Genomic DNA, 44,663 nt, shown 5'->3' on the forward strand with positions numbered 1-44,663 from the left:
ATGGGGGGGGGGGGACAGGGGGGGAAAGGTAAGGGGGGGAACTGTGCCCCCACGGGAAACCCGGTTGGTCTGTGTGCGCCCGCGTGGGGGAGCCCGGACGCGTACGCGTCCGGGCCCCTCCCATGGCATCGCGGGCGACGTGGGCCTTCGGCGACCGGGCCGTGGGCGGCCCGGTCGCGGGTCACCTCGGTCGCGGGCGACCCGGTCCGAACGGTCAGAGCCGAACGGTCCGATCCGAACGGTCCGATCCGAACGGTCAGGGCCGGGGTGGACCGGGGTGGACCGGCCGGTGGGCCGATGCCCGGGACCCGTCGCGGGCGGCTCAGCCGAAGAAGACCTCGGCCTCCTCGTAGCGGCTGACCGGAACGGTCTTGAGCTCCTTGGTGGCCTCGTCGAGACCGACCCGCACGATGTCGGTGCCCTGCAGGGCGACCATCGTGCCGAAGTCCCCGTCCTGCACCGCGTCGATGGCCTGCAGGCCGAAGCGGGTGGCCAGCACCCGGTCGAAGGCCGTGGGCGTGCCACCGCGCTGGATGTGGCCGAGCACGGTGGTGCGGGCCTCCTTGCCGGTGCGCTTCTCGATCTCCTTGGCGAGGGTCTCGCCGATGCCGCCGAGGCGGACGTGACCGAAGGCGTCGAGCTCGCCCGCCTGCAGCGCCATCTGGCCCTCCACCGGGTGCGCGCCCTCGGCCACCACGATGATCGGCGCGTAGCGCGTCTTGAAGCGGGACTCGACGTAGGCGCAGACCCGGTCGATGTCGAAGGGCTTCTCCGGGATCAGGATGACGTTGGCCCCACCGGCCATGCCCGCGTGCAGGGCGATCCAGCCGGCGTGACGGCCCATGACCTCGCAGATCAGCGCGCGGTGGTGGGACTCGGCCGTGGTGTGCAGGCGGTCGATCGCCTCCACGGCGATGTTGACGGCGGTGTCGAAACCGAAGGTGTAGTCGGTCGCGTTGAGGTCGTTGTCGATCGTCTTGGGCACGCCGACGACCTTCACGCCCTTGTCGAAGAGCTGCTTGGCCACCCCGAGGGTGTCCTCGCCGCCGATCGCGATCAGCGCGTCGACCCCGCCCGACGCGAGGTTCTCCTTGATCTTCTCGACGCCACCCTCGATCTTGATGGGGTTGGTCCGCGACGAGCCCAGGATCGTTCCGCCGCGCGGCAGGATCCCGCGTACGGCCTGGACGTCCAGGGGCATGGTGTCGCCCTCGAGCGGCCCGCGCCAGCCGTCGCGGAAGCCGACGAACTCGTGTCCGTGGACGGTCACGCCCTTGCGCACGACGGCGCGGATAACGGCGTTCAGGCCGGGGCAGTCGCCGCCTCCGGTGAGCACTCCGATACGCATGACATCCTCCGGTGTGGGGTGCGGGACAGGTCCGAGACGGTGGCCTGATCAGGCGGCATGGTGCGGGCGGCGACGGGTCGTGCGTCACCGCCGCAACGCATTCTGCCCTCAGAAGCCTCAGTGGTCTAGACCAAATGGTACTAGTCCTCGGGTGCCGCCTCGCGCGCCCGACAGGCGAGGACCCGGCCGAAGGCCCTCGTCCCCGCTCCCGGCGGGGGTGCACCGCCACAGGGACCGGCCGGGCCGGTCCTGGCCGTCGCCGTCATCCCCGAGCGTACGCCCGGGGCGACGAGCGCCCACGCCCGGGCGCGGTGGACGCTCACGCCCGGGCACGACGGGCGCCCCGCGCACGACCCCCGCGCGGACAGGTCCCGCGACACCTCTCGGGACGGACGGCCCTCAGGACAGCGGCAGCACGCAGGAGGGGCTGCCCACCGCGAAGACCTCCGCCGCGGCACCCGGCACGCCGCCGTCGAGCGGGAGCACGGCGACGCCGTCCGAGCGCTGGTTGGCCACGTACATGCGGCCGTCGGCGAGGGCGAAGTGCCGGGGCCAGACGCCGCCGCAGGCCACCTCCGCGACCGTCTCCAGCTCCGGCCCGGAGAAGACGGAGATCGTGTCGGGCCCGCGGTTGGCGACGTAGACGAATCCGCCGGAGACCTCCAGGTGCGAGGGCTCGTTGTGCCGTCCGGTGCCGGTGGCCGGGACGGCCCGCAGCTCGCGCCAGTCGGCGTCGTAGACGCGGACGGTGCCGTCCAGCTCCCCGGCCACGTACCAGTGGTCGCCGGACCGGGCCATGTGCCGGGGGCCCATGCCCGGGGCGAGCCGCACCGGGCCGTCCGGGTGCGGCACCACGGCCTCCCCGACCAGGTAGCGGCGGATCTCGCAGGCGCCCAGATCGCTCACGTACAGCACGCCGTCGGGACCGAAGACGGCCTGGTGGGCGTGGGACCCCTCGCGGTAGGGGAAGATCCACACCTGTTCCGGCAGGCCGGAGGCGTCCAGGCCGTGCACGCTCACCGTGCCGTCCCCGTAGTTGGCCACCGCCAGCCGGGTGCCGGTCGGGTCCACCGCCAGGTGGCAGGGGGCCGAGCCCTCGCTGGAGCGCTGCGCGAGCGGGCTGAGCACGCCGTTCTCGCCCCGGCCGAACGTGGCGACCGTACCGCGCTCGGCCTCCCCGACCGCGTAGAGCACCGGCAGCTCGGGGTGGACGGCGAGGAACGAGGGGCCGGAGGCCACCGTCTCCCCCAGCCTGGCCAGGCTTCCCAGCTCGACCAGGGTGATCCCCGGCCCGGATCCCCCGGTGTCGGGGGTGTACCCGCCGATGTACGCGACCTCAGCCATCATGCTCCCGCCCCGGGCGCGGCGTCCGCGCCTCAGATCGTCATCCGTTCCCGGCCAGGTGCGAAGGTAGCGCAGCGGGCCGACACCCTGACAGGGACCCACCACGGAAAGCCCTTCCCGATTTATTGACTTCGTCAAAGAATTGGTTGACGATGTCAAGCATGGAGAGACACGTGGCGGAGATCCGCTCCTTCAACCGCTTCTACACCCGGCTCATCGGCGTGCTGGAGCAGCGGGTCCTGGGCACCCCGTACTCGCTCACCGAGATGAGGGTGCTGTTCGAGCTCGACCACCGGGGCCGGACCGAGGCGGGCGAGCTGCGCCGGCTGCTCGGGATCGACGCCGGGTACCTCAGCAGGATGCTCGGCGGGTTCGAGGGCGAGGGCCTGGTCGTGCGGAGCAGGTCGGCCACGGACGCGCGGCGGCAGGTGGTCGAGCTGACCGAGAAGGGCAGGGCGAGCTTCGCCGACTTCGACGAGCGCGCGGCCGAGGAGGTGCGCGAGCTGCTGGCCGACGTGAGCGACGAGGACCGCGAGCGGCTGGTCGCGAGCATGGCGACCATCGAGAGGATCCTCACCCGCGAGCCGGGGGCCGCCCGGTCGTACGTCATCCGCCCGCCGCGCACCGGCGACATGAGCTGGGTGGTGTACCGGCACGGCGTCCTCTACAGCCAGGAACAGGGCTGGGGCATGGACTTCGAGGCGCTGGTGGCCAGGATCACCGCCGACTACATGGACGGCTACGACCCCCGCTACGACGCGGGCTGGATCGCCGAGGTGGACGGCGAGCGTGCCGGGTGCGTGTTCTGCGCCCGCAAGGACGACGAGACCGCGCAGCTGCGGATGCTGCTCGTGGAGCCGTCCGCGCGCGGCATGGGGATCGGCACCCGGCTGGTGGACGAGTGCGTGCGCTTCGCCCGGGAGGCGGGCTACCGGCGGATGGTGCTGTGGACCAGGGACGTGCTGGTGGGGGCCAGGCGCATCTACCAGGCGGCGGGCTTCGAGCTGGTCGAGAAGCGGCCCGCCGGGGACGTCGTCGAGGAGGTCTGGGCCCGCGACCTCTGACCTGACGGTGGCACGGCCGTCCGGGCCGTTCGGTCCGTCCGACCGGACAGGCCGGCTCGGACGGACCGGCCCGGACGGGTGCGGGAGAACGGACCCGGCCGACCAGGCGCGGACGGACGGTCAGCCGGACAGGCCGATGCGGGCGTGCAGGCGGCGCAGCGGTCCCGGGGCCCACCAGTTGGCCTCTCCGGCCAGGCGCATCGCGGCAGGGACCAGGACCGCGCGGATCACCGTCGCGTCCACGATGATCGCCACCGCCGTCCCCACGCCCAGCATCTGCACGAACACCACCTGCGCGGTGCCGTAGACCGCGAACGACACCGCCAGGATCCCGCCCGCCGCGGTGATGAGCGGACCTCCGTGCCGGAGCCCGGCCACCACGGCGCCCGGGGTGTCGCCGGTCAGGTCGTACTCCTCCTTGATCCGCGAGAGCAGGAAGACCTCGTAGTCCATCGAGAGCCCGTACGCGACGCAGAACATCAGGATCGGGATGCTCGGGTCGAGGGTCCCGGTGGGGGTGAAGCCGAGCGGGCCCGAGAGGTTGCCGTCCTGGTAGATCCAGACCAGGGCCCCGAACATCACCGACAGGCTGAGCAGGTTGAGCACCGTCGCCTTGAGCGGGATCAGGACGCTGCCCGTCATCAGGAACAGCACCGCGAAGGTGATCGCCAGGATCAGCGCGAGCAGCGGCGGCAGCCGGTCGACCACCGCCCGCCGGTAGTCGGCCAGCTCGGCCGGGTAGCCGCCGACCAGCACCTCGAACGGCGCCCGCAGCGCCCTGACGTCGCCGACCAGCCGGACGGGGTCGTCCTCCATCAGCTCCGCGGACGGGATCACCGACAGCCAGGTGCCCCCGGCGCCCGCGAACCGTGACGGGTCCCCCGCCGAGACCCGCGCTCCGGCCGCGTACGACCCGGCGGCGGAGTCGACCTGCGCGACGCCGGGCAGGCGGGACAGGGCGGCGGCGTAGCCGGGAACGGCGCGGGAGAGATCTCCCGACGTGCCCGCCGAGACGATCTGCAGGGCGTCGGTCTCCTCGGCCGGGAACTCGGCGCGGATCACCTCCGAGGTCTGCCTGGCGGGCGCGGACGCGGGCAGCACGCGGTCGTCGGCCACGCCGAGGCGCAGGCCGAGGAAGGGCGAGCCGAGCAGCAGCAGCACGGCCGCGGCCGCCCCGCCGTACAGGAGCGGCCTGCCCATGACGCGCGTCGCCAGTCCTGGCCAGAACGTCCCCCGCGCCCGGCCGGGGCGGCGGGGCAGCACCCGGTCGCCGACGGCGGCGAGGACGGCGGGCAGGACGAGCACGGCGCCGACCACTCCCCCGGCGACGACCGCGATCCCGGCGTAGGCGAAGGAGCGGAAGAAGTCGAAGGGCATGAGCAGCAGCACGCTCAGCGAGGCGGCCACCGTCACGCCACTGAAGATCACCGTACGACCGGCCCGCTCGACGGCGCGGGCGACCGCCTCGTGCCGGTCGCGGCCGAGCGCCACCTCCTCCCGGAAGCGGGCGATCATGAACAGCGCGTAGTCGACGCCCAGCCCGAGCCCCATGGCCAGGACGAGGTTCAGCGCGAACGTCGACACGTCGGCGTACAGCAGCGGTATCCGCAGCAGCGCCAGCCCGATCACCATGGCCAGCGCGCCGAGCACGACCGCCAGCACGGCGGCGAGCAGGCGCCTGAGGTACAGCCACAGCAGCACGAGCACGAGCGGGACGACCACCAGCTCGGCCCGGACGAAGTCCTGCCGGGCCAGCGGCACGAGCTGGCGGAAGACCTCCTCCCCGCCGCCCGCCCTGACGGTGATCGCGGCGTCGCCCCGCAGGACCTCGGGAACGATCTTCGGCAGGATCTCGGAGCGGACCCGCCCGGCGTCGCCGGGGATGCGGGCGACCACGAGCGCGTGCCTGCCGTCCCGGCTGCGCATCGTGGCCGGTGCGCCCCGCGTCCAGTAGGACGCCGCCTCGGCCACGCCCTCCAGGCCGGCCAGGCGCGCGGTGAGCTCCCGTCCCGAGGCCGCGGCGGCCGGGCCGTCCACGTCGCCGTCCACGGCGGTGACGAGGAGGACCAGGTCGGCGCTCCCGGTGCCGAAGCGCTCGGCCAGCTCCACCCGCGCGCGGTCGGACTCCGAGCCGGGCGCCTCGTACCTGGCCAGGGAGAGTCCGGAGACCGTGCCCGCGGCCGGTACGCCCAGCGCGACGACGCCGAGCAGGGTGAGGACCATCACCAGGCGGCGGCGCCGTGCCAGCAGGTGGCCGAGCCGTCTCAGCGGCGGGACGGGAGGGGCCGCGGCCGGGCGCGGAACTACTTTCATGATCATCCCCGAACTCGGTAAACTGCTCGTGTTTTTGCGGTTCGAGAGAGAAATACAAGTTAATGCTCGTATTTGTCAACGAGGGGACGGGATGACGTATGCCCGAGGAACGTCCGGCGACCGGCGCGACGACCGGCTCCACCGGCCCGGACCGCGCGGCCACCGGCCCCGCGAACGCCCCCGCGAACGCCCCGGCGAACGGCCCCGCGAGCGGTACGACGACCGGCGACCGGCCCGGGGCTCCGCGGCGGCCGGTCAGGCGGCAGGCGCGCGGCCTCAGGCGGATGGAGGAGATCCTCGACGCCGCCGAGGAGGTGGTCGCCGAGGTCGGCTACCCCGACCTGACGACCAACGCGGTGGCCGAACGGGCGGGGATGTCCCCCGGCTCGCTGTACCAGTTCTTCCGCAACAAGGAGGAGATCCTGGACGGCCTGCTCGACCGGTTCACCGACGGGCGGAGCGCACACTGGGAGGCCCGCCTCACCGAGGACGTCGTGCGGATGCCCGCGGCCGAGCTGATCGACCGGGTGGTGGACGAGATCGTCGCCTACAAGGCCGCCCGCCCGGCCTACTGGGCCCTGCTGCACGGCTCGGCCACCGGCGACCGGCTGGCCGAGGCGTCCGAGCGGCTCCACCGGGACGTCGCCCGGCACATCGCCGGCCTTCTCGCCGTACGCGCACCCCACCTGGGCGAGGAGCGGCGCCTGACGGTCGCCACGATGATGCTGGCCACCGTCAGGGCGGTCCTGCCGCTGGTCGCGGCCGGGCCGGGGGAACGCGCCGCGGAGCTGACCGCCGAGCTCAAGGCCCTGCTCACCGGTTACCTGACGACCTCCACGGCCCCGGACCGGCCCGGCGCGGACCGGCCCCCGGCGGGCGACCCCACCCCGCCCTAATACCCTATTTACAGATAGGTATTATGCGTTTATCGTCGGGGTGCCGTCCCCGTTCCGTACGAGCCCCCGGATGAGGCGAAGATGCGCTTGCACTGGTTCCTGCCGACCACCGGCGACGGCCACCACGTCAGGCCCGCCACGACCACCGTCGCGGCGGGAGGCGACGCGGCCAGGCCGGCGACGCTCGACTACCTCTCCCAGGTGGCCCGCGCGGCGGAGGCGGCCGGGTTCGAGTCCGCGCTGACCCCCGTCGGGGCCGGGTGCCCCGACCCGCTGGTGGCGTGCAGCGCGGTCGCGGCGCGGACCGAGCGGCTCAGGCTGCTGGTGGCCTTCAGGCCGGGCTTCACCCTGCCCACGCTCCTCGCCCAGCAGGCGCAGACCTTCCAGGAGATCAGCGGGGGACGGCTGCTGCTCAACGTGGTCACCGGCGGCGACCCGCAGGAGCAGCGCGCGTACGGCGACTTCCTCGACCACGACGCCCGCTACGAGCGCACCGGCGAGTTCATCGAGGTGCTCAGGCGCACCTGGGCGGGCGAGCCGTTCGAGCACCGCGGCGCCCACTACCGGGTCTCCGGGGGCGGGCTGGCCACGCCCCTGCTCGACACCCCCGACATCTACTTCGGCGGGGCCTCCCCCGCCGCGGAACGGGTGGCCGCCGCCGGGGCGGACGTCTACCTGATGTGGGGCGAGCCCCCGGCGATGATCGCCGAACGGGTCGCCCGGATGCGCCGGCTGGCCGCCGAGGCCGGTCGTGAGCTGCGCTTCGGCATCCGGCTCCACATCATCGCCCGCGACACCTCCGAGGAGGCGTGGGCGCACGCCCGCCGCCTGCTCGACGGCATGGACCCCGGCAGGATCGCCGCCGCACAGGCCCGGTTCGCCCGGATGGACTCCGTGGGGCAGCGTCGCATGGCCGATCTGCACGGGGGGTCGGCGGACGCGCTGGAGATCTCGCCCAACCTGTGGGCCGGGGTCGGCCTGGTCCGCGAGGGAGCCGGCACCGCGCTGGTCGGCGGCTACGACGAGGTCGCCGAGCGGATGCGCGAGTACGCCGAGCTGGGCCTGTCGGAGTTCGTGCTGTCCGGCTGGCCGCACCTGGAGGAGGCCTGGCGGGTGGGCGACTTCGTCCGTCCCCGGCTGGCGGCTCCCTCGCTCGCCGCGTGACGGCCCCCGGGACCTCCGCTTCACCGCCCCGGCGAATCCGGCCGGAACCGGCGCGGGGTCAGGGACACCACCATCCCTTCAGGCGCGACACGAACAGCCCCGAGACCGGGGCGTCGGTCAGACCGGCCGTCTCCCCGCCGCAGAAATAGGTCCTGCCACCGTCGCTGTGGACGACGTACCCCGACCAGCTTCCCGCCCTCACCTCGTACGCCCGCCTGGGAGGGGTGATGGTCCGTGACCCCGGCGCGTTCACGGAGGTCTTGGTGCCGTCCTCGAACGCGAGGATGACGGGGCTCGTCAACGCGGTCCGGGCGTCCGCCGACACCGCGGCCGGGGCGAGGAGAAGCGCGACGGCCACTCCGAGCGCAGCGAGCATTCCAGAGGATTTCACCGTTCGATTCATCGGCGATGCCTTTCTCGTCATCGCCCGCCTCGACCGGAATGCGCGGGCGCCTGACCGGATGGTGGCACGCGTGAACACGCGTCCTGTTGACCATCCCCGCCGACCACTTGCCGATTCCCGCCACGATTCCCGGTCCCGGCGGCCTCCCCGGGCGTGAACATCGACGTCTCCCCTGGCGTGAACATCGACGTCTCCCCGGACGTGAACACGCGCGGGACGTTCACAGCGGGACGTTCACACCGGCCGGGATCGCGCGACGGCGTCACCCGGCAGGGGCCCGTGACGCGGGCACCCGCCCCTGTCGCGCCCGTCCGGGAACGCAGGGCCACCGGAGACCGGACCCGCCGGGCCGCCCCGTACCCCCGGATCGCGGATTTCACCGGAACGGGAAGAATGAACAGCAGTGAACGAACGCGCATGCCGATCGTACGGAAGGCACGTCTGAATGACCGTTTCACCGGCCGGAACCCTTCTCGCCCGTCACCTGCAGGAACTTCGGGCCCTCACCGGTAAGAGCCTGAAGGAGCTCGAACGGGTCACCGCGGCGAGCGATTCCTCGCTCTCCCGTTACTTCTCGGGGGCCGCGTGCCCTCCGTGGTCCGTGGTCGAGGCGTTGTGCCGTGCCGCCGGTCGTGACGCGGAGGAACTGCGTGAGCCGTGGGAGGCCGCCCGGCGGGCCAGGCTGCAGCGCTACCGTCCCTCGTCGCAGGAGACGGCCGGGCCGGGTGACCCGGTGGGACCGCCGGAGCCGCACGAGCCCGCGGAACCGTCCGAGCCGGCCGATTCGCCGGAGCCGCCGGAGCCGTCGGAGCCGGAGAACGCGGGAGGGCCCGACGACCGGAAGGTCCCGCGACACCCGGAAGCCCCGGAAGCCCCGGAAGACCCGGAAGACCCCGGAGCCCCGGAGAGGCCGGGCGCCCCCGAAGGCTCGGTGGGCGCGGCGGGACCGGACGGCCCCGGGGAGACGGCGGGACCGGAGACGGCCGGTCCCCGACGCAGGCGGATCGTGCCGATCCTGGTGACGGCGCTCGGCCTCGGCGGGCTGGCCGGAGCGGGCTACCTGTGGAGCGGCATCGGCGAGGAACGGCCGCCGAAGCGGTACTGCCCGTGGCACTACGTGGTGACCGACGGGGATCCCGCACCGGTGCGGATCGCCGACCGGTCCGGCGCCAACCGGAGGCACCTTCCCAAGACGTACCTGCCGAACGAGGTCTTCTACGTCGCCGAGCCGCCCGTGGTGCGGGACGCGATGATGCAGACGGTCGACGGCTGGGTCACCCAGGGCGACTGGATCCGGCGTGCCCAGGGGCCGTGCGTCGCCGAAGCGGGCAAGGGGACGTAGACGCAGGTCAGGACGTACGGGATGGATGTGGGACGAATCCGGGACGCCGTCGCCGCACCTCGTCGCGCCCGGCTGGCTAACGTTCGGTCCAGAACGCGCCGGCCGTTCCGCGAGCTCGGCCGGCGCCGTGCACCGGGTCCGGCCCGCAGGCCCGTCCCCCCGTCGCCCACGGTCTGCTCACCGCCCCACGTGGCGGTGCGAGCACACCGGTACGTGGCGGGAGGTCCCTCGGATCCCGCTGTGCGCCGCGCCCGTCTCCGGGCGGTTCTCCCCTCGCGGAACAACGGATGACCAGCACAGGTACGGTCGACCGGTGCCGCCGGCGACCTCCTGACGGGAGGCAGAGGTCAGTGGAGACAGTGGTTCGCACAGAGGATCCGCCCGTGAGGGAACGGTTCGGCTCCTGGCTTTCCTACCTGCCGCGCGCACGACCGGCCGGGGGGACCGGCAGCCCTGCGGGCACGCGGAAAGGAACGGGCACCCCGGAGGACACGCGGGACGAGCCCCAGAGCGACATCATGGACACGCGGGACGAAACCGGCGGTCCCGCGGATCCGCACGCCCCGGGAGGTCCGCACACCCTGGGGGAGCCGCACGCCCCGGAGGATCCGGGGAACCCGGCCGTCCCGGGAGACCCGGGAGAGCCTGCCGGCCACGTCCCCCCTCCGGCGGCCCCCGTGGCACCCCCCGCCCGCCACCGGCACCCCCTGCTGGCGAGGATCCACGCCTTCGTCGACAGGCACCTGGCCGATCCCCGGCTCTCCCCGGACCTGATCGCCACGGCGCACAACATCTCCAGCCGCTCCCTGTACCGGCTCTTCCAGGCCGAGAACACCACCGTGGCGCGGCTGATCCACGACCGGCGGCTGGAGCGGTGCAGGGACGACCTGACGGATCCCGCCAAGCGTGACCGGCCGATCCACGCCATCGCGGCCCGGTGGGGCTTCGGCACCGCCGCGCACTTCACCCGCGCCTTCCGCACCGCCTACGGGCTCAGCCCTCGGGAGTACCGGCGCCGGCACGGCCGGTGGCCGGCGACCGAGGCCTGACGGGAGGACGGCCCGCGCGGGTCCCGGGAGGACGTCACCTCCTGTCAGGGACCGGCGGCCCGACGGGGACGTCCCGCGCCCGTCCCTGACAGGGGGCGGCGCGGAGCGCGGGCGTGGCGAAGGGGGTGACGGCCGCCCGCTCGCCGGGTCCGTCGGACACCGGCTAGACCTGCCAGAGGACGGCGAGCCGCCGGGTGGCCCGGGACGGCACGGTGGGCGCGGCCCGAGCGGCGTCGCGGCCCGCGTTGATCGGCGGATCCCGGCGCCGGCGCACGACCGCGCCACCGGCCGGCCCGTCACCCGATCACTGATCTCCTGCGACCACCGGCCGGGCGTCGGACCCACCTGTCCGGCGGAGGAAAGGGCCGGTGACCTCGTAGGTGACGCCGCCGATCCCGGTGGCGTCACCCCGGGGGCCGCGCCAGGTCCCCCGCCGGTTTCCACGCCGGGATTCATGGCGGGATTCATGGCGGGCCCCGTGCGGGGAGGAGAAGTAGAGGCGGTCACCGGCCGGGGAGAAGGCGAGGCCGGTGATCTCCGCCCCGGGGTGTCCCACGACCCGTACGAGCGGGACCACGCCCCGGCCGGAGACGATGGCCTTGATCTCTGTGTCGTCGCCGTCGTCGCGGGCGACGCGGAGGCCGCCCGAGGCGGTGCCGGTGACGATGCCGGCCCCGGCCGGCGGAGCACCGGTGTCGTGAACGACGCGCAGGGTCTCGTTCTCCGCGTCGTAGGCCCACACGCGGCCGTCGCCGCCGGTGGTGAACAGGCACACACCGTCGGCGTAGTGGCAGCCCTGCCCCCCGGAGAAGCGCCGGGCGTCCTCGACCTGGTGACGGGTGGCCACCGGCAGCGCCCCGGGATCGGGCACCCGGCGCCAGATCACCCGCTCGCCGCTCCGGCCGGCACTCCGATCGGCATCCCGGCCGACGTCCCGGCCGGTGTCACGGTCGACGGCCCGATCGTGGGAACGGCCGGGGGAACGGTCGAGGGACCGGCCGGGGGAACGGTCGGCGCAGAGCACCTCCAGCCTGCCCGAGGTCAGGTCTCCCCGGTGGGCCGGACGGAACCGGTAGAAGCAGCCGTCCGGCTCGTCCTCGGTCAGGTAGACCACGTCCCGGACCGGGTCGCAGGCCGTGGCCCCGCGCCTGAAGCGGCCCATGGCCAGGCGCGGCATCGCGGCCCGCGAGCCGTACGGATCGCACTCGAAGACCCTGCCCCGGCCGGTCTCCTCGCACGACAGCCAGGAGTCCCACGGGGTGCGTCCGCCCGCGTGGTTGAGGTCGGTGCCCGACAGGATGCGGTAGGCGCCGGTCACGTCCCCGCCGGGCGCGAACCTGACGGCCGACGCCCCGCCGAGCAGTGGGACCCGCGAGTTGGACACGTAGATCCAGCCGTCGCCGTCCGGGAAGCACGCGCCGCCGTCCGGAGCCGGATGCCAGCGCGTCCCGCCGATCCGGTGCCCGCTGCGGGCGACGACCCTGGCGGTGAACCCCTCCGGCAGCGCCAGCCCGTGAGCGTCCGGCGGGCACAGCGGCCCGTACGGCCCGTACGTTCCGGCCGGGCGTCGCGCGGTGGCGTCCGTCACCGTCACGGCGTCCGTGGCGCCCTGCCGGAGGGAGCCGGCCGGAGCCGCACCGGGCGCCGGAGCCCCGGTGCGCACGAGCGTACGGCGAAGCATGGCTCCTCCTCGTGGTTCCTCGCGGTATGCCACAAGCCGATCGAACCGACATGAACGCCGACACCACAGGCGCAAACTTTGCGTCACCCATCGGGCAAACATCCGCCAAAACAGGTCGACCTATCGCCAAGATCGCCATCAACCCCGGTCCGCGCCCTCACAGTGGGATCACCGTCATCAGACCGGGGAGGACCGTTGACCGAGGGACTCACGTTCGCGAACCTGGTTTCCGAGACCGCGCCACGGGTGCGGACCCGCCGCGCCCTGGTCTTCCTGGACGCTCCCCCGGTCCCCTTCGCCGTCCCCGCCACGACCGCGGCCCGGACGCCCGCCCCGCCCCCGTCGCGGCCCGACCTGCGGCTGGCGAGCGCCCTGCGCGCCGAGGGGTTCACCGTCGACGCCGGGACCAGCGAGGGGCCGGACGCGGACGGCGAGCGCGTGTGGGAGCTGCTGCGCTCGGCGCGCGAGGGCGACCTGCTCGTCGTCCGGCTGCCCGCCGACGGCGGCTGGACCTCGGGACGGCTGGGGGCGATGATCGGCTCGTTCGGCCGCCAGGTCGGCGGGTCGCTCGCCGCCGCCGTGGTGCTGATCGTGGACTTCGGGTGGAGCGCCCTGGGCGGGTCCGCCGGTCCGGTCCGGCAGCTCGCCGTGGCCGGGGAGCCGAAGGTGGCCGCGGCGACGCTGACCCTGACGCTGCGGCTGGACGAGGCGGTGCCGGGCCCGGCCCGGACGCTGACCGACGTCATCGCCGAGGGGCTGGCCACCCGGGCCGCCGACCTCGACGGGGACGGCGCGGTCAGCGTCGGGGACCTGCACGCCTACGCGCTCGCCCGCTACGCGGCGGTCTCGGCCGCCCGTACCCCGATCCTGATCGCCTACGGGGACGTCGCCGGCGTCCCGCTGACCCCGGTGCGGGACACCTCGGCCGAGCCGCACGCCGCCTTCGCCGTCGCCCTGGCCCGGCTCGGCGAGCCCGTCCCGCCCACGGCCGGGACGGAGATCGTGCGAAGGGTCTACGAGCTGCACCTGAGCGAGCCCGCCAGGGAGATGCTGCGCAGGGCGGCCCTGCTCGACGAGGACGAGCCGATCGACGAGATCCTCGGGGACGCCGGCGAGCTGCGGCAGTGGGGCCTGCTGGGCGAGACGACCACGTTCGCCCATCCGGACGTGCGGGCCTTCGGCCACTCGCGGCTGTCGGCGGCCGAGCGGGCGCAGACCTCGGCGCTGCTGCGCCGTCGCCGCGCCGGGATGCGGACCGTACGGCCCCGGGCCAGGCTCACCGCGGACCGGTGGACCACCGAGGACCAGCTCGGGCACCGGGTCTACGCCGAGGCCATCGCCGCGTTCGTCCGCCACCCCGAGACCCGGCCGCCGCTCACCATCGGCCTCAAGGGGCCGTGGGGCACCGGCAAGACCTCGCTGATGCGGATGATCCAGGACGTCCTGGACCCGGGAGCCGCCGGGGACGCGGCCGTCCCGATCCACCTGCCGGGCACCCGCGCGGAACGGACGCTGACCAATGCCGAGGTGCTGGCCAGGGCGGGGCGCCGGGGCCGGGAGAGCGCCGGGCAGGCCGAGCCGGACCCGCTCCCGCTGCGGCCTGCGGACTGGCGGCCCACGGTCTGGTTCAACCCGTGGATGTACCAGAGCGGCGAGCAGGTCTGGGCCGGGCTGGCACACGAGATCATCAGCCAGGTCACCCGGCGGCTGCCCCGCGCCGAACGGGAGCGGTTCTGGCTGGAGCTGAACCTGTCCAGGATCGACCGGGAGGCGGTCCGCAGGCGCGCCTACCGGCTGGCGATGACCCGCCTGGCGCCGGTGGCCCTCGGCCTGGTGGCCACGCTCGTGGTCACCGGGGCGCTGATGGCGGCCACCGCGCTGCTGCCCGCCTTCGGCGTGCTGCTGGGCAACGCCGCCGCCGCCGTGGGCGCGACGGGCTCCGCGGTGGTGGTGGGGGTGGGCGCGCTGCGGCTGGCGCGGTTCTTCGGCGAGGCCGCGGACAACGCCTTCCGCGGCCTGGTCACCCAGCCGGACCTGCTGGGCTCCGGCGGCCTGGCCGACGGGGCGGTCCCGGACGCCGTGACCGTGCCGGGGTACCGCTCCAGGACCGGCTTCCTGCACCTGGTCCAGACCGACATGCGGCAGGTCCTCGACCTGGTCGCCACCGAGGGGCGCCCGCTGGTGGTCTTCGTGGACGACCTGGACCGCTGCTCGCCGGGAACGGTGGCGCAGGTGATCGAGGCGATCAACCTCTTCCTCGCCGGGGAGTTCCCCAACTGCGTCTTCGTCCTGGCCATGGAGCCGGAGGTGGTCGTCGCGCACATCGAGGCCGCCTACCCCGAGCTGGCCGGGACCCTGCCCGGTGGCGGCCGGGCCGGGCTGGGCTGGCGGTTCCTGGAGAAGATCGTGCAGCTGCCGCTGAGCGTGCCGCTGCTGGACGACGCCGACCGGCTGCCCGCCTTCGTGCGGGCACTGCTGGGCGTGCCCGATGTCACACCGAATCCGGCCGGACCGTGTCCGGCGGGTCCCCCAGCCGCCCTGGAACGGCTCGACCCGCCACCGGATCCGGCCGGACCGCGTTCACGCGGTCCCCTGTCTCCCGCACGGCCCTTCCCGGACGACGCGGCCGGACCGGGTTCGCCCGGCGCCGGCGCGCCGGCGGGAACGGCCGTGCCGGGGCGGCGGGCACCGGTGTGGGCACCGGGAACGTGGGCCTCGGCGAACGTGCCGGGGTCGCGGACGTCGATGGAGACGCTGGGGGCACGGGCGCCGATGAAGGAGGCGGCACCGCGGACCGCGGTGGACGTGCCGCCCGTGCCCGGCCCGTGGGCGAGCGACCCGCCCGACCCGGTCCAGGTGAGCCGGCTGCAGGACGCCATCTGGGCGCTGCGGCCGACCACGACCACCATCGACGAGGCCGCCCGGCTGGCGCAGGACGCGCTCGGCATCGAGTGCTCCGACGCGGTCGGCGGCCTCTGCGCGGCCACCCGCGAGGCCGCCGACCGGGTCTTCGACGACCTCTACAGCGACGAGAACGCCTACCGGGCCATCGAGTTCGTTCTGCCGGCCCTGACGTTCTTCAACCCGCGCGAGATCAAGCGGTACGTCAACGTCTTCCGTTTCTACTCGTTCCTGACCTACCGCCGCGCCCTCGCCGGAGCGGCCCCGGCCTCGGACGGCGAGGTCGCCAAGCTCGCGGCACTGGCCGTGCAGTGGCCGCACCTGCTGACGCTGCTGGTCAGGGAGATCGACGGGGTGAGCGTGCTGCGGCGGCTGGAAGGGGCCGCGGGCGACGCCGAGAGCTGGCGGCGCACCCTGCGCGACACCGGCCTGACCACCCCCGACCTTCCCGGACTCGCCCACCTGGACTCGCTGCGGGACCTGCTCTCCCGCCCCCATCCCATCGCCGAGCTGGCCCGCTACCTGCTGTGACCCTCCCGCTGGAGGGAGGGCCCGCCCCAGTCCCACAGCGCCTGCAGCACGGGGCCGAGGCGGCGGCCCCGCTCGGTGAGGGTGTAGCGGACCCGGGGCGGCCACCCCGGCATCCGGTGGCGGTCGAGCACGCCGGCCCCGGTCAGGTGTGCCAGCCGGTCGGACAGCACCTTGTCCGACAGGCCGGGAAGGGCCCGGCGCAGCTCGCTGAACGTGTGGTCGTCCCGCAGGAACTCCCGGACGACCAGGGTCGTCCAGCGGCCGTGCAGGGCCGCGAGGGTGATCTCCACCGGGCAGGACGGGGTGGGCTCGGTGACGTCCGCGCGCGGGTCGTCGGGCAGGCCGGGCCGGACCGGGGCCGGGTGGCCGACCGTTTGGTGAGTCACGAGGGCGCCTCCTAGCGTTGCCGCGTTCCCCCGATTCCTACCTCCTACCGGGAAGGACGTGCGTGATGCGACGACTCGCCGAGATCCCCCAGGACGTTCCGGCGGTGTTCGCCGAGCGTTTCAACAGCGGTGACCCCGAGGCGCTGGCGGAGATCTACGAGGACGGCGCGGTGTTCGTCGCCGAACCGGGCTCGCCGCTGACCGGCCGGGAGGCGTACGAGGCCAACGCCGCCTTCATGGCCCTCGGCCTCCCGATCACGGTGCGGCCGCGCCAGGTCTACAGCACCGGCGACCTCGCCCTGCTGATCGTCGACTGGGTCATCGAGGGCAACGGCCCCAACGGCGCGCCCGTGCACATCGAGGGCACCGCCACCGACGTCGCCCGGCGCGGGCCGGACGGACGCTGGCGGTACGCCATCGACAACGTGTTCGGCGTACGGGCGACGGCCGGGTGAACCCGGGCCTTCCGCCCCGCCGGGATCGTCCTGCCCACGGGTGAAGGATCCCGGCGGTGACGGGAGGCACCGTGCCCGGTGCGGAGGGCGCCCCGGCCCGCGGGGACGGGGCGCCCGGCAGACGACCTAGCGCTGGGCCTCGATCATCCAGTGGTACTTCTCCAGGTCCTGGGTGATCTCGATGAGCAGGTCCTGGGTCATCGGGTCGGCCTTCTCGGTGGCGGTGACGCGTTCGCGCATCCGGCGGACGATGGAGCCGAGGATGTCCGTCATCGCGGCGACGACCTTGCCGTCGTTGAGGTAACCCGGCTCCAGCTGCGGCACCTCGGTGCTCTTCGCGAGCGTGGAACCCCGGCCGTCGGGGTTGCACCCCATGGCCACCGCTCGCTCGGCGACGGTGTCCGCGTGCTTCCTGGCAGCCGAGACGATCTTGTCGAGCTGCAGGTGCAGTGAGCGGAAGTTGTGACCGATCACGTTCCAGTGGGCCTGCTTGGTCAGCAGTGACAGGTCGAGCAGGTCGACGAGCGAGCCCTGGAGCGCGGTGGCGATGACCTTCTTGTCTTCCGGATTGAGCGGGCTGGTGATCGCGGACATAGAGCGTCCCCCCTGTTTTCGCCTTAATCTCCGGTTTCGTACTGAATGTCCGTACCCACACATCCGGCTTCTTATGTTGACACTGTCATGATTACAGTGTCACTATCTCCGTATGGAATGGACCATCGGTGAACTGGCCGAGCAGGCGTCGGCGGCGCTGGCCCCCACCGCCCGGCCCAACGGGCGGGTCAGGGACGTGCCCAACGAGCGCGTGATCCGGTGGTACTCCACGATCGGCCTCCTCGACCCGCCCTCGGCCCGCCGGGGACGGGTGGCCGTGTACGGCAGGCGGCACCTGCTCCAGCTGATCGCCGTCAAGCGGCGCCAGGCCGACGGGCGGAGCATCGCCGAGATCCAGGTCGAGCTGGCCGGGGCCACCGACCGGACCCTGGAGGCCATCGCCCGCCTCCCCGAGGCGCCACCGGAGCACAGACCCGAGCGGGCACCGGGCCGGGGAACCGGCCGGGGACCGGTTCCGGACCAGGGGCCGGCGCCGGAGCGGGGACCGGCTCCGGACGACGGGTCGAACCACGAGCCGGACCGGGGATCGGCCCGGCGGGGACACGCGGCCGGGGCCCCCTCCCCCGCGACGGCACGGCCGCGCTTCTGGACCGGCGCCCTGGCGTCGGCCCCCTCCCGGCCGGCGCCCGCCCCGGCCGCACGACCCGTTCCCCCGGCCCCTCCCACCGCCTTGGGCGCGCCGGAGATGCCACCCGCGCCACCCGCGCCTCCCCCGCCGTACACCCGTCCCGCCCTCCCCGCCGTCCCGGCGGCCGTGGCCGTACACGGTGTACGGCTGGCGGACGGCGTGACGCTGCTGCTCGACGGCGGGCAGGGTGGCGGGCGCGCCCCGTCGCCCGACGAACTCGCCGAGATCGCCGCCGCCTCGCGGGAGCTCCTGTCGCTCCTGCGCGAACGCGGCCTCACACCTCCGGAAGGACCGCACCCATGACCGTTTCCATCACCACTCTGCGACCGGAGGAGTGCCTGCCCGTCCCGGACGCCGGGCTGGGGGCGCTGACCACCGAACGCGGCAACCTGCCGCTGGAGAGCGTGGACGTGACCGCCGCCGTGTCCGGCCTGACGGCCGGGGTCGAGGTGGTCCAGGGGTTCCGCAACCCCTACGACGTGGCCCTGGAGGCGACCTACGTCTTCCCGCTGCCCGACCGGGCCGCCGTGACCGCGTTCCGGATGGAGGCCGACGGCCGGGTCGTCGAGGGCGTGCTGAAGGAGCGCGGCCAGGCCAGGGCCGACTACGACCAGGCGATCTCCCAGGGCAGGCGGGCCGCGATCGCCGAGGAGGACCGGCCGGACGTCTTCACCATCAGGGTCGGCAACATCGTGCCGGGCGAGCGGGTCACCGTGCACCTGACGCTGGACCAGCCGCTCCCGTACGAGGACGGCGCGGCCACCTTCCGGTTCCCGCTGGTCGTGGCCCCGCGCTACATCCCCGGCACCCCGCTGGACGGCGAGCCGGCCGGTGACGGCTGGGCCCCGGACACCGACGCGGTCCCGGACGCCTCCCGGATCACCCCGCCGGTGCTGCTGCCGGGCTTTCCCGACCCGGTCCGGCTCTCGCTGGCCGTCTCCGTCGACCCGGCCGGCCTGGAACTGCGCGAGATGCGCTCCAGCCTGCACGTGGTCCGCGAGGAGGGCGGCACCGTACGCCTCCAGCCGGGCGAGCGCCTGGACCGCGACTTCATCCTGCGGCTGGCCTTCGACGCCTCCACCTCGCTCGCCCTCGCCCCCGACGCCCGTCCCGGCGACGGCTCCCGGACCGGCGCTGGGACCGGGACCGGCTCAGGGAACGGCTCAGGGAACGGCTCAGGGAACGGCGGGACCGATGAGGCCGGGGGCACGTTCACGCTGACCGTCGTCCCCGGCGCCGAGTCCGCCGGGGGCGAGATCCGGAGCAAGGACGTGGTGCTGGTCCTCGACCGCTCGGGCAGCATGACCGGCTGGAAGATGGTGGCCGCCCGGCGCGCCGCCGCCCGCATCGTCGACACGCTCACCTCGCGCGACCGGTTCGCGGTGCTCTCCTTCGACACCGAGGTGGAGCACCCCGACGGGCTCGGCGAGGGCCTGTCGGTTGCGTCCGACCGCAACCGCTACCGTGCCGTAGAGCACCTGGCCAGGCTGGAGGCGCGCGGCGGCACCGAGATGCTGACCCCGCTGGAGCGGGCCGTCACGCTGCTCGGCGACTCGGCCGGGGACCGGGTGCTGGTGCTCGTCACCGACGGCCAGGTCGGCAACGAGGACCAGATCCTGGAGCGGATCGGCCGTCGGCTCACCGGGGTGCGGGTGCACACGGTCGGCATCGACCAGGCGGTCAACGCCGGTTTCCTGGGCAGGCTGGCCGGGCTGGGAGGCGGCCGGTGCGAGCTGGTCGAGTCCGAGGACCGGCTGGACGAGGCCATGGAGCACATCCACCGCCGGATCGGCGCGCCCCTGGTGACCGACCTGTCCCTCAAGGCCGACGGGCTCGACCTGGTCACCGAGACCGTCAGTCACCTCGGTTCGATCTATCCGGGCGTCCCGCTCACCGTGTTCGGCCGCTACCGCGGCACGGCGGCCGGGACGATCACCGTGAAAGGGCTGGACGCGGCGGGCCGTCCGTGGGAGCGCCGGGTCGGCGCGACGACGGTGGACGCCCCGGCGATGCGCTCGATCTGGGCGCGGGCCCGGCTGCGGATCCTGGAGGACCGGTACGCGGCCGGTGACCGGTCGCTGGAGGCCGAGATCGTCGAGACCTCGCTCAGGTACGGGGTGCTCTGCCGGTTCACCGCCTTCGTCGCGGTCGACAGCCAGGTGGTCGCCGAGGGCGGCCCCGGGCACCGGGTGATCCAGCCGGTGGAGCTGCCCGGTGGCTGGGCGAGCCCGGCCCCGTCGGCACCGATGATGCCCATGATGCTGTCCACGGCGGCCTACACGGGCGCGGCCCCGCCCTCGCCGGCCCCGATGGGCCCGCCCGGGATGGCCGCCCCCGGCTCCCCTCCGGCGTTCGGGGCCAGCCGGCCCATGGCCGGTATGCCACAGGAGGCGGCGGCGGGCGGTTTCGACGACCGCGCGCGGATGCTGCCCCGTTCCGCCCCGAAGGCGGCGGCCCCCCGGCGGAGCGGTGCGGTGCAGGAGCCGCCGAGGGAGCAGCTCGCCCAGGAGCTGAAGCTGCTGCGCGCCGCGGAGTCCCTGCCCGACGCCGAACGGCTGCGCGTCCTGGAGGACCTGGGCAGCCGGCTCGCGGCCCTGGCCGTCTACCTGGGCGGCCACCCGGAGCTGACCGCCCTGGCCGAGGACCTGCAGGCGGGCGGTGACCTGGACGCGCTCTGGCGCCGGGCCGTGGAGGGTCTGGAGGCGCTCACCGGCCCCGCCAGGCGCCGGCCGTTCTGGAAGCGCTGACTCTCGTCCCCGGGGCCGGGAACCCTGGCGTGAACCCGGGTGCGAGAACCCGGGTGTGAACCCGGGCCCGTTCCCGGACCCCGCGAACGGGTCCGGGAACGGGACGGGTCCGGAGACGGGGCCAGGAACGGGAACGGCTCCGGAGACGGGGCCAGGAACGGCCCCGGGGACGGGCCACGAGCCCCCGGCGTCCGCGACAGGAGGACCTCCGGCACCGGATCGTGGCCGCGACCGGGGCGGGAAGGCGGGAAAAGGGGGCTTTCAGGCCAGGCCGCTCCACATAAGGTGGCGGGATGGTGATTCTGGACGGCGGCCTGGCCACGCACCTGGAGGAGCTGGGCGCGGACCTGCGAGACGACCTGTGGTCGGCGAGACTCCTGCTGGAGAACCCCTCCGTGATCCGGCAGGCGCATCTCGACTACTTCGCTGCGGGCGCCGAGGTGGCGATAACCGCGAGCTACCAGGCGAGCATTCCGGCCTTCATGCGCCGGGGGCTGAACGCCGCCGAGGCCGAGGATCTGATCATGTTGTCCGTGCACCTGGCCGCCCAGGCCAGGGACGCCCACGGCTCCGGCACGGTGGCCGCCAGCGTCGGCCCGTACGGCGCCTACCTGGCGAACGGCGCCGAGTACACCGGCGACTACGACCTCGACGAGGACGGCCTGACCGACTGGCACCGCGACCGCTGGCAGATCCTGGCCGACAGCGAGGCCGACCTGCTGGCCTGCGAGACCATCCCGTCCTACGCCGAGGCCAGGGCGCTGCGGCGGCTGCTCGCCGAGACGCCGGAGATGCGGGCGTGGGTGAGCTTCTCCTGTCGCGACGGCGAGCACATCAACGACGGCACCCCGCTCAGGACGGCGGCCGCGCTCTTCGCGGGCAACCCCCAGGTGATCGCGATCGGGGTCAACTGCACGGCACCGCGCCACGTGCTCAGTCTGATCTCACAGGTCAAGGGGAAGCCCAGCATGGCCTACCCCAACTCGGGCGAGGTCTGGGACTCGGAGAACCGGCGCTGGCTGGGGCTGGCCGACCCGGTGGAGTTCGGCGAGGCCGCGGCCCGCTGGAACGCCGAGGGGGCGGCCTTCGTGGGCGGCTGCTGCCGTACCACCCCGGAGCACATCCGCCAGATCCGCGCCCACCTCACCTGATCACCCGCTGCCCTCAGGAAGCACGGCCGGTCCGGCGCGCGGTCCACCGGGGCCCCGGCGACGGCCCCCGCGAAACCGCGGGACCGCGCCACCGGCACCCCGGGGTCCCGGGACCTCACCTGGTTGGCCAGCCGAACCTCTCCGCGGGCGGTACCTCGGCCCCCGGGCGCGGCTCGTGGCGTTCCAGCGGCTGGCCGCGCCGGATCAGGGCGCGCAGGTCGGCCAGGGTGCCGGAGACGGCCCCGTCGGCCCTGGCCTGGACGAGGACGTTGCCGATCGAGGTGGCCTCGACCGGGCCGGCGACCACGGGAAGGCCGCAGGCGTCGGCGGTGAGCCGGCAGAGCAGGGCGTTGCGCGAGCCTCCGCCGACGATGTGCACGGTGTCCACCGCCTGCCCGGTGAGCCGCCGGGCGTCCTGGATCGCGGCCCGGTGGGCCAGGGCCAGGGAGTCGACCACGCAGCGGACCGTCCGCGCCCGGGTGTCCGGGACGGGCTGGCCGGTACGGCGGCAGAAGTCGGCGATGCGCGCGGGCATGTCGCCGGGAGCGTGGAAGACCGGGTCGTCGGCGTCCACCGCGGACCGGAACGGCTCCTCGCGCGCGGCCGCCTCCAGCAGCGCCTCCAGGTCCACGCGCCCGCCCGGTCCGGCGCCCCGCCCGGCACCGGACGCTCCCGGTACGTCCGCGCCGGACGCGTCCGCCGGGTCATGGCCGGCGGCCGAGTCGTCCGCGAGGCCGTCCCCGGCCACCGACCAGGTGCGGAGGCACTCCTGCAGGAGCCACAGGCCGGTGACGTTGCGCAGGTAGCGCACGGTGCCGTCGATGCCCGCCTCGTTGGTGAAGTTGGCCCGCCGCCCCTCCTCGCTGATCATGGGCTGGTCCAGCTCGACGCCGACCAGCGACCAGGTGCCGCAGGAGATGTAGGCGAACCGCTCGTCCGCCGCCGGGACCCCGGCCACCGCGGAGGCGGTGTCGTGGGAGCCGACCGCGATGACCCGGGTGGCCGCCGGCAGCCCGACCTCGGCCGCGACCTCGGGAAGCAGCGGGCCGATCACCTCTCCGGGACGCCGGATCGGCGGCAGGATCCCGGCCGCGGGGCCGAGGCCGCCGGCCAGCACCGGGTCCCACTCGCGGGTCCTGGCGTCGAGCAGCTGGGTGGTGGAGGCGTTGGTCAGCTCCGCGCCGATCCGGCCGGTCAGCCAGTACGCGATCAGGTCGGGGATGAGCAGCAGCGTCGCGGCCGAGGCCAGCCGGGGCTCGGCGGCGAGCTGGTGGATCGTGTTGAACGGCTGGCGGGCGATGCCGGTGCGGGCGTAGAGCTCCTCGAAGGGGACGTCGCTCGTCCGGTGCTCGGTGCGCGCGTCGCGGTAGTGCACCGGGTTGCCGAGCAGCGCGCCGCGCTCGTCCAGCAGCCCGTAGTCGACGGCCCAGGAGTCGATCCCGATGCCGTCCACCGGACCGGCCGCGCGCAGGCCGTCCAGCACGCCCCGGTGGATCCGCAGGATGTCCCAGTACAGGGTGCCGCCGGCCCGGACGGGCACGTTCGCGAAACGGTGCACCTCGCGCAGGTCGAGGGTGTCGGGCCCGATCTCGGCGACCACCACCCGGCCGCTCGACGCGCCGAGGTCGACCGCGGCGTACCGCCGGGTCCCCGGTGCCGACTGCATGCAGGCTCCTCTCGGGGGACGTCCGCCGCGCCCGACCGGCGGGGCGACGGGACGGAAGGGATCGGCGGGGGTCAGCGCAGGAACGCGGCCGCGACGCCCGCGTCGACCGGGACGTGCAGGCCCGTGGTCTGGGTGAGCTGGGTGAGCTGGAAGACCGCCCCGGCCACGTGCTCGGGCAGCACCTCGCGCTTGAGCAGGGTGCGCTGCGCGTAGAACTCGCCCAGCTTCTCCTCCTCCACCCCGTAGACCGCCGCCCGGTTGGCGCCCCAGCCGGAGGCGAAGATGCCCGAGCCGCGCACCACCCCGTCGGGGTTGACGCCGTTGACCCGGATGCCGTGCCCGCCCAGCTCGGCCGCGAGCAGCCGTACCTGGTGGGCCTGGTCGGCCTTGGCCGCGCCGTAGGCCACGTTGTTGGGCCCGGCGAACACCGCGTTCTTCGAGGAGATGTAGACGATCTCCCCGCCCATCCCCTGGGCGATCATGACGCGGGCGCTCTCCCGGGAGACCAGGAACGAGCCCCTGGCCATCACGTCGTGCTGCAGGTCCCAGTCGGCCACCGTGGTCTCCAGCAGCGAGCGCGAGAGCGAGAGCCCGGCGTTGTTGACCACCAGGTCCACGCCGCCGAACGCCAGCACGGCCTCCCGGAGGGCGGCGCGCACCTGCTCCTCGTCGGTGACGTCCACCCGGACCGCGACCGCGACGTCCTCGGGCCGGTACGCCCCGGCGCCCAGCTCCCCGGCCACCGTGCGGGCGGCGTCCAGGTCGCGGTCGGCCACCACCACGCAGGCCCCCTCGGCGGCCAGCCTGCGCGCGGTCGCCGCGCCGATGCCGGACCCGCCGCCGGTCACCAGCGCGACCCGGGTGGCCAGCGGCCGGGGCGGGGGCATCCGGCGCAGCTTGGCCTCCTCCAGCTCCCAGTACTCGATCCGGAACTTCTCGCTCTCCTCGATCGGCGCGTACGAGGAGATCGCCTCGGCGCCGCGCATCACGTTGATCGCGTTGACGTAGAACTCCCCGGCCACCCGCGCGGTCTGCTTGTCCCTGCCGAAGGAGAACATGCCGACCCCGGGCACGAGCACGATCGCCGGGTCGGCCCCGCGCATCGCGGGCGAGCCCTCCGTGGCGTGGCGCCGGTAGTAGGCCGCGTACTCCTCGCGATAGGCGGCGTGCAGCTCCCGCAGCCGGGCGACCACGTCCTCCAGGGGCGCTCCGGCGGGCAGGTCCACCACCAACGGGGCCACCTTGGTGCGCAGGAAGTGGTCGGGGCAGGAGGTGCCCAGCGCCGCCAGCGCGGGGTGGCGTTCGCGCGACAGGAAGTCCAGCACCTCGTCGGTGGCGGTGTGGTGGCCGACCTGCGGGGCGTCGGTCGAGGCCAGGCCGCGGACCACCGGCAGCAGCGCCGCCGCCCGCTCGGCCCGCACCGCCGCCTCCAGCGGCTCGTACCCTTCGAGCACCGGCCCGAACGGCTCGGCGCGGCCGTGCTCGGCGATGTACGCCTCCGCGGTACGGATGATCTCCAGTGAGCTGGCCTCGCACTCGGCCGAGGTGTCGCCCCAGGCGGTGATGCCGTGCCCGCCCAGGATGCAGCCGATCGCCGCGGGGTTGCCGGCCTTGATGGCCGCGATGTCCAGGCCGAGCTGGAAGCCGGGACGCCGCCAGGGCACCCACACGACCCGCTCGCCGAAGATCCGCGCGGTCAGGTCCTCGCCGTCGGCCGCGGTGGCGATCGCGATGCCCGCGTCGGGGTGCAGGTGGTCCACGTGCGCGGCGTCCACCAGGCCGTGCATCGCGGTGTCGATCGACGGGGCCGCGCCCCCGGGGCCGAAGGCGCAGAAGCCGAAGGCCGCGACCATCTCGTCCTCGCGCTCGACCCCCGGGTACACCCCGGTCAGTGCCCGCAGCCGGTCCAGCCGGAGCACCGCCAGGCCCCGCTCGGTCAGCGTGCCCAGGTCTCCCCCGGAGCCCTTCACCCACATGACCTCGGCGGGCTCCCCGGTCACCGGGTCGGTCACCGCCCCCTTGGCCGAGGTGTTCCCGCCCGCGAAGTTCGTGTTCCGCGGGTCGGCTCCCAGCGTGTGCGACCGCTGCAGGAGCTCCTCAACCGGCGACGTCATGGCCTCTCCCCACTCGTGTGCCCACCGCCCGCCCGGCCGCGTGCCGGAACGCGGGTACACCGCTGCGCGCATGGTTTAAAAACGTTTTAATAGTGATGACGAAGCTACGCGGCAGGTCCGGCACTGTCAACGCCGACCCACAGGATTACTGAATTGATACGTTTTTACCATTGGTGCCCGCGCTGACAAGGGCGGGGGCCGCGCCCTACCGTGGTCACCGGCCGACCACCGTCCGGCCACCGGCCGGCCGGTCCACCGCCGGCCACCGCGCGCCGTTCCGATCCCGGGGAGATGCCTTGTTCGTCGACATGCCGCTGGACCAGCTCAGGCAGTACCGGCCCGAGCGCCGGGAACCGGACGGGTTCGACGCCTTCTGGGCCGCGACGCTGGCCGAGACCCGCGAGCACGACCTGAACGCCGTCTTCACCGAGATCGAGACGGACCTGTCCCTGGTGCGCTGCTTCGACGTCCGCTACGCGGGGTTCGGCGGGCACGAGATCAGGGGCTGGCTGCTGGTGCCCGCCTCGGCCACCGGGCCGCTGCCGTGCGTGGTGCAGTACATCGGCTACAACGGCGGGCGCGGCCTGCCGCACGACTGGCTCACCTGGCCCGTGGCCGGATGGGCGATCCTGGTCATGGACTCCCGCGGGCAGGGCGGCGGCTGGCGGACCGGCGACACCCCCGACCCGGTGGGCGGCACCGGGCCGCAGGTCGGCGGCAAGCTCACCCAGGGCGTCCTCTCCCCCGGCGACTACTACTACCGGCGCCTGTACACCGACGGGGTCCGGGCGGTCGAGGCCGCCCGCGCGCACCCGCTGGTGGACGCCTCCCGCGTCGTGGTCTCCGGCGGCAGCCAGGGCGGCGCCCTGGCCATGGCGGTGAGCGCGCTGGTCGGCGACCTGATGTTCGCCTTCATCGACGTGCCGTTCATGTCGCACATCCGGCACGCCGCCGAGATCACCGACGAGGACCCGTACGGCGAGCTCGGCAGGTTCCTCAAGAGCCACCGTCACCGGGTCGAGGAGGTCTTCGCCACCCTCGACCACTTCGACGGCGTGAACTTCGCGGCCCGCAACACCACCCCCGCGCTCTTCTCGGTCGGCCTGCGCGACGGCGTCACCCCCGCGTCCACGGTCTTCGCCGCCTACAACCACTACGCCGGGCCCAAGGACATCCGGGTGTGGGCCTTCAACGGCCACGAGGGAGGCGAGTCCGAGCAGGTCGCCGAGCACCTCCGGACCGCCAGGAAGCTCCTGGCGGGCTGAGCACCCCCGCCCCGGCCGGTCCCCACCCGGTCGGCGGCCCGGTCCGGCTCCGTTACGGTCCCGGGCCGGTCCGTCGACCGTCACGGGGAACGGGACTCCCCCATACCATAAAAACGTTTTACAGAAAAGAGGCGGACAGGTCTGGAATACCGTCTTTACTGGCGTCGACAACGTTGTTACGTTTTAATGATTGCTCATGAGTTCGGTGAGCATCAAGGAAGTCGCGGCGCGGGCCGGAGTGTCCCCCGGGACCGTCTCCAACGTGCTCAACCGCCCGGAGAAGGTGGCCGCCGCCACCCGGGAACGGGTCGAGGAGGCCATCCGCGAGCTCGGCTTCGTCCGGCACGGTTCGGCCTCCAGCCTGCGCGCAGGGCACAGCCGCACCGTCGGCCTGTCGGTCATCGACATCGGCAACCCGTTCTTCACCGACGTGGCCGCGGGCGTCGAGGAGGTCGCCAGCGAGCGCGGGTACGCGGTGATCCTGGGCAACTCCTCGGGCGACCGCCTCAAGGAGGAGCGCAACCTGCTGGTCTTCGCCGAGCAGCGGGTCCGCGGGGTGCTCATCACCCCCTCCGGCCCGGACCTCACCAGGCTCGGGCAGCTCAAGGAGCGCGGGATCAACGTGGTCCTGGTGGACCACCCGGCCGAGCGCGCCGACCAGTGCTCGGTGGCGGTCAACGACGTCGTCGGCGGCTCGATGGCGGTCGCCCACCTGCTGGAGGCGGACCCCGGCCGGATCGCCTACGTCACCGGCCCCCTCGCCATCCGCCAGTGCGCCGACCGCCTGATCGGCGCCGGGCAGGCGCTGGCCGCCGCGGGCCGCGACCCCGCGCGGGCGCTGGAGGAGATCGAGATGAGCGCGATGAACGCCCGGTCGGGCCAGCAGGCGGCGGAGAAGCTGATCGCCGAGGGGCGGCTGCCCGACGCCGTGTTCTGCGCCAACGACCTGCTGGCCCTGGGCATGCTGCGCGGCCTGCTCCAGGCGGGGGTGCGGGTCCCCGAGGACGTCTCCCTCATCGGCTACGACGACATCGACTTCGCCTCGGCGTCGGCGGTGTCGCTCACCTCGATCCGGCAGCCGACCCACCGGCTCGGCCGGGTCGCCACCGAACTGCTGCTGGACGAGTGCGACAACCCCGCCTCCCACGCCCACCAGCAGATCATGTTCCAGCCCGAGCTGATCGTCCGCGAGTCCACCCGCTGACCTCGGGGCTTGCGTCGTACGGGACCCCCCGGCACGGGCCACGGAGCCCGGTCGGAACGGTCTCAGCCGCGCTTGCGGGCCTTCCTGACGGCCTCCCTGGCCGCCTCCTTGGCGGCCTCCCTGGCCTCGCGCCTCGCGGTCTCCCTGGCCTCCTTGGCCGCGCGGGCGGCCTCGGCCTTGGCGTCGGCGGCGTACTGGTCGACGTACTCCTGGCCGGAGAGCTCCATCAGCGCGTACATGATCTCGTCGGTGACGGCGCGCAGGACGAGGCGGTCCTCCTCCATCCCGTAGTAGCGGGAGAAGTCGAGCGGCTTGCCGAACTTCACCCCCGGGCGGTGGCCCAGCTTGGGCAGGACGCTGCCGGGGGGCATCATCTCGAAGGTGTTGACCATCGCCCACGGGATGACCGGCACCCGCGCCTCCAGGGCCATCCTGGCCACCCCGGTCTTGCCCTTGTAGAGGCGGCCGTCGTGAGAGCGGGTCCCCTCGGGGTAGATACCGAGCACCTGGCCCTCGGCGAGGATGCGCTTGCCCGTACGCAGCGCCGCCTCGCTGGCCTTCCCGCCGGAACGGTCGATCGGGACGGTACCGACACCGCTGAAGAAGGCCCTGCTCATCAGTCCCTTGACGCCGGAGCCGGTGAAGTAGTCGGACTTACCGAGGGAGATCACCTTGCGCTTGAGGAAGAGCGCGCCGAAGAAGTGGTCGGCGAACGAGAGGTGGTTCCCGGCGAGGATCACGGGACCCTCCCTCGGCACGTGGTCCACGCCCTCCGCCCACGGGCGGAAGATGAGATGGAGCAGGGGCCCGACGACGGCCTTCACCACCCAGTACAACACTCGACACTCCTTCGGTCGCAGGCGGGGACCTGGAGTTATCCTCCCACTTCCGATCGCAGCCACCTACCCCACCGAACCGCCCGAAACGGCCTCTCGCAAAACACGTCCCGGTCGTGCGACGATCGGGCGAACCTCACAAGGAGCCACGATGCCAGTCATGCCCGGTGCGGAGGCGTACCACCATGCGGGAGGACGGATCGGCGTCCTGCTCTGCCACGGATTCACCGGGTCCCCGCAGTCGCTGCGCCCCTGGGGCGAGTACCTGGCGGCGGCGGGCATGACGGTGGCCCTGCCGCGGCTGCCCGGACACGGCACGACCTGGCAGGAGATGAACCGCACCCGCTGGGAGGACTGGTACGCCGAGCTGGACAAGTCCCTGGCGGACCTGCGCGGACGCTGCGACGAGGTCTTCGTCATGGGGCTGTCCCTGGGAGGGTGCATGGCGCTGCGCCTGGCCGAGGTGCACGGGGACGGGATCAAGGGGGTGGTGGTCGTCAATCCCTCGGTGGTCAACGACGTGCCGCTGCTGTGGCTCTCTCCCGTGCTCAAGTTCGTCGTCAACTCGGTACCGGGCGTCGCCGGGGACATCAAGAAGGAGGGGGCGACCGAGCTCGGGTACACGCGCACCCCCGTCAAGGCCGCCGCCGGTCTGCTCCGGCTCTGGAGGCTGACCCGTTCGGAACTCGGCAAGGTCACGCAACCGGTCCTGATTTTTCATAGTCCGCAGGACCATGTTGTGAAACCGGCAAGTGTGCGTATTCTGCGGGAGAGGCTGACCGGAGGGAACCTGAATGTGGTGGAGCTCCCCGACAGCTATCACGTCGCGACCCTCGACAACGATGCGGATCGGATCTTTGCAGGGAGCCTGGAGTTCATCACGACGAACGCGTCTGTACCCTTGCAGAGAGACTGATCGTGAGCGGGGGATGGCGCGGTCTCCGGGAGAAAGTGATCGGCCGATGAACAACGGGCCCAGCTAAGTGACACCTCAAAGCGATGAGGACGAGGTCTGGCGTCAGATCGTCGCGTCCTTCAACGACACCGCCGAGCACGACTCGGCACATCAGCCGTGGCCGGACAGCGAGAACCTGCCGGCAGAGCCTCCGCGACGGGTGATCAGACAGTCGGACGAGGAAGACCTCCTGCGCGAGGACGACCCGGCCGACGGCTCTCCGGGCAGGGCGGGCGAGCCGGCCGGATCGGACGCGCCGGACGACCCCGGTGCCGACGATTCCGCCGGTGAGGACGAGGAGGGCCACTACGTGCCCCCGCCCCCTCCCCCGCTGCCCAAGACCGACGCCACCACCAAGATCGCTTGGCTGGCCCTGTTCGGCGGTCCCGCCTACCTGCTGCTCAGCGCCGCCCTCAGCTGGAACCTCAAGGGCTGGATGCTCTTCACCGCGGTCGCCGCGTTCATCGGCGGGTTCGTGGCCCTGGTGGTCCGCATGGGCGACGGGCCGCCCAACGACTCGGGCTGGGACGACGGCGCGGTCATCTGAGACCGGGCCGGTACGGCCGTCCGGGCGCGGGCCCGCGGGTCAGGACTTGGTGCGCTCCGGGTCGCCGAACCGTTCGATCACGTCGGTGTAGGTGCCGGAGCCGTCGACCACGTGACCGACGGTCCACACGGTGCGGGTGCCCGGCAGGTAGGCCACGGACTGGAGCCTGACCGTCCGGGGAGCGGCGCTCTCGGGACCGCGCAGCGCCTTGACCCGGTGCCCGTCGTAGCGGAGCAGGAACGGCTCCCGCGGACGCTCCAGGTCGACCCCGGACATCCAGAAGTGCCCCTTGCGGTCGCCCGTCACCCCGTACAGCCGGACGTCCCCCTCGGGAAGGGGCACCCGCGACCACTTCCTGCCGTTCCACGACAGGGCCAGCGGGACGGTCCCGCCCGTCTCCCGGGAGACCCCGCCCACCGCTAGGGCCCGCTTCGGCCCGTCGAGGTGGACGTCCCGCAGGTAGCCACCGGGGATGTCGGGGATCTTGGACGGCTTCCATCGTCCGCCGGACTGCCTCATGACGAGCGGCTCGCCCTCGGCGTCGCCCACCGCCCACCCGTCGCTCTTGCCCGACAGCGCCACCCCGTAGAGCGTCCCCCTGTCGGTGAGCCGGGTGAGCCTCCACTTCGAGGGGGTGCCGGTCACGATCAACGGCGTCCCGTCGCGCCGGCCGACGGCCACCACCCGCCCGGGGACGGCCGCCACCCCGCCCAGCCAGTCGCCCGCGTGCAGCCTGTCGGGGGTGACCCTGTCGAAGGTCCCCCCGTCGCCCTTCGCCACGTACGGCTGGCCGTCGTGCCCCTCGCCGACGGCCCACAGCTCGGTGGCCGAGGCCGCGGCGACGGAACGGAGCAGCCCGGCGCCGGTCGGGTCGTTGCGGATGCCGACCTCGTTCCAGGACGAGCCGTCCCAGTGGGTGATCGCCCCGCGGCTCTGCCAGATGTCCCAGACGCTCTGCTGGCCGACGGCCCACACGCTGGTGGACGAGACGCCCGCCACGTCCGAGAGGGAGCCGTCACTGCTCAGGCCCGCGCTGACCGGAGCCTGCCAGGCTTCGGCCTCGGGCGGGCTGACGGGATCGGCGTGTACCGGGAACGTGTGCGAGAACAGCAGGAGCAGGCCTCCCGCGCCGAGAACCAGCGCACGCCGCGGAAGGCGACGGGTCATGTTTCAAATGGTACGGCGCCCGTCCCCTTCCGTGTGCCGGTCTCGGCAGTTGACAGGCCCCGATCCGCGGGCACGTCCCGCCGCCTGCCGGGGAGGTCCCGCTCGCGCACCCCCGAGCTCCGGCGGAAACGCCCTGCTCCGGCGCCTCTCCCGGACTTCTCCGGGCTTCTCCGGGGCTTTCCGGGCGTGGCCGGGAGTGTCCGTCCGGGGCTTCTCCGAGCGTGGCCTGGACCTTCTCTCCGGAGCTTCCCGGGCGTGGCCGGGGCCTCCTGTCCAGGGCTTCCCGGGCGCGGCCGGAGTTCCTGTCCGGAGCCTTCCGGGCGTGGCAGGGGCCTCCTCAGGGAGTCCGGTCCGCCGGGCCTCCCTCGCCCGCCCCGGTGTCCGCCCGGCCCTTCTGCCCCGGCCCGGACGACGTGGCGTCACCGGCCTCGGGTCGCAGCGGGTCCAGCTCGGCGACCACCGGAAGGTGGTCGGTGGCGGCGGCCAGGTCGGCCGGGGCCGCGTCCACCACGCCGCAGGAGAGCACGGACAGGCCCTCCATCGCGAAGATCGCGTCGATCCGCTTGTGCGGGCCCTTGGCCGGGAACGTGAAGCCGTTCCCGCGGGGCGAGACCGGATAGCAGTCGGTCAGCCGCTCGGCCAGGTGGTCCCAGCTGGGCTGGCCGGACTGCTCGTTGATGTCCCCGGCCAGCACCGGGAGCGCGTCGAACCGGTCGGCCACCTCCTGCACGACGGCGACCGCCTCGGCCGCGTGCCGGCGACGGGCCTTCTCGTCGAGGTCCAGGTGGATGGAACCGACCGCGAGCCGCCGTCCCTCCGCTTCGACCACGGCGACGGCGACGGCGCGCCGCTCCAGCGGGAAGAAGGACTCCAGCAGGCGTCCCTCCCCGTGCAGCAGGCGCACCCGCGGTCCGGTCAGCACGGCGACCCCGCCCCGGCGGCGCCCGCAGGCCACGGTCAGCCCGCCGAAGGCCGCCAGCCGCCTGCGCTTGCGGCGCCACAGCAGGAAGCGGGGAGCCTCCTGCACACAGAGCACGTCGGCGTCGAGCGCGGAGACCACACGCTCCAGCGCCGCCAGATCGTCCTTCATGGAACGCACGTTGTAGCTGGCGATCCTCAGCACCACGGTCACCTCACCTCAGGACCCGCCGCGACCCCACGACCTCACGACGGGTACCCCCACGAGGCGCCCCTATACCCGCGAACGACGCGAACCTCGCGATTCCACCGGACATGCCCGCGTGCGTCGGCGGGCATGTCCGGCGGAGGTGGCGTCAGCGTCTGCGGGCCAGGTCCGCGGCGCCCACCAGGCCGGCCGAGGCGCCGAGCTCGGCGGGGCGGATGTCGGCCAGCGGCCGGTGCCCCCGGCCGCTCAGCTGGGTGGCGAAGGAGTCCCGGGCCTCGTCGATCCACAGGTCCGAGGCGCGCGAGACACCGCCGCCGAGGATGAAGCACCCCGGGTCGAGGACGGCCGCGAGGTCGGCCAGGCCCTGCCCGATCCACCGGCCGATCGAGGCGAACGCGGCCAGCGCGGCCGAATCCCCCTGCCTGGCGGCGTCGGTGATCTCCTGGCCCTCGATCTGGTCGGGGGTCCCGGCGATCTTCAGGAGCGTGGCGGCCCGGCCGGGATCGGCCTCGGCGATGATCCTGGCCTCGTTGACCAGGGCGCTGCCGCTGGCGTACTGCTCCCAGCAGCCGAGGTTGCCGCAGCCGCACGGACGTCCCTCGGGGACCACCTGCATGTGACCGAGCTCGGCGCCCATGCCCCAGCGGCCCCGGTAGAGCGAGCCCTCGAACACCAGGCCGCCGCCGATGCCGGTACCGACGGTCACGCACACCAGATGGGTCTCACCCCGGCCGGCACCGAACCTGGCCTCCCCCCACGCCATGGCGTTGGCGTCGTTCTCCACGACCACCGGCAGGCCGACCAGGTCGGAGACCTTCTTCTGCAGGGGCTCCTCGCGCCAGGCGAGGTTGGGGGCGAACCGGACGATGGACCGGGTCTCGTCGACGAACCCGGCGGCACCGAGACCGACGGCCTCGATCTCCCGGTCCTTGGCGAGCTCCAGGACCGCCTCACCGATCGTGTGAGCGACCTGGTCCGGGTTCTCTGCCGGGGTGGGCCGCAGCAGATGCGCGACGATCTGGCCGTCCTCGTCGACCACTCCCGCCGCGATCTTCGTACCGCCGATGTCCACGCCGATGGTCAGCGCCATTGTCCGTTCATCCTCTCCCCCTGGGCTCACCCCAGGTCGATGTGCTCCACGGGGGTTTCCTCGCGTTCGCGCTCCCGTGCCCGATCTCCGGACGCGGGCCTGCTGCCGATCCCGTCGACGGCCGACTTGAAGGCCGCGAACAGCTCGGTCCCGGCCTGCAGGAGGTGGTCGGTGACCGCCCCGCCGGACTCACGCTGCGCCGCCATCGCACGGCAGACCGGGCAGGCGCGGCAGATGTACTCCTCGTGATCGGAGACCGCCTCCTCCCACACGTCCCGCTCCCTGCCTCGGCCGCCCCCGGAGATGGCGCCGCCGATGCCGGTCATCGTGCCCTTGATCAGGTTCTTGCGCAGTTCCCTGGCCGCCTTCTGCTGCAGGGTCTCGAAGAGCTTGAACGCCTCCTCGGCCGCGGCGCCCAGCGGGTCCTTGCCGCCGTCCCCGGCGCGCTCCTCGGTGGCACGTTCGTTCCCGGCGTGCTCGCCCCCGGCCCCGCGGGCATGGACCCGGTCGGCACGATCGGCGCGGTCGGCGCGCACGCGCTCGTCCTCGTTCCGGTCGGCCCGCGTCGGCTCGGCCCGCGTCGACTCGGTACGGGCCGGCTCGTCGCGTCCGGCAGGCTCGTCCGAGCCTGGACGGTCGGAGCGCCGGCCGGGCCAGCTCCACGGGATCTGCGCGGCACGCTGCTCCTCGCGGCGGGCCCGCTCGGCGCGCTCGAACCACTCGGCGCGCGCGTCACGCCCGGCCCGCGCGGTCTCTCCGGCTTCCTCGTCCCGCGTGGCTCCCTCGGCCTGCGCGGACTCCTCGGCCTGCGCGTCCTGTTGGGCCTCCTCGGGCCGCCCGGCGCTGTCGGCCTGCCCTCCGGCGTCCTTCACGGCCCGTACGGACTGCCCGGTGCCCTCGGCGGCCTCGACGGTCCCGGGGCTCTCTGCGGCCTCGGTGCTCGTGTCCGGTCCGGTGGCCTTGGTCCGGCCCGTGCTCCTGGCCGTTCCGGAACCCTTGCCCCGCGCGGTGCTCTTCTTCGCCTGCTCGGTGCCGTCGGCCTGGCCCGCGTCCTTCCCGGCCCGCGCGGTCTTCCCGGTGCTCTCGGCCTTCCCGGCGCCCTCAGCGCTCTCGGCCGAGGCGGCGGCCTTGGCCCGCCCGCCGCTCTTGGCCGATCCGGAGCCCTTGCCCCGCCCTGTGCTCTTGGACTGCCCGGTGCTCTTGGACTGCGCTCTGCTCTTGGACTGCGCGGCCTCCTCGGCGGTGCCCTCGGTCCCCTCGGAACCGGCGTCCGGGGTCTTCCCGGCCGGTTCGGCACGCTCGCCCCGCTTGGCGCGCGGATTGGCGCGCGCAGTCTTCCCGGAGCCCTTCGTCCCCGGGGCCGTGTCGGCCCGGACGGCGGGTTCGGGCGTCTCCACCGTCTCCACCGCCTTAACCGGCGCCTCGGCTCCGGCCGTCCCGGCCTCCCGGGCGTCCGGAGTCGCGGGGGCGGCGGTCGTGCCCCGCTTCCTCGGCGCACGCGGCTTTGCGGGCTTACCAGGTGTAGGCGACGTAGGGGTCTTCTCTTCGTCATTCGTGTTATCGGTCATCAGGCCCTCCCGATTCGAACCGTACCCGGAGAAAGCCATCCCGGAGCGCGGCCTCCCGCACCGGCCTGCGGGCCAGTGCGGCGGGAAGGGCCAGGACGCGGCGGTAGGAACCGGCGTTGACGATCAGCTCGTCGCCCTTGCGCGACAGGTCGACGTCGTCCTTGTCCGCCAGCGGCAGGGCCAGGATCAGCTCGCCCTCGTCGGTGATCCGCAGCGGCGGGTCGACGGTGGGCGGGGCGAAGGGGTCGCTCTCGCCGTACATGGCCTCGGCCACGCCCGCGAGCGCGTCGAGGCCCACCGGCTCGGCCTCCAGGTACGGGACGATCCGCACGGGCAGCGGCGCGAAGGACTCCTCGACCTCGGTCAGGTGGCGGGCCTGGGCGTCCACCCATCGCCGCCGCCACGGGTCGGCGCCCTCGGAGGGGAAGACCCGGTTGGCGATCACCGCGTCCACCCGGTAGCCGTACAGGCTGAGGGAGGTGAGGGTACGGCGGGCCTCGGCCAGCACGACGGCCTCGGGGGTGAGCACCAGCCGGACGCTCGCACCGGGCCCGGTGAGCAGCTCGCGCACCTCCATCAGGCCCCGGTGAAGCCGTTCCCCGGCCCCGATCACGTGATCCTCGGGCACGCTGACCTGCGCCAGGCGGCGGACCAGCGGGGACAGGGTGCGCAGCAGCCGCCTGCCGACGGGCAGCAGCCGGTTCACGTGCCAGTCGAGGGCCTCGGGCAGGGCGAGCAGCCGCAGCGTCTCCGCGGTCGGGGCGCAGTCGATGACGATGACGTCCCACAGCCCGGTCCGCGCCTGCTCGCGCAGCTCCAGCAGCGCGATGACCTCCTCGGCGCCGGGCAGCACCGTGATCTCCTCGGCGGTCACCTCGTCGAGGCCGAGCTCCGCGAACAGGCCCCTGGCGTAGTCGCGCAGCTCGCCCCACTGGCGCTCCAGCGCCCGCTGGGTGTCGACCTGGTGCAGGGACAGGCCGGGCGCGATCTCGGTGGGCTCCCCGCCGACCCGCACGCCGAGGGCGTCGGCCAGCGAGTGGGCGGTGTCGGTTGAGACCACCAGCGTCTTGAGGCCGGACCGGGCCGCGAGGGTGGCCGTGGCCGCGGCGGCGGTCGTCTTGCCGACCCCGCCCTTGCCGGTGAAGAGCAGGATCCGGCTCACGGCGCCTCCCGCACCCGCGGCACCGGAGGGACCTGCCGGCCCGTCGCCGGTGACGCCGGAACCCGTCCCGGGCCCGTGACCGGCGGGACCGAACCGGTGACCGGCGGGACCGGGCCCGTCCCGGAGCCCGCCGCCGGTGCCGCGCCTGGCCCGGTCATGGGGTCTCGACGCGCTTCTTCAGCCCCTTCAGGGCGGTGTCGATGATGACCTTCTCGGCCTTCCGCTTGATCATGCCGATCATCGGGACCTTGAGGTCGACGGCGAGCTCGTAGGTCACCTCGGTGCCGCCGCCCACCTCGGCGAGGCGGTAGCTCCCGGTGAGCCCGGAGACCATCTTCCCGGCCTCGGCGATGATCCAGTCGACGGACTCGTCCCCGTGCCAGGTGTAGCGGAGGGTGTACTCGTCGTTTATCACGCCCGCGTCGAGGACGAAGCGGACCGTGGCCGGCCGTCCGTCCTCCCCCTCGGACAGGACCCTGGCGGCCTTCACCTGGCCCGCCCATTCGGGGTAGGAGGGGAAGTCGGCGATGACCGCCATGACGGTCGACCGGTCCGCGCCGATCGTGATGCTGGAGGTGGTGCGATCAGCCATGGGCCAACCGTACTGCCTCACGATCGTCCGCGTACGTCCCCGCGACGCCGGGCGCGCCTACCACTCCAGGACGAACGGCGTCCCGCGGCCGCGGAAGTGCCCGACGTTGAGGCACTCGGTCCTGCCGACGCGGACGCGGGAGGCGAGCGGCTGGTGCACGTGGCCGAAGAGGGCGTAGCGCGGCTGGGTCCGCCTGATCGCCTCCAGGGTGGCCTCGCTGCCCCGCTCGAAGCGCCGCGCCACCACGTCGTAGAGCAACTGGGGAACGGCCGGCGGGATGTGGCAGCAGAGCACGTCCACCTCGCCGACGGCCTCGACCTTGCGCGCGTACTCCTCGTCGTCGATCTCGTAGGGGGTGCGGTACCGCGTGCGCAGGCCGCCGCCGACGAAGCCGAAGCGCAGGCCGCCGATCTCCACGGTCTCGCCGTCGAGGACCCGGTGGCCCTCGCGGACGTACTCGGGCCACAGCAGCGGCAGGTCCACGTTGCCGTAGGTCATGTAGGCGGGCACCGGCATCGCGGCGAAGATCTCGTCGTACTGGCGGCGGACGGAGCGCTCGATGTGCTCGCGCGGGTCGCCCTCCAGCGACGCCCACAGCTCCGAGGACATCGCCCGTGCCTCGTCGAACCGTTTGGCCGTCCGCAGCCCGATGAACTCCGCGGCCCGCTCGGCCCCGAACAGCTCGGCGAAGATGCCCTTGGAGTGGTCCTGGTAATCGACGAACAGGATCAGGTCGCCCAGGCAGATCAGCGCGTCGGCGCCGTCCCCGGCGCGGGCCAGCGCGTCGGCTCTTCCGTGCACGTCGCTGACGACATGAACCCGCATGCCCGCCATCCTAACTACCGCCAAATACCGACACGCCTGGCGAACACCACCGTTCCGAGGCCGCGGTGCGGCCCCCGTCCGGGGGTCCGGGGGCTTGGTACGGTGAAATTCCTGTGATAACGCCTGGATGACGAATTTACCGGTGCGTAACTTATCGCGATAACTTCCAGGCAGCCCATCGATCCGTGCGTCCCCGGGAGTGATCCGTGCGCGAGTACAGCGTCCCCGTGCTGGTGGATGTCCCCTCCTCCGCCAACCTGACCGACACGGTGTTCCGTCGCGCCGAACAGGAGCCGGGCGCGGTCGTGCTGCGCCGCAAGCTCGGTGACGACTGGTCCGCCGTCACCGCCGGAGAGTTCCGCGACCAGGTCGCCGGGGTGGCCAAGGGCCTGATCGCGGCCGGTGTCGAGCCCGGCGACCGCGTCGCCCTGATGTCGCGCACCCGCTACGAGTGGACCGTCGTCGACTACGCGATCTGGTCCGCGGGCGCGGTCAGCGTGCCGATCTACGAGTCCTCCTCGGCCGACCAGGTCTCCTGGATCATCTCCGACAGCGGCGCGAAGGCCGTCTTCGTGGAGCTGGACGCGCACGAGGCGACCGTCCGCGAGGGCGCGTCCGAGCTGCCGGGCCTCAAGGACGTCTGGCTCATCGAGGGCGGCGCGCTGGAGGAGCTCACCGCGCGCGGCGCCGAGGTCTCCGACGACACGCTCGCCGAGCGCAGGACCGCGCGCCAGGGCGCCGACCTGGCCACCGTCGTCTACACCTCGGGCACCACCGGCAGGCCGAAGGGCTGCCGGCTGACCCACGACAACCTGCTGTTCACCGCCAGGAACGTCGCAGGCGGCCCGCTGGAACGGCTCTTCACCGTGGACGGCAGGTCGGCGCTGCTCTTCCTGCCCCTGGCGCACGTCTTCGCCCGCATCATCGAGGTCGTGCTGGTCGAGACGGGCACGCTGCTGGCGCACACCCCCACGATGAAGAACGTCGGCCCCGACCTGCAGGGCTTCCGGCCCACCTTCCTGCTGGGCGTGCCCCGCGTGTTCGAGAAGGTCTACAACACGGCCGAGCAGAAGGCCGCCGCCGAGGGCAAGGCGAAGATCTTCCGCGCCGCGGCCGACACGGCCGTCGCCTGGAGCAGGGCGGAGTCCACCGGCGGCGCGGGGCTGGCCCTGCGGCTGAGGCACCGGGTGTTCGACAGGCTCGTCTACCGCAAGCTCCGCGCCGCCACCGGGGGCAGCCTCTGGGCCGCGGTGTCCGGCGGCTCGGCCCTGGGAGAGCGGCTGGGCCACTTCTTCCGCGGTGTGGGCATCGAGGTCCTGGAGGGCTGGGGCCTGACCGAGACCTCCGCGCCGTCCTCGGTCAACATCCCGGGGGCCAACAAGATCGGTACGGTCGGCAAGCCCTTCCCCGGGGTCACCATCGGCATCGGCGAGGACGGCGAGGTGCTGGTCAAGGGCCGGCACGTCTTCGACGGTTACTGGAACAACGACGAGGCCACCGCCGAGGTGATCGACGAGGCCGGCTGGTTCCACACCGGTGACATCGGCGAGCTCGACCCGGACGGCTACCTCAGCATCACCGGCCGCAAGAAGGAGCTCATCGTCACCGCCGCGGGCAAGAACGTGGCGCCGGGCCCGCTGGAGGACCGCATCCGAGCCCACCCGCTGGTCAGCCAGGCGATGGTGGTGGGCGACGACCGGCCGTTCGTCGCGGCGCTCGTCACGCTCGACGTCGAGGCCCTGGAGCAGTGGAAGACCGCCAACGGCAGGACCGGCGCGGACCTCGCCGCCCTCAGCTCCGACCCGGAGATCGTCGCCGAGGTGCAGAAGGCCGTGGACGACGCCAACAGGACGGTCTCCAGGGCCGAGCAGATCAAGAAGTTCACCGTGCTCGACGTCGACATCAGCGAGGAGAGCGGGCACCTCACCCCGACCCTGAAGGTCAAGCGCGGCGTGGTCATGCGCGACTTCGCCGAGCGGGTGAACGCCCTCTACCGCTAGCACGTGCCGTCCGCCCGTCCGTCCGAGGGGCGGGGAACGCCGGGGCGGGGGCACGCGGAACGCGGGGAAGGCGAAAGCGGACGCGGGGAACGGCCGGGGGCGGTGGCCCGCGGGCACGGTCCCCGCGGGCCACCGCTGTTACGTTCGCACCGTGAGCGACAACGAACTGGGACTGTTCCTGCGCGTCCGCCGCGAAGCGGTGTCCCCCTCCGAGATCGGGCTGCCGGCCGGTCCCCGGCGCCGCACGCCGGGCCTGCGCCGGGCCGAGCTGGCCACGCTGTCCGGGGTCAGCGTCGAGTACCTGACCCGCCTGGAGCAGGGACGCGACCGGCGGCCGTCCGTGCAGGTGCTCTCCGCCCTCGCCGACGCGCTGCGGCTGACCACGCTCGAACGCGTCCACCTGCACCGTCTCGGCAAGACGGCCGAGGGCGGCTTCGGCTGCGTGGACGCGCCGGTGCCGCCCCGCGTGACACGTCCCGCCGTGCGGGCGCTGCTCGACCGCCTGGAACCGGCCCCCGCGGTGCTGCTCAACCGGCTGAGCGAGGTCCTGGCCTGCACGGCCGGGTACCGGCGGCTGGCCGGACCGGCCGGGCTGCTGGACGGCGATCCGCCGAACCTCGCCCGCTTCGTGTTCACCGACGAGCGGGCGCGGGCCGTCTACCCCGACTGGGACGAGGTCGCCGACGAGCAGGTCGCCGCCCTCAAGCAGGGGGCGTTCCGGACGGACCCGCACCTGGTGCTGCTCGCCGACGAGCTGGCCGTCACCGCCGGGACCGCCTTCACCGGGCGCGTGGAGACCCTGCCCGGCCTGCCCCGGGCGAGCGGCGTGCTGCGGATGCTCCACCCCGAGGCGGGCGAGCTGCGCCTGGCGTACGAGACCCTGGAGCTGCCCGCCGACGACGACCAGCGCCTCGTCGTCCACCTGCCCGCCGACGACGCCACCTCCGCGGCGCTCGACCGTCTCACCGGCCACCCCGTCGGTGACCCCGGGGACGCCCGTCCCGGCGGCCCGGCCGCGTCCCGCGCCGGTCGCCCCGCCGGTCTTTCGGAGGGCGCGGAGCGGGGTTAGGGGGTCTGCGCGGGCTCCAGCAGGCGGGCGAAGCGGGCCGCGGCACGTTCCCAGCTCCACTCGCGCGCGACCCACTCGCGCCCCCGTTCCCCCATGGCCCGCGCGCCGGCCGGGTCCTTGAGCAGGCCGGTCAGGGCCGCGGCGACCTCGTCCGGACGGGTCCCGTCGACCACCAGCCCGGTCTCCCCGTTCAGCACGGCGTCGGGGGCGCCGCCCGAGGAGCCCGCCACCACCGGCAGCCCGGTGGCGGACGCCTCCAGGTAGACGATGCCGAGCCCTTCGACGTCCACGCCGCCCAGGCGGGTGCGGCACGGCATGGCGAACACGTCTCCCGCGGCGAGGTGGCCGGGCAGCGCGGACTCCGGCACCGGGCCGACGATCCGGACCGCGCCGCCCAGCGGCCGGGCGAGCCGTTCCAGCGTCCTGCGGTACGGGCCGCCACCGATGATCAGGAGCACCGCGTCGGGGACGTCCCGCAGTACCGTGGGCCAGGCCCGCAGGAGCGTGTCCTGGCCCTTGCGCGGCACCAGCCTGGACAGGCAGACCACCGTCGGCCGGTCCCCCAGGCCCAGTTCGGCGCGGATCCGCTCCCCCCCGGCGCCGGGGTGGAACGTCCCGGTGTCGACGCCGGGCGCCAGCCGCACCAGCCTGCCCTCGGGGACCAGCCCGGCCAGCCGGCGCCGGGTGTACTCCCCCAGGTAGGTGACCGCGTCGGCCTCCGCGCCGATCCTGGCGAGGATCCCGCGGGCCAGCGGGATCCCGGCCCATCCCGCCTCGTGGCCGTGGGTGAGCATGACCACGCGGCGTGCCCCGGCCTCGCGCATCCTCGGCGCGAGCAGGCCCAGCGGCGCCGCCGCCCCGAAGACCACGGTGTCGCAGCCGAACCGGGCGACCAGGGCGGCGGCCCGGCGGGCCACCGCGGGCGAGGGCAGCATCAGCGACCCCGGGTGCCGCACCACCGGGTACGGCCGGCGCCGGTCGAAGGCGTCACCGCCGGGCCAGGCCGGGGCGTACACGACGACCGAGCCGGGCGGGCGGCGGGCCACGAGGCCGTGCACGAAGGACTGGATCCCTCCCGCGCGGGGCGGGAAGTCGTTCGTGACGACCAGGGTCCGGCTCACGGCTCGGGGAGACCGTTCAGCCGGGCCCAGGAGCGGGCCGCGGCGATGCGCTGCGGCGCCGCGGGGTGCGAGGCGTAGAGCAGGTGTTCGAGGGGGTCGGGCGACAGGTCCGAGACGTTGGTGGCGGCCAGGCGCCGCTGCATGGCGACGAACGTCGCCGGGTCGCGGGTCAGGTCCAGCGCGTGCACGTCGGCGCGGGCCTCGACCTGCCTGCTCACCACGTTCTGGGCCGGTCCCGACAGGACCGTGGCCAGGCTCACCAGCCCCATGATCAGGCCCGTGGCCCGCGGGTCGCCGAGGGCGGGCACCCCGGCCCGCCGCCGCAGGCCCGGCGCCGAGGCGACCGCGTACAGCAGGCACGCCCCGCAGGCCGCGCCCAGGCCGCCGACGAGCGTTCCCCAGAGCACGTCGCCCGCCTCGGCGTGGCCCAGCTCGTGCGCGACCACCAGCTCGACCTCGTCGGCGGGGGCCCGCAGCAGCGTGTCGTAGACGACGATCCTGCGGGTGGCGCCGAAGCCGGAGACGTAGGCGTTGAGCGCGGTGGTGCGCCGCGAGGCGTCGGCGACGAGCACGTCCTCCACGGGCACGCCGTCCCTGGCGGCCATGGCGAGCAGGTCGTCGCGCAGCTTCCCGGCCTCCATCGGCCTGAAGTCGTTGAAGATCGGCTCGATGAGCACCGGGTAGGCGAAGGACGCGCCCAGCGTCAGCGCGAACACCCCGGCCGAGGCCGGGATCCACCAGCGCCGGTAGCGCCGCGCCAGCGCGACCACCGCCAGGACCATGATCGCGGTCAGTGCCGTGCCGACGCCCGCGCTCTTGACCCGGTCGGCCGACCACGCGGGCCACTGCTGGGTGGACAGCCCGTACTCGCGCAGGTAGGTCTCCGACCACATCCCCAGCGGCCAGCGCAGGGCCGCCACCGCGGCCGAGATCACCAGCACGCCGAGCAGCACGCGCAGCCACCAGGGGCCCCGCAGCCGGTCGGCCAGCCGGGCGCCCAGCGGCGTGGCCACCAGCACCCCGGCCACGACCAGCGTCAGGCCCAGCGACAGGTACGCGGGAACGCTGACCAGCGCGTCGAACGCCTGGGAGCGGGCGATCTGCTCGGCGGTGAAGTCCCGCTCCGGGGAGGGGGCGACCTCGGGCGCCGCCGCCGGCAGGGCCCGCCAGGGCGTGGTGAACGCCACGACCGCCAGGGTGAGCGCGCCCAGGGCGGCCAGCGCCCACCCCGCCGACCGCGTGCCCGAGGGCGCGTCCGTCGTGCTCAGCGTCATCGCAGTTCCCTCCGGAGGTACTCGCGCCAGGCCCGGGTGAACTCGGCCGCCGACAGGCCGAGCGTGCTCCCGACATCGCTACCGTAGAGCCTCACCAACGCCTTCTCCCCGAAGCGCTCCGCGACGAGGCGGCAGGCGAGCCACGCCTCCTCGTAGGCCTGCGCGAGCCTCGGGGCGCCCGGGGCGAAATCGGCCGGTCCGGGGAGGCGGGCGGGCAGGGTCCCGGCGCGCACCTCCGCGGCCAGCTCGGCGGCGACCGTCCGCACGGCGATCCCGGCGTCGCGGTACCCGGCGTAGTCCGCGAAACCCTCCGAGAGCCACATCGGCACCCGGCCGCCGCGGGTGGCGCCGGTGGCCACGTGGGTGAGCTCGTGCGTGATCACCACGTCCCTGCCGGTCGCGGTGAGCCGGGCGTAGCCGGACGGCAGGACGATCACCCGATCCGCGGTGGCCAGGGCGGCCAGGCCGCGGGTGCTTCCCGCCCCGGCGAGGGCGGCGGCCTCGGCGTCGGTGGCGGGGTGGAGGACCAGGGCCCGGACCGGTCCCCAGATCTCCGCGACGGTGCGCCGGGCCCGGTCGGCCGTGGCCGCCAGGTCCCGCAGGGCGGCGTGCGGCACGCGGTGGCCGACCACCACGGAGTGCCGGCCCCGCACGACGGTCGCGCCGTCCGGCCAGAGGCCGGCGGGGACGTCGGGAACATCGGGAACATCGGGGACGTCGGGGACGCCGGAGACCCCGGGAGGGCCGGGGACGGCGGGAGTGCGGCGGCCTGCGAGGGTGCCGAGGGAGTCCGGGACGCCGGGGAGGCCGTGCCGGCCGGCCGGGAGGGGTCCGGCCCCGGTGAGCGGGCCGGCGCTCAGCAGCGCCAGCATCCCGGCGAGCACGGCGCGGCGGCCTCGCGGGACGGATCCGCCCGGGTGGGACCCGTTCGGGACGGACATGTGAGCCGATGGTAGCCGACCGGACGGCAGCGGGGGGGGGGGGGGGGGGGGGGGGGGGGGGGGGGGGGGGGGGGGGGGGGGGGGGGGGGGGGGGGGGGGGGGGGGGGGGGGGGGGGGGGGGGG

Annotated in this window: 36 protein-coding genes; 16 read left to right on the top strand and 20 right to left on the bottom strand. The window is 73.9% G+C overall.

What is annotated here, in order from left to right:
• Window positions 1-322 precede the first annotated feature (322 nt).
• Both ACZ6RT_RS28960 and ACZ6RT_RS28965 read right to left on the bottom strand, forming a co-directional pair.
• Window positions 323-1,348 carry a 6-phosphofructokinase gene (locus tag ACZ6RT_RS28960; protein WP_399193301.1) on the bottom strand — a complete coding sequence of 342 codons (1,026 nt, stop codon included), beginning with the start codon at window positions 1,346-1,348 and terminating at the stop codon, window positions 323-325.
• Between the two features lie 399 nt (window positions 1,349-1,747).
• A complete protein-coding gene (locus tag ACZ6RT_RS28965; protein WP_470157183.1) occupies window positions 1,748-2,695 on the bottom strand; it encodes a lactonase family protein in 948 nt (315 codons plus the stop codon).
• 158 nt (window positions 2,696-2,853) lie between these two features.
• On the opposite strand from ACZ6RT_RS28965, the gene ACZ6RT_RS28970 reads away from it, so the two are divergent.
• Complete coding sequence (locus ACZ6RT_RS28970; protein ID WP_470157184.1) at window positions 2,854-3,756, top strand: bifunctional helix-turn-helix transcriptional regulator/GNAT family N-acetyltransferase; 903 nt, start codon at window positions 2,854-2,856, stop codon at window positions 3,754-3,756.
• A 120-nt stretch (window positions 3,757-3,876) separates the two neighbouring features.
• Here the strand turns inward: ACZ6RT_RS28970 and ACZ6RT_RS28975 are convergent, their stop codons facing one another.
• Window positions 3,877-6,069 (bottom strand): MMPL family transporter, encoded by a 2,193-nt coding sequence (locus ACZ6RT_RS28975; RefSeq protein WP_470157185.1) that lies wholly within the window; start codon window positions 6,067-6,069, stop codon window positions 3,877-3,879.
• A gap of 98 nt (window positions 6,070-6,167) precedes the next feature.
• Here ACZ6RT_RS28975 and ACZ6RT_RS28980 point away from each other — a divergent pair, with 98 nt between their 5' ends.
• Together ACZ6RT_RS28980 and ACZ6RT_RS28985 are read left to right on the top strand one after the other, a co-directional pair.
• Window positions 6,168-6,965, top strand: a complete 798-nt coding sequence (locus ACZ6RT_RS28980) for a TetR/AcrR family transcriptional regulator (RefSeq protein ID WP_470157186.1) — start codon at window positions 6,168-6,170, stop codon at window positions 6,963-6,965.
• A gap of 81 nt (window positions 6,966-7,046) precedes the next feature.
• Entirely contained in the window at window positions 7,047-8,129 is a 1,083-nt protein-coding gene (locus ACZ6RT_RS28985; protein WP_399193311.1) for an LLM class flavin-dependent oxidoreductase, read from the top strand.
• Between the two features lie 58 nt (window positions 8,130-8,187).
• Here the strand turns inward: ACZ6RT_RS28985 and ACZ6RT_RS28990 are convergent, their stop codons facing one another.
• Window positions 8,188-8,505 carry a hypothetical protein gene (locus ACZ6RT_RS28990; protein WP_399193313.1) on the bottom strand — a complete coding sequence of 106 codons (318 nt, stop codon included), beginning with the start codon at window positions 8,503-8,505 and terminating at the stop codon, window positions 8,188-8,190.
• A gap of 472 nt (window positions 8,506-8,977) precedes the next feature.
• Here ACZ6RT_RS28990 and ACZ6RT_RS28995 point away from each other — a divergent pair, with 472 nt between their 5' ends.
• Together ACZ6RT_RS28995 and ACZ6RT_RS29000 are read left to right on the top strand one after the other, a co-directional pair.
• On the top strand, window positions 8,978-9,874 hold the full coding sequence (locus tag ACZ6RT_RS28995) for a helix-turn-helix domain-containing protein (RefSeq protein WP_470157187.1): 897 nt from the start codon (window positions 8,978-8,980) through the stop codon (window positions 9,872-9,874).
• 677 nt (window positions 9,875-10,551) lie between these two features.
• A complete protein-coding gene (locus ACZ6RT_RS29000) occupies window positions 10,552-10,923 on the top strand; it encodes a helix-turn-helix domain-containing protein (RefSeq protein ID WP_399193317.1) in 372 nt (123 codons plus the stop codon).
• Window positions 10,924-11,227: 304 nt separating this feature from the next.
• Here ACZ6RT_RS29000 and ACZ6RT_RS29005 read toward each other — a convergent pair whose 3' ends face one another.
• Window positions 11,228-12,604 carry an alkaline phosphatase PhoX gene (locus ACZ6RT_RS29005; RefSeq protein ID WP_470157188.1) on the bottom strand — a complete coding sequence of 459 codons (1,377 nt, stop codon included), beginning with the start codon at window positions 12,602-12,604 and terminating at the stop codon, window positions 11,228-11,230.
• 195 nt (window positions 12,605-12,799) lie between these two features.
• Here ACZ6RT_RS29005 and ACZ6RT_RS29010 point away from each other — a divergent pair, with 195 nt between their 5' ends.
• Entirely contained in the window at window positions 12,800-16,036 is a 3,237-nt protein-coding gene (locus ACZ6RT_RS29010) for a P-loop NTPase fold protein (RefSeq protein ID WP_470157189.1), read from the top strand.
• On the opposite strand, the gene ACZ6RT_RS29015 is transcribed toward ACZ6RT_RS29010, so the two are convergent.
• A complete protein-coding gene (locus ACZ6RT_RS29015; protein ID WP_470157190.1) occupies window positions 16,024-16,422 on the bottom strand; it encodes a winged helix-turn-helix transcriptional regulator in 399 nt (132 codons plus the stop codon). The genes ACZ6RT_RS29010 and ACZ6RT_RS29015 overlap by 13 nt on opposite strands.
• Window positions 16,423-16,487: 65 nt before the next feature.
• Here ACZ6RT_RS29015 and ACZ6RT_RS29020 point away from each other — a divergent pair, with 65 nt between their 5' ends.
• Complete coding sequence (locus ACZ6RT_RS29020) at window positions 16,488-16,877, top strand: YybH family protein (protein ID WP_470157191.1); 390 nt, start codon at window positions 16,488-16,490, stop codon at window positions 16,875-16,877.
• A gap of 126 nt (window positions 16,878-17,003) precedes the next feature.
• Here the strand turns inward: ACZ6RT_RS29020 and ACZ6RT_RS29025 are convergent, their stop codons facing one another.
• Window positions 17,004-17,471: a Dps family protein gene (locus tag ACZ6RT_RS29025; RefSeq protein ID WP_399193328.1), complete on the bottom strand. Its 468-nt coding sequence runs from the start codon at window positions 17,469-17,471 to the stop codon at window positions 17,004-17,006.
• Between the two features lie 112 nt (window positions 17,472-17,583).
• Here ACZ6RT_RS29025 and ACZ6RT_RS29030 point away from each other — a divergent pair, with 112 nt between their 5' ends.
• The 3 genes from ACZ6RT_RS29030 to mmuM all read left to right on the top strand — a co-directional run bounded on the left by ACZ6RT_RS29030 (window position 17,584) and on the right by mmuM (window position 22,018).
• Window positions 17,584-18,423, top strand: a complete 840-nt coding sequence (locus tag ACZ6RT_RS29030; protein ID WP_470157192.1) for a MerR family transcriptional regulator — start codon at window positions 17,584-17,586, stop codon at window positions 18,421-18,423.
• Window positions 18,420-20,867: a VIT domain-containing protein gene (locus ACZ6RT_RS29035; protein WP_470157193.1), complete on the top strand. Its 2,448-nt coding sequence runs from the start codon at window positions 18,420-18,422 to the stop codon at window positions 20,865-20,867. Before ACZ6RT_RS29030 ends, ACZ6RT_RS29035 begins: the two co-directional genes overlap by 4 nt.
• Before the next feature lie 293 nt (window positions 20,868-21,160).
• Window positions 21,161-22,018 carry a homocysteine S-methyltransferase gene (gene mmuM / locus ACZ6RT_RS29040; protein ID WP_399193334.1) on the top strand — a complete coding sequence of 286 codons (858 nt, stop codon included), beginning with the start codon at window positions 21,161-21,163 and terminating at the stop codon, window positions 22,016-22,018.
• 115 nt (window positions 22,019-22,133) lie between these two features.
• On the opposite strand, the gene ACZ6RT_RS29045 is transcribed toward mmuM, so the two are convergent.
• Window positions 22,134-23,684, bottom strand: a complete 1,551-nt coding sequence (locus ACZ6RT_RS29045) for a rhamnulokinase (protein WP_470157194.1) — start codon at window positions 23,682-23,684, stop codon at window positions 22,134-22,136.
• A 71-nt stretch (window positions 23,685-23,755) separates the two neighbouring features.
• Window positions 23,756-25,870: a bifunctional aldolase/short-chain dehydrogenase gene (locus ACZ6RT_RS29050; protein WP_470157195.1), complete on the bottom strand. Its 2,115-nt coding sequence runs from the start codon at window positions 25,868-25,870 to the stop codon at window positions 23,756-23,758.
• Window positions 25,871-26,094: 224 nt separating this feature from the next.
• On the opposite strand from ACZ6RT_RS29050, the gene ACZ6RT_RS29055 reads away from it, so the two are divergent.
• Together ACZ6RT_RS29055 and ACZ6RT_RS29060 are read left to right on the top strand one after the other, a co-directional pair.
• The gene (locus tag ACZ6RT_RS29055) at window positions 26,095-27,063 is read left to right on the top strand and encodes an acetylxylan esterase (protein ID WP_470157196.1); all 969 of its coding nucleotides are present in this window, start codon (window positions 26,095-26,097) and stop codon (window positions 27,061-27,063) included.
• 196 nt (window positions 27,064-27,259) lie between these two features.
• Window positions 27,260-28,267: a LacI family DNA-binding transcriptional regulator gene (locus ACZ6RT_RS29060; protein ID WP_399193341.1), complete on the top strand. Its 1,008-nt coding sequence runs from the start codon at window positions 27,260-27,262 to the stop codon at window positions 28,265-28,267.
• A gap of 62 nt (window positions 28,268-28,329) precedes the next feature.
• On the opposite strand, the gene ACZ6RT_RS29065 is transcribed toward ACZ6RT_RS29060, so the two are convergent.
• Complete coding sequence (locus ACZ6RT_RS29065) at window positions 28,330-29,106, bottom strand: lysophospholipid acyltransferase family protein (RefSeq protein WP_470157197.1); 777 nt, start codon at window positions 29,104-29,106, stop codon at window positions 28,330-28,332.
• Between the two features lie 148 nt (window positions 29,107-29,254).
• On the opposite strand from ACZ6RT_RS29065, the gene ACZ6RT_RS29070 reads away from it, so the two are divergent.
• Window positions 29,255-30,019, top strand: coding sequence for an alpha/beta hydrolase (locus tag ACZ6RT_RS29070; RefSeq protein WP_399193345.1), 765 nt, complete (start codon window positions 29,255-29,257; stop codon window positions 30,017-30,019).
• A gap of 67 nt (window positions 30,020-30,086) precedes the next feature.
• Window positions 30,087-30,605: a hypothetical protein gene (locus tag ACZ6RT_RS29075; protein WP_399193348.1), complete on the top strand. Its 519-nt coding sequence runs from the start codon at window positions 30,087-30,089 to the stop codon at window positions 30,603-30,605.
• Between the two features lie 39 nt (window positions 30,606-30,644).
• On the opposite strand, the gene ACZ6RT_RS29080 is transcribed toward ACZ6RT_RS29075, so the two are convergent.
• The 7 genes from ACZ6RT_RS29080 to ACZ6RT_RS29110 form a co-directional block, all read right to left on the bottom strand.
• On the bottom strand, window positions 30,645-31,772 hold the full coding sequence (locus tag ACZ6RT_RS29080; protein ID WP_399193350.1) for a hypothetical protein: 1,128 nt from the start codon (window positions 31,770-31,772) through the stop codon (window positions 30,645-30,647).
• A gap of 337 nt (window positions 31,773-32,109) precedes the next feature.
• Window positions 32,110-32,904: an endonuclease/exonuclease/phosphatase family protein gene (locus ACZ6RT_RS29085; protein ID WP_470157198.1), complete on the bottom strand. Its 795-nt coding sequence runs from the start codon at window positions 32,902-32,904 to the stop codon at window positions 32,110-32,112.
• A 142-nt stretch (window positions 32,905-33,046) separates the two neighbouring features.
• Window positions 33,047-33,988 (bottom strand): ROK family glucokinase, encoded by a 942-nt coding sequence (locus tag ACZ6RT_RS29090; protein ID WP_344896434.1) that lies wholly within the window; start codon window positions 33,986-33,988, stop codon window positions 33,047-33,049.
• Between the two features lie 26 nt (window positions 33,989-34,014).
• Complete coding sequence (locus tag ACZ6RT_RS29095) at window positions 34,015-35,394, bottom strand: hypothetical protein (protein ID WP_470157199.1); 1,380 nt, start codon at window positions 35,392-35,394, stop codon at window positions 34,015-34,017.
• A gap of 151 nt (window positions 35,395-35,545) precedes the next feature.
• Window positions 35,546-36,718, bottom strand: coding sequence for an ArsA family ATPase (locus tag ACZ6RT_RS29100; protein ID WP_399193356.1), 1,173 nt, complete (start codon window positions 36,716-36,718; stop codon window positions 35,546-35,548).
• Between the two features lie 154 nt (window positions 36,719-36,872).
• The gene (locus tag ACZ6RT_RS29105; protein ID WP_399193358.1) at window positions 36,873-37,310 is read right to left on the bottom strand and encodes an SRPBCC family protein; all 438 of its coding nucleotides are present in this window, start codon (window positions 37,308-37,310) and stop codon (window positions 36,873-36,875) included.
• A gap of 57 nt (window positions 37,311-37,367) precedes the next feature.
• Window positions 37,368-38,135 carry a metallophosphoesterase family protein gene (locus tag ACZ6RT_RS29110; protein WP_399193360.1) on the bottom strand — a complete coding sequence of 256 codons (768 nt, stop codon included), beginning with the start codon at window positions 38,133-38,135 and terminating at the stop codon, window positions 37,368-37,370.
• A 206-nt stretch (window positions 38,136-38,341) separates the two neighbouring features.
• On the opposite strand from ACZ6RT_RS29110, the gene ACZ6RT_RS29115 reads away from it, so the two are divergent.
• A complete protein-coding gene (locus ACZ6RT_RS29115) occupies window positions 38,342-40,135 on the top strand; it encodes an AMP-dependent synthetase/ligase (RefSeq protein ID WP_470157200.1) in 1,794 nt (597 codons plus the stop codon).
• Window positions 40,136-40,286: 151 nt separating this feature from the next.
• Window positions 40,287-41,204 carry a helix-turn-helix domain-containing protein gene (locus tag ACZ6RT_RS29120; protein ID WP_470157201.1) on the top strand — a complete coding sequence of 306 codons (918 nt, stop codon included), beginning with the start codon at window positions 40,287-40,289 and terminating at the stop codon, window positions 41,202-41,204.
• On the opposite strand, the gene ACZ6RT_RS29125 is transcribed toward ACZ6RT_RS29120, so the two are convergent.
• The 3 genes from ACZ6RT_RS29125 to ACZ6RT_RS29135 are packed head-to-tail and all read right to left on the bottom strand — an operon-like array spanning window position 41,201 to window position 44,540.
• Window positions 41,201-42,325 (bottom strand): glycosyltransferase family 4 protein, encoded by a 1,125-nt coding sequence (locus ACZ6RT_RS29125; protein ID WP_399193366.1) that lies wholly within the window; start codon window positions 42,323-42,325, stop codon window positions 41,201-41,203. The two genes, ACZ6RT_RS29120 and ACZ6RT_RS29125, sit on opposite strands and share 4 nt — an antisense overlap.
• Window positions 42,322-43,599 (bottom strand): M48 family metallopeptidase, encoded by a 1,278-nt coding sequence (locus tag ACZ6RT_RS29130; RefSeq protein WP_399193368.1) that lies wholly within the window; start codon window positions 43,597-43,599, stop codon window positions 42,322-42,324. Before ACZ6RT_RS29130 ends, ACZ6RT_RS29125 begins: the two co-directional genes overlap by 4 nt.
• Window positions 43,596-44,540 carry a hypothetical protein gene (locus tag ACZ6RT_RS29135; protein WP_470157202.1) on the bottom strand — a complete coding sequence of 315 codons (945 nt, stop codon included), beginning with the start codon at window positions 44,538-44,540 and terminating at the stop codon, window positions 43,596-43,598. The genes ACZ6RT_RS29130 and ACZ6RT_RS29135 overlap by 4 nt, the downstream gene beginning before the upstream one ends.
• Window positions 44,541-44,663 lie beyond the last annotated feature (123 nt).

This window comes from Streptosporangium sp. NPDC050148 (assembly GCF_055586505.1).

What these genes read in the sequence shown, in the direction of transcription:
- ACZ6RT_RS29135 (WP_470157202.1), bottom strand. Translation starts at nt 44,540, where the DNA reads ATGTCCGTCCCGAACGGGTCCCACCCGGGCGGATCCGTCCCGCGAGGC.
- ACZ6RT_RS29050 (WP_470157195.1), bottom strand. Translation starts at nt 25,870, where the DNA reads ATGCGCGCAGCGGTGTACCCGCGTTCCGGCACGCGGCCGGGCGGGCGG.
- ACZ6RT_RS28990 (WP_399193313.1), bottom strand. Translation starts at nt 8,505, where the DNA reads ATGCTCGCTGCGCTCGGAGTGGCCGTCGCGCTTCTCCTCGCCCCGGCC.
- mmuM (WP_399193334.1), top strand. Translation starts at nt 21,161, where the DNA reads ATGGTGATTCTGGACGGCGGCCTGGCCACGCACCTGGAGGAGCTGGGC.
- ACZ6RT_RS29080 (WP_399193350.1), bottom strand. Translation starts at nt 31,772, where the DNA reads ATGACCCGTCGCCTTCCGCGGCGTGCGCTGGTTCTCGGCGCGGGAGGC.
- ACZ6RT_RS29060 (WP_399193341.1), top strand. Translation starts at nt 27,260, where the DNA reads ATGAGTTCGGTGAGCATCAAGGAAGTCGCGGCGCGGGCCGGAGTGTCC.
- ACZ6RT_RS29090 (WP_344896434.1), bottom strand. Translation starts at nt 33,988, where the DNA reads ATGGCGCTGACCATCGGCGTGGACATCGGCGGTACGAAGATCGCGGCG.
- ACZ6RT_RS29130 (WP_399193368.1), bottom strand. Translation starts at nt 43,599, where the DNA reads ATGACGCTGAGCACGACGGACGCGCCCTCGGGCACGCGGTCGGCGGGG.
- ACZ6RT_RS29045 (WP_470157194.1), bottom strand. Translation starts at nt 23,684, where the DNA reads ATGCAGTCGGCACCGGGGACCCGGCGGTACGCCGCGGTCGACCTCGGC.
- ACZ6RT_RS28975 (WP_470157185.1), bottom strand. Translation starts at nt 6,069, where the DNA reads ATGAAAGTAGTTCCGCGCCCGGCCGCGGCCCCTCCCGTCCCGCCGCTG.
- ACZ6RT_RS28985 (WP_399193311.1), top strand. Translation starts at nt 7,047, where the DNA reads ATGCGCTTGCACTGGTTCCTGCCGACCACCGGCGACGGCCACCACGTC.
- ACZ6RT_RS29105 (WP_399193358.1), bottom strand. Translation starts at nt 37,310, where the DNA reads ATGGCTGATCGCACCACCTCCAGCATCACGATCGGCGCGGACCGGTCG.
- ACZ6RT_RS29020 (WP_470157191.1), top strand. Translation starts at nt 16,488, where the DNA reads ATGCGACGACTCGCCGAGATCCCCCAGGACGTTCCGGCGGTGTTCGCC.
- ACZ6RT_RS28995 (WP_470157187.1), top strand. Translation starts at nt 8,978, where the DNA reads ATGACCGTTTCACCGGCCGGAACCCTTCTCGCCCGTCACCTGCAGGAA.
- ACZ6RT_RS29110 (WP_399193360.1), bottom strand. Translation starts at nt 38,135, where the DNA reads ATGCGGGTTCATGTCGTCAGCGACGTGCACGGAAGAGCCGACGCGCTG.
- ACZ6RT_RS29005 (WP_470157188.1), bottom strand. Translation starts at nt 12,604, where the DNA reads ATGCTTCGCCGTACGCTCGTGCGCACCGGGGCTCCGGCGCCCGGTGCG.
- ACZ6RT_RS29025 (WP_399193328.1), bottom strand. Translation starts at nt 17,471, where the DNA reads ATGTCCGCGATCACCAGCCCGCTCAATCCGGAAGACAAGAAGGTCATC.
- ACZ6RT_RS28980 (WP_470157186.1), top strand. Translation starts at nt 6,168, where the DNA reads ATGCCCGAGGAACGTCCGGCGACCGGCGCGACGACCGGCTCCACCGGC.
- ACZ6RT_RS29035 (WP_470157193.1), top strand. Translation starts at nt 18,420, where the DNA reads ATGACCGTTTCCATCACCACTCTGCGACCGGAGGAGTGCCTGCCCGTC.
- ACZ6RT_RS28965 (WP_470157183.1), bottom strand. Translation starts at nt 2,695, where the DNA reads ATGATGGCTGAGGTCGCGTACATCGGCGGGTACACCCCCGACACCGGG.
- ACZ6RT_RS29070 (WP_399193345.1), top strand. Translation starts at nt 29,255, where the DNA reads ATGCCAGTCATGCCCGGTGCGGAGGCGTACCACCATGCGGGAGGACGG.
- ACZ6RT_RS29030 (WP_470157192.1), top strand. Translation starts at nt 17,584, where the DNA reads ATGGAATGGACCATCGGTGAACTGGCCGAGCAGGCGTCGGCGGCGCTG.
- ACZ6RT_RS28960 (WP_399193301.1), bottom strand. Translation starts at nt 1,348, where the DNA reads ATGCGTATCGGAGTGCTCACCGGAGGCGGCGACTGCCCCGGCCTGAAC.
- ACZ6RT_RS28970 (WP_470157184.1), top strand. Translation starts at nt 2,854, where the DNA reads ATGGAGAGACACGTGGCGGAGATCCGCTCCTTCAACCGCTTCTACACC.